Origin of the sequence: Pseudomonas sp. MWU12-2029 (assembly GCF_023242425.1) — a bacterium.
GTDB classification, from domain to species: Bacteria; Pseudomonadota; Gammaproteobacteria; order Pseudomonadales; family Pseudomonadaceae; genus Aquipseudomonas; species Aquipseudomonas kribbensis.
Window position 1 is genome coordinate 57672 of record NZ_JALJDY010000014.1, and the last position, 43180, is coordinate 100851.

The following is a 43180-nucleotide window of genomic DNA, read 5'->3' on the forward strand; positions in this document are numbered from 1 at the left end:
GGTGAAGTCGTTGCGCTTGAGGATCGCGGCGGTGAGTTCCAGATCCAGCTGATGGTTGTGGGTCATGACGATGCAGTAGCTGCCGGCGGGCAAGTCGTCGATTTCATCCACAGGCTCTTCGGCGACGATTTTACGCACGCCGTGGGGAATCTGTTCGGGAAATTCCTCTTCCCGGGAATCGATCCAGCGCACCCGGCAGGGCAGGCTGGCGAGCAAGGGAACCAGTGCGCGGCCCACATGACCGGCGCCGAACACGGCGATCTGCGCCTGCACCTGGCCCATCGGCTCGAACAGCAATACCGTGGCGCCGCCGCAGCACTGGCCGAGGCTGGCGCCGAGGCTGAAGCGCTCCAGATGGGTGTCCTGCCTGCCGCTGGCGAGCATCTCGCGGGCGATCTGCATGGCTTTGTATTCCAGGTGCCCGCCACCGATGGTGTCGAATGTCTGGCAGGCGCTGACGACCATTTTCGAGCCGGCATTGCGCGGCGTCGAGCCGAGCTCTTCGATGATCGTCACCAGAACGCAGGGTTCGCCCTGGTTCTGCAGGTCGGCGAGGGCGTCGATCCAGTTGTACATGTTCACCTCGACATCTGTCGTTGTCTGTTCGGGCCTCTTCGCGAGCAGGCTCGCTCCCACAGGGAAATGCATTCCAAATATGGGAGCGAGCCTGCTCGCGAAGGCCGCGCCTCGGTCCTAGAGCAGAGCCAACTCGGTTTCAGCTTCGACGGCCTTCACCGCTTTGAGCTGACGCATCTGCTCGCAACCCCACAACACCCGCTCCGGGGTCGCCGGCGCGTCAATCTTCGGTTGATGCCTGTAGTCGCCGAGGCTGGCCACTGCATCCTTGATCGCACACCACGCGGCGATGCCGAGCATGAACGGCGGCTCACCCACAGCCTTGGAGTGGAATACGGTGTCTTCCGGGTTCTTGCGGTTTTCCACCAGCTTCACCCGCAGGTCCAGCGGCATGTCCGCCACGGCCGGGATCTTGTAGCTGGCCGGGCCGTTGGTCATCAGCTTGCCCTTGTTGTTCCAGACCAGCTCTTCCATGGTCAGCCAGCCCATGCCCTGGACGAAGCCGCCCTCGACCTGGCCGATGTCGATGGCCGGGTTCAGTGAGGCGCCGACGTCGTGGAGGATGTCGGTACGCAGCATCTTGTACTCGCCGGTCAGGGTGTCGACGATCACTTCGCAGCACGCCGCGCCGAAGGCGAAGTAGTAGAACGGCCGGCCACGGGCCTGGCTGCGGTCGTAGTAGATTTTCGGGGTCTTGTAGAACCCGGTGCTCGACAGCGACACCTGATTGAAATAAGCCAGCTGGATCAGCGCTTCGAAGGTCATGATGTGGTCGCGCACACGGACGTGGCCGTTGTGGAATTCCACGTCTTCTTCGCTGACCTTGTAGTGCCGCGCGGCGAATTCGACGAGGCGCTGCTTAATGATCTCGGCGGCATTCTGTGCAGCTTTGCCGTTGAGGTCGGCACCGCTGGACGCCGCGGTTGGCGAGGTGTTCGGCACCTTGTCGGTGTTGGTCGCGGTGATCTGCACGCGGTCCATTTCCACCTGGAATACTTCGGCCACGACTTGCGCGACTTTGGTGTTCAGGCCCTGGCCCATTTCCGTGCCGCCGTGGTTCAAGTGGATGCTGCCGTCGGTGTAGACGTGCACCAGCGCACCTGCCTGGTTGAGGAAGCTGGCGGTGAAGGAAATGCCGAACTTCACCGGGGTCAGCGCCAGGCCTTTTTTCAGGATCGGGCTGTTGGCGTTGTAGCGACGGATCGCTTCGCGGCGCTCGGCGTACTGGCTGCTTTCTTCCAGTTCGGCGGTCATTTCCTCGAGCATGTTGTGCTCGACGGTCTGGTAGTAATGGGTGACGTTGCGCTCGGTCTTGCCGTAGTAGTTGGCCTTGCGCACAGCCAGCGGATCGAGGTTCAGGTGACGGGCGATGGCGTCCATCACTTCTTCGATCGCGACCATCCCTTGCGGGCCGCCGAAACCACGGTACGCGGTGTTCGACGCGGTGTTGGTCTTGCAGCGGTGACCGTTGATGGTCGCGTCGCCGAGGTAGTACGAGTTGTCCGAGTGGAACATCGCCCGGTCGACAATCGAGGCCGACAGGTCTGGTGAACAGCCGCAGTTACCAGCCAGATCCATCGCAATCCCGTGCAGACGCCCGGTGCTGTCAAAGCCGACGTCGTACTCGACGTAGAACGGGTGACGCTTGCCGGTCATCAGCATGTCTTCGACCCGTGGCAGGCGCATCTTGGTCGGCTGGCCGGTGAGGTGTGCGACCACGGCGCACAGGCAGGCCGGACTCGCGGCCTGGGTTTCCTTGCCGCCGAAACCACCGCCCATGCGGCGCATGTCGACGACGATTTTGTTCATCGAAACGTCGAGGACTTCGGCCACCAGTTTCTGCACTTCGGTGGGGTTCTGTGTCGAGCAGTAGACGATCATGCCGCCGTCTTCGGTCGGCATCACCGAGGAGATCTGGGTCTCCAGATAGAAGTGTTCCTGACCGCCGATGTGCAGCGTCCCTTGAATGCGATGTTCAGCAGTGGCCAGGGCATTGGCCGAATCGCCGCGCTGGTGGGTGTGGCTGTCGAGCACGAAGTGGCGTTTGCGCAGGGCTTCGACCACGTCGAGCACCGGTTCCAGATCTTCGTATTCGATGATCGCGGCCATGGCGGCCTTGCGTGCGGTTTCAAGATCCTTGGCGGCCACGGCCAGCACCGGTTGACCGACGAACTGCACATCATCGATGGCCAGCAGCGGATCGCCCGGCAGCAGCGGGCCGATGTCTTTCAGGCCCGGCACGTCTTCGTGGGTGATGGCGATGCGCACGCCTTCGAAGGCGTAGCAGGGCTTGGTGTCGATGCTGATGATTTTCGCGTGGGCGCGATCCGACAGCCGTGCGTAAACGTGCAACTGGTTGGGGAATTCCAGGCGATCATCGATGTACTGCGCTTCACCGGACACATGCTTGGCGGCGCTGTCGTGCTTGACGCTGCGGCCGACACCGGTGGTCAGGTCTCTGGCGAACAGTTCAGCCAGTTCAGCTTGTGTTTTCTCTACGCCGTGATGGTTAGACATAAGCGGTCACCCGAGTCTCGATGTGCGGTGTTTGCAGTTCGATGAAGTACTTGCGCAGCAGGTTCTGCGCGCTGAGCAGGCGATATTCCTTGCTGGCGCGGAAGTCCGAGAGCGGGGTGAAATCCTCGCCCAGCGCGGTGCAGGCACGTTCGACCACAGCATTGTTGAACGGCTGACCGAGCAGCACGGCTTCGCAGTGAGCGGCGCGTTTCGGGATCGCGGCCATGCCGCCGAAGGCGACGCGGGCGTCGGTGATCACACCGTTTTCGACGCGCAAATTGAACGCGGCGCAGACGGCGGAGATGTCATCGTCCAGACGCTTGGAGACTTTGTAGGCGCGGAAGCGCTGCTCGTCGGTGGCGCGAGGGACGATGATTTTCTCGATGAACTCGCTTTCCTGGCGCGCGGTGACCCGGTAATCGATGAAGTAATCTTCCAGGTTCAGCGTACGGCGGGTCTCGCCCTTGCACAGCACGATCTGCGCGCCGAGGGCGATCAGCAGCGGTGGCGAGTCACCGATCGGCGAGGCGTTGCCGATGTTGCCGCCGAGGGTGCCCTGGTTGCGGATCTGCAGCGAGGCGAAGCGATGCAGCAGCTCGCCGAAGTCCGGGTACTCGGCGTTCAACGCTTCGTAGCAGTCGGAGAGGGCGGTGGCGGCGCCGATTTCAATGCGATCCTCGAAGTGCTCGATGCGCTTCATTTCGGCGACGTTGCCGACGTAGATCATCACCGGCAGCGTGCGGTGGAACTGCGTGACTTCCAGCGCCAGATCGGTGCCGCCGGCCAGCAGGCGGGCCTGTGGATACGCGTCGTAGAGGTCAGCGAGGTCGGCCACGGTCAGCGGCACCAGGCAGCGTTTGTCGCCGCTGTTGAGTTCGCCGATCGATGTCGGGGCAATGGCTTTGAGGCGGGCGATGGTTTCCGCTTCCCGGGCGTCGAACTGGTCCGGCTGCTTGCCGCAGCAGGATTGTTCGGCAGCGGCCAGGATCGGCCGGTAACCGGTGCAGCGGCAGAGGTTGCCGGCCAGCGCTTCGTGGGCCTTGGCATGGTCCGGTGCATCGCTGTTCTTTTGCAGGGCGAACAGCGACATCACGAAACCGGGGGTGCAGAAACCGCACTGCGAACCGTGGCACTCGACCATGGCCTTCTGCACGCTGTGCAATTCGCCCTTGTGCTTGAGATCTTCGACGCTGATCAACTGTTTGCCGTGCAGCGACGAAACGAACGTCAGGCACGAGTTGAGGCTGCGATAGCGAATGTGCTCGCGGCCGTCGTCATCCGTCTGCAACTCGCCGACCACCACCGTGCACGCGCCGCAGTCACCGCTGGCGCAGCCTTCTTTGGTGCCGGATTTGCCCACGTGTTCACGCAGGTAGTTGAGCACAGTCAGGTTCGGGTCCAGGGCGTGCTCGCTACGGAGTTCCTGGTTGAGTAAAAACTGGATCACGGAAGGCCTCGCAGACTCATTATTGTTGTTAAGCGACTTGAGCCGAATTTAGCAGGTCTGACTTTTCGGTCAATGGTTTTCTGACTTAAAGGTCAGGAAAAACCGTTTTGTCGCTTTGCAACGTGTCTCTTCAGTATTGACCCTCATTGGATCAACCGCTTTTTTGCGGGATTCGTGCCAAAAACCGCTGTGCGGGCACTCCGCCATGAACGCGCATTGCGCTACACTGCGCCGCTTGTGCAGATCGAAGAGTTTGAAGGACAACCATGACGTTCAAGGCGCCGGACAGCCTCGCCGAGCAAATCGCTCACCACCTCGCCGAACGGATCATTCGTGGCGAAATGAAGCCGGGAGAGCGCATCCAGGAACAGAAGGTCACGCTGGCGCTGAACGTCAGCCGCGGCTCGGTCCGCGAAGCCTTGCTGATCCTCGAGCGCCGTCATCTGATCGCGATCCTGCCGCGCCGCGGCGCCCACGTCACCGAGCTGACGGCGCACAAGGTGCAGAGCCTGTGCACGTTGATGAGCGAGCTGTACATCCTGCTCGGCAACGCAGTGGCCAACGGCTGGCAAGTCCAGGCCGACATGGCGCCGTTCGTGCAGATCCAGCAGCGCCTGAGCGCCAGCTACGAGCGTCAGGACATCCGCACCTTCGTCGACGACAGCTTCAACGTGATGCGCGCCGCGTACCCGTTCGCCAACAACCCGTACCTGCAGGAAACCGTCGAAAACCTGCAACCGGCCATGAGCCGTGCGTACTTCCTCGCGCTGGAACAGCGCAAGGCCGAGATGAGCGAGTTCCTCGAACTGTTCGAGCGCTTGCTGGCCGCCGTCCTCGCCCGTGACCTGCCGCAGATCCGCATCGTGCTGACGGCTTACGCCCAGCGCAGCTGCGATCTGGTGGTGTCCGCCCTGACGGTTGCCTGACCTTGCGCCTCAAGTGCATCAAACTGGCGGGGTTCAAATCCTTCGTCGACCCGACCACGGTGAACTTCCCCAGCAACATGGCGGCAGTCGTCGGGCCGAACGGTTGCGGCAAGTCGAACATCATCGACGCCGTGCGCTGGGTAATGGGCGAAAGCTCGGCCAAGAACCTGCGCGGCGAGTCGATGACCGACGTCATCTTCAACGGCTCGACCAGCCGCAAACCGGTGAGCCAGGCCAGCATCGAACTGGTGTTCGACAACTCCGACGGCACACTGCTGGGCGAGTGGGCGGCGTACGCGGAAATTTCGATCCGCCGCAAAGTGACCCGCGACAGCCAGACCACTTATTACCTCAACGGCGCCAAATGCCGTCGTCGCGACATCACCGACATCTTCCTCGGCACCGGCCTCGGCCCGCGCAGCTACTCGATCATCGAGCAGGGGATGATCTCCAAGCTGATCGAGTCCAAACCGGAAGATCTGCGTAACTTCATCGAAGAAGCCGCCGGTATCTCCAAGTACAAGGAGCGCCGGCGCGAGACCGAAAATCGCATTCGCCGCACCCACGAAAACCTTGCCCGCCTGACCGACCTGCGCGAAGAGCTCGAGCGCCAGCTCGAACGCCTGCACCGCCAGGCCGAAGCCGCGAGGAAGTATCAGGAATTCAAGGCCGAAGAGCGTCAGCTCAAGGCGCAACTGTCGGCTTTGCGCTGGCAGGATCTGAACGATCAGGTCGGCCAGCGCGAGTCGATCATCGGCAACCAGGAAATCAGCTTCGAAGCGCTGGTGGCCGAGCAACGCAACGCCGACGCTGCCATTGAACGCCTGCGCGACGGTCACCATGACCTGTCCGAGCGCTTCAATCTGGTGCAGGGGCGCTTCTATTCGGTCGGCGGCGACATCGCCCGGGTCGAGCAGAGCATCCAGCACGGCCAGCAACGCTTGCGCCAGTTGCAGGACGACCTGAAGGAAGCCGAGCGCGCACGACTCGAAACCGAATCGCACCTGGGCCACGACCGCACCTTGTTGCTGACCCTGGGCGAAGAACTCGATCAACTGACCCCCGAGCAGGAAATCACCAACGCCGCTGCCGAAGAAGCCGCCGCAGCGCTGGAAGATTCCGAAACCGTCATGCACGGCTGGCAGGAGCAGTGGGACGCCTTCAACCTGACCGCCGCCGAACCGCGCCGTCAGGCCGAAGTGCAGCAGTCGCGCATCCAGCAGCTGGAAACCAGCATGGAGCGCCTGGCCGATCGGCAAAAACGTCTGGGCGAAGAGCGCGCGCTGCTCTCGGCCGATCCGGAAGACGCGGCGATCATGGAACTCAGCGAACAACTCGCCGAGTCCGAAGCGACCCTTGAAGATTTGCAGACCAGCGAAGAAGCACAGGTCGAAAAACTCGAACAACTGCGCCAGGAATTGCAGCAGGCGCTGACGGCGCAACAACAGGCGCAGGGTGATTTGCAGCGCCTCAATGGTCGCCTCGCATCCCTTGAAGCCTTGCAGCAAGCCGCGCTCGATCCGGGCACCGGCACCGCCGAATGGTTGAAAGAACACAATCTCGCCGAGCGTCCGCGTCTGGCCGAAGGCCTGAAGGTCGAGGCGGGTTGGGAGCTGGCGGTGGAAACCGTGCTCGGCGCCGACCTGCAAGCGGTGTTGGTGGATGATTTCGCTGGTTTCGATTTGTCCGGTTTTGCCCAGGGCGATCTGCGTTTGCTCAGCCCCGGCAATGAAGGCGTGCGCGTGGCCGGCAGCCTGCTGGACAAGGTCGAGGCGCAGGTGGATCTGTCGCCATGGCTGGGTCAGGTCAAACCGGTCGACAGCCTTGAGCAGGCACTGGCTTTGCGCGGCCAACTGGCTGCCGGCCAGAGCCTGATCAGTCGCGACGGTTACTGGGTCGGTCGGCACTTCCTGCGTGTACGCCGCGCCAGCGAAGCCGAAAGCGGCATGCTCGCGCGCGGTCAGGAAATCGAATCGCTGCATCTGGAACGCGAAGAGCGCGAAGCCACGGTCGAGGCCATGGAAACCCGTCTGCAAACCCTGCGCGCGCAACAGCGTCAGCAGGAAAACGGTCGCGAACATTTGCGTCGTTTGTTGCAAGACGAAGCCCGCCAGCAAGGCGAATTGAAAGCTCAACTGTCCGCCGGCAAAGCCAAGGCCGAGCAGTTGACGCTGCGTCGTACCCGCCTCGACGAAGAACTGGTCGAGCTCGCCGAGCAGCGCGAACTGGAACACGAAAACATCGGCGAAGCGCGGATCCAGTTACAGGACGCCCTCGACGCCATGGCCCTCGACACGGAGCAGCGCGAATTGCTGCTGGCCCAGCGTGACAGCCTGCGCGAACGCCTCGACCGCGTGCGTCAGGAGGCTCGTCAGCACAAGGACCACGCCCATCAATTGGCCGTGCGTCTTGGCTCGCTGCGGGCGCAGCATGATTCGACCCGCCAGGCGCTGGAGCGTCTAGAGATGCAGGCCGAGCGCCTCACCGAAAAACGTGAACAGCTCAGCCTGAATCTGGAGGAGGGCGAAGCACCGCTGGAAGAGCTGCGCCTCAAACTCGAAGAGCTGCTCGACAAGCGCATGAGTGTCGACGATGAACTCAAGACTGCTCAAATCGCCCTGGAAGACGCCGACCGTGAACTGCGCGATGCGGAAAAACGCCGGACCCAGGCCGAGCAGCAATCGCAATTGATCCGTGGCCAGCTCGAACAGCAACGCATGGAGTGGCAGGCCCTCACCGTGCGCCGCAAGGCGCTGCAGGATCAACTGCTGGAAGACGGCTACGATTTGCACGGCGTGCTCGAAACCTTGAGCGCCGAGGCCAGTGAGAAGGAGGCCGAAGAAGAACTGGAACGCATCGCCGCACGCATTCAGCGCCTGGGCGCGATCAACCTCGCGGCGATCGACGAATACACGCAACAATCCGAGCGTAAACGTTATCTGGATGCCCAGGACGCCGATCTGGTGGAAGCCCTGGAGACGCTGGAAAACGTCATCCGCAAGATCGACAAGGAAACCCGTAACCGTTTCAAAGATACCTTTGATCAGATCAATGGCGGTTTACAGGCGCTTTTCCCGAAAGTTTTCGGTGGAGGACGCGCGTATTTGGAACTGACGGGCGAAGATCTACTCGATACAGGGGTGACGATCATGGCGCAGCCGCCCGGAAAGAAGAACAGCACCATCCATTTGCTGTCCGGCGGCGAAAAGGCCCTGACCGCACTGGCACTGGTTTTTGCGATCTTCAAGTTGAATCCGGCGCCGTTCTGCATGCTCGATGAGGTTGACGCGCCACTGGATGACGCTAACGTTGGACGCTACGCACGCTTGGTCAAAGAGATGTCGCAGACCGTGCAGTTCATCTATATCACCCACAACAAGATCGCCATGGAAATGGCCGAGCAGTTGATGGGTGTGACGATGCACGAGCCGGGATGTTCGCGACTGGTAGCCGTGGATGTCGAGGAGGCGATGGCGATGGTGGATGCCTGAGCCGGCGCTGTCGGAAAAGGTATTTATAGTCTGTAGGACATATTTACCGGCTTCGACTTGCTGGCCAATCGACATAATCGCGCAAGCCAATGAGACAGACGGTGTAAAGTTGTCTTTGGTCGTGCTAGTTTAATGTCAATTTTTCGTATACGTGGGCAAAACGCCTGTCAGAACATAGAGTTGGCGCCACGTTTTAAAGCGGTTTGCACAGTGTAAACCCCTTATTTTTCAGCATTTTTTATAGAGGCACGGGATTACATGGAAATCGGTCTGCGCGAGTGGCTGATCGTCATCGGCATCATTGTGATAGCCGGTATTCTTTTCGATGGCTGGCGCCGTATGCGCGGCGGCAAGGGAAAACTGAAATTCCGTCTTGACCGAAGTCTGTCCAACCTGCCGGACGAGGACACCAGCGCAGAGCTGTTGGGCCCGGCCCGCGTGCTGGATACCCATAAAGAGCCGCAACTGGACGAACACGACCTGCCATCGGTGAGCATGCCGGCCCGCGAACCACGCGAGCCTCGCGAATCCGGTTCCAAGCGCGGCAAGCGTGCCAACAACGGTCCGGCCCAGGGCGACCTGAACCTCGATCTGGACCTGGACGGCGGCCCGAGCTTCAGCAGCCGTGACGATGACTTCATCGAGCCGGTCGCCAAGTCGTCGCCGGCCGTTGCCGACAAGGATCAGCCGCAAGCCGAAGAAGTACTGGTGATCAGCGTGATCTGCCGCGACCCGGCCGGCTTCAAGGGCCCGGCATTGTTGCAGAACATTCTGGAAAGCGGTCTGCGTTTCGGCGAGATGGACATTTTCCACCGTCACGAAAGCATGGCCGGCAACGGCGAAGTGCTGTTCTCCATGGCCAACGCGGTCAAGCCGGGCATCTTCGATCTGGACGACATCGACCATTTCAGCACCCCGGCGGTGAGCTTCTTCCTCGGCCTGCCAGGCCCGCGTCATCCGAAGCAGGCCTTCGACGTGATGGTCGCAGCAGCCCGCAAGCTGTCCCAGGAACTGAACGGCGAATTGAAAGATGACCAGCGCAGCGTCCTGACCGCGCAGACCATCGAGCACTACCGTCAGCGCATCGTCGAATTCGAACGTCGCGCCCTGACCCAGAAGCGTTGATTGAAAAGGTTGCCTCGCAATAAAGGGGCAATCGGCAAAATAGATTGAGCAGCCTCGGCTGCTCTTTTGCTTTATGAGAGAACACCCATGACTGCCGCCAAAGACCGCATTCTAGAGCTGCGCGCTGAACTCGATCAGCACAACTACCGTTACCACGTCCTCGATGAGCCGAGCATTCCGGATGCCGAGTACGACCGGTTGTTCCACGAGCTCAAGGCGCTGGAAGCGGCCAACCCGGAATTGATCACCAGCGACTCGCCGACCCAGCGCGTCGGCAGCGTGGCGCTGACCGCATTCACTCAGGTGCGTCACGAAGTGCCGATGCTAAGCCTCGGCAACGCCTTCGAAGAAACCGACATGCGCGAGTTCGACCGCCGGGTGACCGAAGGTCTGGACCTGCCGGCCGGTGATCTGTTCGGTGGTGGCGCGGCGGTGGAATACAGCTGCGAGCCGAAACTCGATGGCCTGGCCGTCAGCCTGTTGTATCAGGACGGCGTACTGGTGCGCGGCGCCACACGCGGCGACGGCACCACCGGTGAAGACATCAGCGTCAACGTGCGCACGGTGCGCAACATCCCGCTGAAGCTGCACGGCGAAGGCTGGCCGGCGACCCTGGAAGTGCGTGGCGAAGTGTTCATGTCCAAGGCCGGTTTCGAGCGTCTCAACGCCTCGCAACTGGAAGTCGGCGGCAAGACCTTCGCCAACCCGCGCAACGCGGCGGCCGGCAGCCTGCGTCAGCTGGATTCGAAGATTACCGCCAACCGCCCGCTGGAATTCTGTTGCTACGGCATCGGTCAGGTGTCCCACGATATTTCCGACACTCACATCGGCAACCTCAAGCAACTGCAAGCCTGGGGCATGCCGATCAGCCACGAATTGAAACTGGCCAAAGGCATTGGTGAATGCCTGGATTACTACCGCGATATCGGTGAGCGCCGTAACTCGCTGGCCTATGAAATCGACGGTGTGGTGTTCAAGGTCAACAGCATTGCCGACCAGCGCGAACTGGGCTTCCGCGCCCGCGAACCGCGCTGGGCCATTGCGCACAAGTTCCCGGCCATGGAAGAGCTCACCGAACTGCTCGACGTGGAATTCCAGGTCGGTCGTACCGGTGCCGTCACGCCAGTGGCGCGCTTGAAGCCAGTGAAGGTCGCAGGCGTCACAGTGGCCAACGCCACGCTGCACAACATGGACGAAGTCGCCCGGTTGGGCCTGATGATCGGCGACACGGTGATTATTCGCCGCGCCGGTGACGTGATTCCGCAAGTGGTGCAAGTGGTCATGGAACGCCGCCCGGAAGATGCGCGATCTGTGCAAATCCCTGAGAGCTGCCCGGTCTGCGGCTCCCATGTCGAGCGCACGCAACTGGTCAAACGCAGCAAGGGCAAGGAAACCATCAGCGAGGGCGCGGTGTATCGCTGCGTCGGCCGACTGGCCTGCGGTGCGCAACTGAAGCAGGCGATCATCCACTTCGTATCGCGCCGCGCAATGGACATCGAGGGCCTCGGTGACAAGAGCGTCGAGCAGTTGGTGGACGAAGGCCTGGTCAGTTCGCCGGCCGATCTTTATGCGCTGAAGTTCGATGACATCGTTGATCTGGAAGGCTTTGCCGAGGTGTCGAGCAACAAGCTGCTGGCCGCCATCGAAGACAGCAAGAAACCGGGGCTGGCGCGCTTCATCTATGCGCTGGGCATCCCGGATGTCGGCGAGGAGACGGCCAAGGTGCTGGCGCGCTCGCTGGGGTCGCTGGAGCGCGTCCAGCAAGCCTTGCCACAAGTGCTGACGTACCTGCCGGACATCGGCCTGGAAGTGGCGCACGAGATCCACAGCTTCTTTGAAGATGCGCACAACCAGCAGGTGATTACCGAATTGCTGGGCCATGGTTTGCAGATTCAGGATCAGGGCGAACTGGGCGCCGAGTTTGCCGCGAGCACCACGCTGGGCGGTTTCCTCGACAAGCTGCATATTCCTTCGGTGGGGCCGGGCGGGGCGCAGAAACTGGCAGACAAGTTCGAAACGCTGGAAGGGGTGATGAACGCTGACTGGTTGGACATGCGCCAGGCATTGCCGGAGAAACAGGCGAACTCGGTGCGTGAGTTTTTCGAACTGCCCGAGCATCGGAAACTGGCGGAAAGTGCCGAGAAACAACTGCGTGATTTCGGCATGCACTGGCAGAGCGAAAAGAAAGTCGTCGAAGGCCTGCCGCTGGCCGGGGAGACCTGGGTGTTGACCGGCAAGGTCGAGCTGATGAGCCGCGACGTCGCCAAGGAGCACCTGGAAAGCCTCGGCGCCAAAGTCGCCGGTTCCGTGTCGGCCAAGACTCATTGCGTGGTCGCGGGGCCAGGCGCCGGGTCGAAACTGACCAAGGCTAACGAGCTGGGCGTGAAGGTCATGGACGAAGAGGCGTTTATCGCGTTCCTGAAAGGGCACGGTATTTCCGCCTGACGCAACGCGCGGGAACGATCGACTCGCGGGAATGATCTAGTCTTGGCAAGCCCCAGGGAGAGATCGCCATGTACCGCTTTTTCGAGCAGCTCAGTTCCCGCATCGTCGCGCCGTTCATGGGCGAATCCTCGCGCAACAGCAAAGTCTGGCCGTGCCGCTGCGGCCAGTCGCTGTTCTTTCGCAACAGCCAGTGTCTGGCCTGCAACGCAGCGCTGGGTTATCAACCGGAACACAGTCGGCTGACCTCGCTGCAACCGGGGCCACAAGAGGGCACGTGGACGCTCGACGTCGATCCCGAAGCCGGACTGTTCCGGCGCTGCGCCAACCTCAACACACCGGCCGCCTGCAACTGGCTGCTGCCCGCCAACGATCACGACACGCTGTGCGCGGCCTGTGATCTGAATCGCACCATTCCCGATCTGTCCGTCCCGGAAAACCCCGAACGCTGGCGCAAGGTGGAAATCGCCAAGCGGCGACTGGTGGCTCAACTGATCAGCCTCGGCTTGCCGGTCATCCCGAAAACCGTCGATGAAGACACCGGTCTGGCGTTCGATTTCATCGGCGTCGATCTGGAAGGCAATGCACCGATGACCGGCCACGCCAACGGCCTGATCACCCTCGATATTGCAGAAGCCGACGACGCCCACCGCGAACAGGTGCGGGCGCAGATGCACGAACCCTATCGCACGCTGCTCGGGCATTTTCGCCATGAGGTCGGGCATTACTACTGGGATCGACTGATCGACAACGGCCCTTGGCTGGGTTCGTTCCGCAACCTGTTCGGCGACGAACGCGCCAGTTATGCCGAGGCGCTGGAGCGGCATTATCAACAGGGTGCGCCGGCGGACTGGTCGCAGCATTACGTCAGCGCCTACGCCACTATGCACCCGTGGGAAGACTGGGCGGAAACCTGGGCCCATTACCTGCACATGATGGACGCGGTGGACACGGCGCTGGGTTTCGGCATGAGCGCCCGGGAGATGGATCTGGATTACCAGCCGTTTCCGTCGAGCACGCTGTACGACCCCGAGCATCCTGGCGGCGCGGCGTTCCTGTCGTTCGTCAACGCGTGGATCGAACTGGCCGGCATGCTCAACGAACTGTCGCGCAGCATGGGCCAGCCGGATTTCTATCCTTTCGTGCTGCCGCCTGCGGCGATCGCCAAGCTGCACTTCATTCATCTGGTGATCCAGCAAGAGGGCGGCCGGGCGGACGAGGTGCTGCAGGCTCAATAGCAAGTGCTTGAAGCCCTTCATATTTTTAATCTGCAACCAGCGGTTGTAACTTCGTCTCAGATAGGTACAATGGCGCGGCTCGCCGACAGGTGAGTGTCGTTATGGTGACCCTATCGGTCCCCCCGCAACGATTACCCGTGAACCTGGTCAGAGCCGGAAGGCAGCAGCCACAGCGGGAACATTGTGTGCCGGGGTGTGGCTGGTAGGGTTACCACCTTAACGAACCTCGAACGAATCAACGCCGAACTGCATGGGTTTCGCCCACTGCGGTTTTTTTATGCCTGCGATTTGGCGGTTCGTCCCCAAACCCTCTGCTAGCAACGGCGTCGACGCGGGGTAATCATTTCCCTTGCGATCCCGCATACTCGCCACAACCGAAATAAATGAAGAGTCTGGCCAGTATCGACCTTGTAAGGTCTGGGCCCTGGCCGCGAGGTTTTATGCTCCCGGAACATTCCGATCTATCCAGCCCCGTGTTCTTGCCCGTCACGGATGAAACCTGCGCGAACCTGTTGCAGGCGAGTGGCACCAAAGCCCTCGAAGCCCTGACCGATCCAGAGTTGGCGGCAGTGCTGGTCATCCAGAATCTGGTGCAGACGACAGAGCAGGATCTCGGCGCCGTGGCGGCAGAAAAGATTCTGGCCAAGCTCTTGTCCTGGGCTGCCGAAAAGCGGCAGTCAACAACGGCGGGCCTGCTGTCGGAAGCGCAACGACTGTTCGATCCGCGCAAATTGTATTTCGGCCTGAAGGTCCTCCAACCGCTGAACCTGCGTTTTCTGCTGCCCGAAGAAGTGTCCGCACGCGACTATTTGTTGCCCGATGGTCAGTGGGATTTCGAATACAAGGTTCGGCGCCATCGCAGCCATGACCCGTTCAGTCAGCCGATCGTGACGCCCCGGCAGCGCGAGCGCTGGTTGAGCCCGGCACAGGACAAACTGGTCAGGACCTTCCGCGCCAATCTGGACGAAGACCTCCACGTTCAAGGTTACGCGGGGATCGGCAAAAGCCATCTATTGGTAGCGTTGCTGGAACACCTGCGGCCGGAGAAAACCCTGTTGCTGGCGCGCACCCCGGCCAAGCTGGAAGTGCTTCGCCAGCGCATGGTGGGGCCGGGCGAGAAAAAGGCCGGCAAGACCTTCCTGGCGTTTGCGCAGTCGCTGATGCTCGGTCGCAGGCCTCAGGCGGAGGGGGGGCGAATCCCGACCCGGCAGGCGCTGGCGCAGGAACTGAACATCTACGGTTTTCGCCACCACGACGGGCAGGCGACCCTTGAACTTTGCCTGAAGGTGATCGAACGCTACTGCCGCTTCCGAGATCACACCTTTTCCGCGAAGCATCTGCCGCATTTCAACCAGCCGCTCTCCAGCGTGGACGCGCAAGTGTTGCTGGAGTATTCGAGCCGGGTGTGGGGCTACCTCGAGCTCAATCCGGCGTGGGGCAGCCAGACCGGTTTCGAAGCGCTGCTGATGATCAAACGGGCCTGCATTGCCGGTTGCGTGGTGCCGGCGCGCTACACGCACGTGCTGATCGACGAGAGCCAGGACATTCCCGGCTCGCTGTTGCAGATCATCGAACGCGGCCGCCAGGTGCTGATCACCCTCGGCGACGAGTATCAACAGGCCAGCGGCGTGCCGGTCAAGCGGCACCGTGAAGTTCGCCAAAGCGATATCAGCTATTCCGTGCGCTCGGGCCGCAACGTCGAACGGCTGGTCAACCCGCTTATCGCCCGGCACTCGCAGAAGGGCAAGATTCCGTTCGAAGGTGCCAGTGACGCCGACGTCGTCATCAAGGAATACCCGGAAGGTTTTGTGCCGTCCGAGGGTTGCGTGGTGCTGACGGCATCGCCGTGGGACACCATGATCTGGGCCATCCACCTGCACGATTCCAACTGCAAGTTCAGATTCCCGGACAAGCGAACCCAGGATGACCTGAAGCATTTCATGGCCACCGCCATCGAACTGTTCAAGCCGGACTTCTACCGCTCCGAATTCAACGAAAACGGCGTGCATCCGTACTTCAGCGACCTGCCTGACTGGCAAGCGGTGTGCGACGCCAACCGGTTCGACGAATCGTTTCTGCGGGTCAGGGCCAAGCTGGAAAACGGCTTCATGATCGCCGACCTGACACGCCTGAACCGAATGATCGACAACACTGGCAACGGCTGCATGCTGATGCTGGCGGAAGAGGCAGGGGGCATGGAGTTTGACAAGGTTCTGCTGACGCCGGGGTTGCTGACAAACGAGAAATTCAAAGATGCCTACGCGTTCGATCAAAGGATCTGCGCCGTGTACATCGCCATCTCCCGCGCCAGGCTGAAGCTTTACGTGCCGTACGATGTAGTTGCTTGGGTCGAGTATCACGAGTACCAGAAATTCCGCGATACGGCGGGGCATTGATCGAGCGATTCAAAGGCTCATGGGGCGCTTTCGGGGGTACCGGTATACAACCGAATAATGTCATCAATCTCCCCCGACATCTTCATCTGCAGCAGCGTCCTCAGTATCCGCTGCACCGGCACTTTCGGATCGTTGCGCACGTAGCAGCCGACCTGCTGCTCCTGCAATACCGCCACCCCTTGCAGTTGCTGCCCCGGCAGCAGGCGCTGGTTGAACCAGTCCAGGGTCCATTGATTGCTCACGGCGTAGCGGTAGCGACCGGCCAGGAGTTTTTCCAGCACCTGTTCCTGGTTGCGCGCGTCTTCGCGCCATAAGCGGTCGGCGTCGAACAGCGGTTGCAGCGTGGGGTAGCTGTAGCCGAGCACGGTGCCGATCGACTGGCGGGGCAGGTGGGCCGGATCGACGCTGGAGGGTTGATCCTGGCGGCTGATCAGCAGATCGCGCTGGAAAAAAAGCGGAATGCTCCAGATGTAATCGCCGGACTGGTTCGGCAGCCAGGATTGCGCGGCATAACAGCGCACGTCGACTTCACCGTGTTCCATGGCGCTCTGCACGCGGGTGCGGGGCAGGACGTGAAATTCTGCCGGCACGCCGACCTGAGTCGCCAGGCTGAGCATCATGTCGTAAAGAATGCCCTGTGCCGGTCGGCCGCGTTCGTATTGCACCAGCGGCATCGCCCAGCTGTCGGCCATGGAAAAGCGCAGCGGCGGCTGTGCGGCCATCGCGTTCAGGCTGATTCCCAGTATTGCCCCCACGGCCCACCGCATAAATGCTCCGGTAATTCCCGTTCCCGTGCCGACAAATGCCTCCGCCCATGCAGCTTAGCCAGAATAGAAGAGCGCACCGGATGCAATTTTGCCCTTGCTCCGCTAGCATTAGCCGCTTCTGCTTCCTTTGCCGCGACGGTTTTCGATGAGTTATCAGGTTCTTGCACGTAAATGGCGTCCGCGCTCGTTCCGCGAAATGGTCGGCCAGACCCATGTGCTCAAGGCTCTGATCAATGCCTTGGACAGCCAGCGCCTGCACCACGCCTACCTGTTCACCGGGACGCGGGGCGTCGGCAAGACGACGATTGCGCGGATCATCGCCAAATGTCTGAACTGTGAAACAGGTATCACTTCAAGCCCCTGCGGCGAGTGTTCGGTGTGCCGCGAGATCGATGAAGGCCGCTTCGTCGACCTGATCGAGATCGACGCCGCGAGCCGGACCAAGGTCGAGGACACCCGCGAGCTGCTCGACAACGTGCAGTACGCCCCGAGCCGCGGGCGCTTCAAGGTCTACCTGATCGACGAAGTGCACATGCTCTCCAGCCATTCCTTCAATGCGCTGCTGAAAACCCTCGAAGAGCCGCCGCCCTACGTCAAATTCATCCTGGCGACCACCGACCCGCAGAAACTTCCGGCAACGATTTTGTCGCGATGCCTGCAGTTCTCCCTGAAGAACATGACACCGGAGCGTGTGGTCGAGCATTTGACCCACGTCCTGACCGCCGAAAACGTACCGTTCGAAGACGACGCGCTGTGGCTGCTCGGCCGCGCGGCCGACGGTTCGATGCGCGACGCCATGAGCCTGACCGACCAGGCTATCGCCTTCGGTGAAGGCAAGGTTCTGGCCACCGACGTACGGGCGATGCTCGGCACGCTGGACCACGGTCAGGTCTATGACGTATTGCATTCCTTGATCGAAGGCGACGCCAAGGCGTTGCTCGAAGCCGTACGCCACCTGGCCGAACAGGGCCCGGACTGGAACGGCGTGCTCTCGGAAATTCTCAACGTGCTGCACCGCGTCGCCATCGCCCAGGCCCTGCCGGAAGGTGTCGACAACGGCCACGGCGACCGTGACCGGGTGCTGGCACTGGCCCAGGCCTTGCCGGCCGAAGACGTGCAGTTCTACTACCAGATGGGCCTGATCGGCCGCCGCGACCTGCCGCTGGCGCCGGACCCACGAGGCGGTTTCGAAATGGTCCTGCTGCGGATGCTGGCCTTCCGGCCGGCGGACACGGCGGACGCCCCGAGGCAACCGCTAAAGCCAGTGGGGATCAGCCAGGCCACAGTTGATTCCGCAAACTCAGTGGCTGCCGCGCCGAAACCTGCGCCGGTAGTTGCTGCGGCTGTTGCACCGGCTCCGGTGGTTGCACCTGCACCTGCTCCCGAGCCTGCACCGGTAGCCCCGGTGATTGCGCGTGAACCCGTATCTGAGCCAGAGCCCGAGCCGGTCGCTGTCGAAGAAGTCGTCGATCTGCCGTGGAATGACCCGGTAGAACCGGCGCCTGTACAGCAGCCAGCGGTCGAGCCAGTGCTGGAGACCACCGCCGAGCAGCCGGACCTGCCACCGATGCCGCTGCCGACCCCGGACAGCGTCGTGCCGGATGCGCCTGAATGGGCCGCTGCGCCGATCCCCGAGCCGTCCGTGGCCGAAGTCGATGCCTTCACGCCAGGCATGGACATGGATGACGAGCCGCCGCTGGACGAGGACTACATCGAGCCGGACATGGATTCGGCCTACAGTTACCTCGATGATCTGGCCAGCGAGCACGCCGCAGAACCGGCCCCCGAACCCGAGCCGGAACCCGCCGCCGCGCCGGCCACCGGTCTGGCCCTGCAATGGCTGGAGCTGTTCCCGAAACTGCCGATTTCCGGCATGACCGGCAGCATCGCCGCCAACTGCACGCTGATCGCGGTCGATGGCGACAACTGGCTGATGCACCTGGACCCGGCCCACAGCGCCTTGTTCAACGCCACTCAGCAGCGCCGTCTGAACGATGCCTTGAACCAGTATCACGGTCGTACGCTGAACCTGAGCATGGAGCTGATCAAGCCCGAGCAGGAAACCCCGGCCCAGGCGGCATCCCGGTGCCGTGCCAACCGTCAGCGCGAGGCGGAGGAGTCGATCCACGGCGATCCGTTCATCCAGCAGATGGTTCAGCAGTTCGGTGCGGTCGTGCGACACGATACTATTGAACCTGTCGACGCCCTGGTCAGTCAGGGCTAATAACTGAAGGCGTTCGGCGCAAGTCGCCGGGCGCTGTATTGATCCAAGTACTTTTGAGGTGATTACCATGATGAAAGGTGGCATGGCCGGCCTGATGAAGCAGGCGCAGCAGATGCAGGAAAAAATGGCCAAGATGCAGGAAGAGCTGGCCAACGCAGAAGTCACCGGCAAGGCCGGCGGCGATCTGGTCACCGTGGTGATGACCGGCCGTCATGACGTGAAAAAAGTCAGCATCGACCCTAGCGTGCTGCCGGGTCTGGACGAAGACGACCGTGAAGTGGTCGAGGATCTGGTGGCTGCAGCCGTCAACGCCGCCGTGCGTCAGATCGAAGCCAACAGCCAGGCAAAAATGGGCAGCATGACCGCTGGCATGAACCTGCCGGCCGGTATGAAACTGCCGTTCTGATTCGCCTTCGGGTGGCAGATGAGCTACAAAAAATGCCAGGCATCGCGCCTGGCATTTTCGTTTCTGGCTGACGAAACATCGAACGCGCAATAGCTGCAACGGTCTGCTCCCTATACCGACGAATTCACTATTCACAGGAGACGCTGACATGTCCGACCCTCTGACTCTCAACCAACGCTTCGTGCTGGCCTCGCGGCCGGTGGGCGCGCCGACGCCCGAGAACTTCCGTCTGGAGCGCGAAGCGCTGCCGGATCTTGAGGACGGCCAGTTGCTGCTCAAGACCCTTTACCTGTCGCTCGATCCCTACATGCGCGGGCGCATGAGCGACGCTCCGTCCTACGCGGCGCCGGTACAAATCGGCGAGGTGATGACCGGCGGGGCTGTCAGCCGGGTCGAGCAATCGCGTCATCCGAAATTCCAGGTCGGCGATCTGGTGGTCGGCGCTACGGGCTGGCAAAGCCATAGCCTCAGCGACGGTCGCAACATCATCCCGATTCCGTCGGGTCTGCCGAGCCCGTCGATGGCCCTTGGTGTGCTGGGCATGCCGGGCATGACGGCTTACATGGGTCTGATGGACATCGGTCAACCGAAGGCAGGGGAAACACTGGTAGTCGCTGCTGCGTCGGGCGCGGTAGGCTCGGTGGTCGGTCAGGTCGCCAAGATCAAAGGCCTGCGTGCCGTCGGCGTGGCCGGTGGTGCCGAGAAATGCAAATACGTGGTCGAGGAACTGGGTTTCGACGCCTGTATCGATCACAAGGCGCCGGACTTCGCCGAACAACTGGCCAAGGCCTGTCCGAAAGGCATCGACATCTATTATGAAAACGTCGGCGGCCATGTCTTCGATGCGGTCGTGCCGCTGCTCAATCCCAAGGCGCGGATCCCGTTGTGCGGCCTGATTGCCGGCTACAACGCCACTGAAGTGCCGAAAGGCCCGGATCGCTTGCCGATGTTGCAACGCACCTTGTTGACCAAGCGTGTACGCATTCAGGGCTTCATCGTGTTCGACGACTACGGCGACCGTCAGCCGGAATTCATCAGCGCCATGGTGCCGTGGGTGCGCGAGGGCAAGGTGAAATTTCGCGAAGACGTGGTCGACGGCCTGGAGCAGGCGCCGCAAGCGTTTATCGGTCTGCTGGAGGGGCGTAACTTCGGCAAACTGGTGGTGCGGGTCGCCCAGGACTGAGGATTTGACGCTGGCCGGAGGCGCGGGTATAAACCGCGTCTCGTTGTTTTGTCGGACTTTTTCCCCATGAGCTTCAGCCCTTTGATTCGCCAACTGATCGACGCCCTGCGAATTCTGCCGGGCGTGGGTCAGAAAACTGCCCAGCGTATGGCGTTGCAGTTGCTCGAACGTGACCGCAGCGGCGGTACGCGCCTGGCCCAGGCCTTGAGCCAGGCCATGGAAGGGGTCGGACACTGCCGCCAGTGCCGCACGCTGACCGAAGACGATCTGTGCCCGCAATGCGCCGACACGCGCCGTGACGACACGTTGCTGTGCGTGGTGGAAGGGCCGATGGATGTTTATGCGGTCGAGCAGACCGGGTTCCGTGGTCGCTACTTCGTGCTCAAGGGGCACCTGTCGCCGCTGGACGGCCTGGGCCCGGAAGCCATCGGCATTCCGCAACTTATGGCGCGGATCGAAGAGGCGGGCACCTTCACCGAAGTCATCCTCGCCACCAACCCGACCGTGGAAGGTGAAGCGACCGCGCATTACATCGCGCAACTGCTCAACAACAAAGGCCTGATCGCCTCACGTATCGCTCACGGCGTGCCGTTGGGCGGCGAACTGGAGCTGGTGGACGGCGGCACGCTGGCGCACTCGTTTGCCGGGCGCAAGCCGATTTCTCTCTGAGCCGCACAATCCTGTTGAAAACCAAGCAAGCGCTCGGTTAAGTTCGGCGAACCCTTCCATGGAGTTCGCCGATGCCCGCCTTCCAGGAATACTTCGACCCCAGCCACCAAATGGTCCGCGACAGCGTCAGACGTTTCGTCGAGCGCGAGATCCTGCCGGACATCGATGCGTGGGAAGAAGCCGAAAGCTTCCCCCGTGAGCTGTACCTCAAGGCCGGTGCGGCCGGCATCCTCGGCATCGGTTATCCCGAAGCGCTGGGCGGCAGCCACGAAGGTGATCTGTTCGCCAAGATCGCTGCCAGCGAAGAACTGATGCGTTGTGGCTCCGGCGGACTGGTGGCCGGGCTCGGCTCGCTGGATATCGGCTTGCCGCCCATCGTCAAATGGGCCCGGCCCGAAGTCCGTGAACGTGTCGTCCCCCAAGTGCTCAGCGGCGAGAAAATCAGCGCGCTGGCGGTGACCGAGCCGGGCGGCGGTTCCGACGTCGCCAACCTGCAAACCCGCGCCGTACGCGACGGCGATCACTACAGGGTCAGCGGCAGCAAAACCTTCATCACCAGTGGCGTACGCGCGGATTACTACACTGTTGCGGTGCGTACCGGTGCGCCGGGTTTTAGCGGCATCAGCCTGCTGCTGATCGAGAAGGGCACGCCGGGTTTCACCGTCGGCCGGCAGTTGAAGAAAATGGGCTGGTGGGCGTCGGACACCGCTGAATTGTTCTTCGACGATTGCCGGGTGCCTGTGGGAAACCTGATCGGCGCGGAGAACATGGGGTTTGCCTGCATCATGGGCAACTTCCAGAGCGAGCGTCTGGCGTTGGCATTGATGGCCAACATGACCGCACAACTGGCGCTGGAAGAGAGCCTGAAGTGGGCGAAGGAGCGTCAAGCGTTCGGCAAACCCATCGGCAAGTTCCAGGTGATCAAGCATCGCCTCGCGGAGATGGCCACGGCGCTCGAAGTCTCACGGGAGTTCACCTACCGGCAGGCGACGAAGATGGCGGCGGGGCAGAGCGTGATCAAGGAAATCTCCATGGCCAAGAACTTCGCCACGGACACCTCGGACCGCATCACCAACGAAGCGGTGCAGATTCTCGGCGGGCTGGGTTACATGCGCGAAAGCCTGGTGGAGCGGCTGTATCGGGATAACCGCATTTTGTCGATTGGCGGCGGGACGCGGGAAGTGATGAACGAAATCATCAGCAAGCAGATGGGGCTTTGATCCTGGGTGTTGCGGCTGGCCCCATCGCGGGCAAGCCCGCTCCCACAGTTATCTCGGTCGTTCACAAATATTGTGTACCCCCAAAAAACTGTGGGAGCTGGCTTGCCAGCGATGGCGTCAGTTCAGGCGCAGAATTACTTATCAGTCAACGCAAACTGCGTCAGGCAGAACGTAGGAATCCCCATGTCTTCCAGACGCTGCGAACCACCCAGCTCCGGCAGATCGATGATCGCTGCCGCTTCATGAACGCGGGCGCCCATGCGGCGGATCAGGTTGGCCGCTGCGATCAGCGTGCCACCCGTGGCGATCAGGTCATCGAACATCACCACCGAGTCGCCTTCACACAGGCTGTCGGCGTGCACTTCGAGGAACGCTTCGCCGTACTCGGTCGCGTAGCCTTCAGCCAGCACGTCCGCCGGCAGTTTGCCTTGCTTGCGGAACAGCACCAGCGGCTTGTTCAGTTGATAGGCCAGCACCGAACCGATCAGGAAACCGCGCGCGTCCATCGCGCCGATGTGGGTGAAGTCGGCTTCCACATAACGGTGGGCGAAGCTGTCCATCACCAGGCGCAAAGCCTTGGGCGACTGGAACAGTGGGGTGATGTCGCGAAAGATCACGCCCGGTTTCGGGAAATCGATCACAGGGCGGATCAGGGATTTGATGTCGAAGGAGTCGAAGACCATCGTCGAGGTGTCCTGGCAGGGCTGCAAACGGCGCAGTATACCCGCGGCTGAAACGATACGCTCGGCCGCGGGTCGAGATCAGACTTCGAGCGAGCCGCCGGCCAGGGCGCAGAGCTGGATCGGGTCGAGGATATGGATTTCCTTGCCCTCGGCGGCGATCAGTTCGTTCTGCTGGAAGCGGGTGAAGACCCGGGACACGGTTTCCACCGCCAGCCCCAGATAGTTGCCGATTTCATTGCGCGACATGCTCAAGCGGAACTGATTGGCCGAGAACCCGCGAGCGCGGAAACGCGCCGACAGGTTGACCAGGAACGTGGCGATGCGCTCGTCGGCGGTTTTCTTCGACAGCAGCAGCATCATTTGCTGGTCGTCGCGGATTTCCCGGCTCATCACGCGCATCAACTGACGGCGCAGCTGCGGCAGTTGCAGGGCCAGTTCGTCGAGGCGTTCGAACGGAATCTCGCAGACCGAGGTGGTTTCCAGTGCCTGGGCGGAAACCGGGTGCTTCTCGGTGTCCATGCCGGACAGCCCGACCAGTTCGCTCGGCAGGTGGAAACCGGTCAGTTGTTCTTCGCCGGTATCGCTCAGGCTGAAGGTCTTCAGGGCGCCGGAGCGTACTGCATAAACGGAATCGAAGGTGTCGCCCTGGCGGAACAGGAACTCACCCTTTTTCAACGGGCGGCCACGTTTAACGATTTCGTCCAGCGCATCCATGTCTTCCAGATTCAGCGAAAGTGGCAGGCAGAGAGGGGCCAGGCTGCAATCCTTGCAATTAGCCTGGTTATGAGCGCGCAGTTTAACTGGCTCGGACATTTCTTAAATCCTTGTGGGAAAACACACATAAGGCGTAAGGGTAACCCAGGGGAGGACATTCAGGCCAGCCTGTGGCGAGATTGCCCCAACGGCATAAAGCCGCAGGGATGACGGCCGATAACCAGGTATCTGACGGCATGCAAGGAACCGCTTCGATGACTGCTATTGGCACGCTGACCCCCGGTAACAGTGGCGTTGCGTCGTTGCTGGAAAGTGCTGAAACCTCCGTTGACGATGAGTCCCGCACAGACGCGGCATCGTTGGGAACCCAGACCTTGGTCGAGGGCGTCAAAGTGTCGCTGTCCGGTGCCGCCGTTGCAAAATCCGCCGGTGTCGGCGGGAAAAACAGCGATATCGATGAAAGCGGCTTGCCGGAAAACGTCCAGCAACTGCTGAAGATGATTCGCAAGTTGCGCCAGCAGATCGCCGAAAAGAACGCCCAGATCAACGCGCTGATGGCTAACAAGACCCTCTCCAACGAAGAGCGGTTCGCCAAGATCGCTGCCCTCAAAGGCGCCATTTCCGCCCTCAACAACGGTCTGATTACCGCCAACCTGTCCCTGGCCAAGGTCATCGACCAATCGGGCCTGACTGCGGACCAGAACCTGAAAACCAATACCTTGCTGATGAAGAGCTAGATCACCCGCGAGAAACGCTGGCGGTTCTGCTGTTCCAGATACGCGTCGAACACCATGCACACCGAGCGCACCAGCAGACGCCCGGCCGGCAGCACGCTGATCCGTTCGCGATCCAGTTCGATCAACCCGTCCTTTGCCATGCCTTGCAACTGCGGCCAGAGCGCGCCGAAGTAACCCTGAAAATCGATGTTGAAGCTGCGCTCGATCTCGGCGAAATCCAGGCTGAAATTGCAGATCAGTTGCTGAATCACCGCGCGACGCAAGCGATCGTCAGCGTTGCACACCAGGCCCCGGCTGGTGGCCAGTTGCGCGCCGGCCAGGGTGTTCTGGTAGTGATTGAGGTCGCTGCTGTTCTGGCAGTACAGATCGCCAATCTGGCTGATGGCCGACACGCCCAGACCGATCAGGTCGCAGTGACCATGGGTGGTGTAGCCCTGGAAGTTGCGCTGCAGGGTCGATTCTTCCTGAGCAATCGCCAGTTCATCGTCGGGCAGGGCGAAGTGGTCCATGCCGATGTAGCGGTAGCCGGCGGCGGTCAGTTGTTCGATGGTGCGTTGCAGCATTTCCAGCTTTTGCGTCGGGCTCGGCAGTTCGTTGCCGTTGATCCGCCGCTGCGGCATGAAGCGTTCCGGCAGGTGCGCGTAGTTGAACACCGAGAGCCGGTCAGGTTGCAGGCTGATGACTTCTTCGACGGTGCGGGCAAAGTTGTCCGGGGTCTGCTTGGGCAAGCCGTAGATCAGGTCGATGTTGATCGAGCGAAATTGCAGGGTGCGCGCCGCGTCGATCACCGCGCGGGTTTCTTCCAGGCTTTGCAGGCGATTGACCGCCCGTTGCACCGCCGGGTCGAGGTCTTGCAGGCCGATGCTGACCCGGTTGAAGCCCAGTTCCCGCAGCAGGCCCATGGTCGACCAGTCGGCTTCGCGCGGGTCAATCTCGATGCCGTAATCGCCGGAGTCGTCATCCAGCAAATTGAAATGCTTGCGCAGGTGCGCCATCAGTTGCCGCAATTCGTCGTGGCTGAGAAAGGTCGGGGTGCCGCCGCCGAAGTGCAGTTGCTCGACTTTCTGCGCCGGGTCGAGGTGGCAGGCGATCAACTGGATTTCCTGCTCGAGCCGCTGCAGGTATGGCAGGGCGCGGCCGCGATCCTTGGTGATGACCTTGTTGCAGGCGCAGTAGTAGCAAATGTTCGCGCAGAACGGCACATGCACGTACAGCGACAGCGGGCGCAGGGCCTTGCGGCTGTCGCGCAGGGCATGGAACAGGTCGAAAGTGCCGACCTGACTGTTGAATTGCACGGCCGTCGGGTACGAGGTGTAGCGCGGCCCCGCCAGGTCGTAGCGGCGGATCAAATCGGTGTCCCAACGAATGGCGTCGAGCATGCGGGCATTCCCCCGGATAGGCTGGCAGTGTGAGCGAGTCTAGGGGAGGGCGCGGCGGGGCATCTTGATTTGCATCAAGCCTGGGTCAGTGGCCCATCAGCCAGTGCTGGTGCGGCCCCGGCAGGGTCCAGATACCGAACAGGATCACCAGCAGACCGCCGGCCATGCGCACGCTGCGTTTGCGCAAGAGCGCGGTCACGCGTTCGGCGGCGAGGCCGGTCGCCAGCAATACCGGCCAGGTGCCGAGCCCGAAGGCGAGCATCAGCAAGGCACTGTCCAGCGCATTGCCCTGACTGGCCGACCACAGCAACGTGCTGTAAACCAGCCCGCATGGCAGCCAGCCCCACAGCGCGCCGAGCAGCAAGGCCCGGGGCAGGCTCGACACCGGCAGCAGACGATTCGCGACAGGCTGAATGTAGCGCCACAGTCCGCGCCCGAGGCTCTCGATGCGGGTCAGGCCGCTCCACCAGCCAGCCAGGTACAAGCCCATGGCGATCAGCAGCAAACCCGCAAGTACGCGCATGAACAACGCCGCAGGACTGTTGGCGACGGCCCATCCCGCCAGCCCGATCAGCAATCCCGCCGTGGCATAACTGAGAATTCGCCCGAGGTTGTACGCCAGCAGCAGTTGAAAGCGTCGGCTGCGTTGTTCCTTGGGGATTGCCAGGGTCAGCGCGCCCATCAAGCCGCCGCACATGCCCAGGCAATGCCCGCCGCCGAGCAGGCCGAGAATCAGCGCAGACACCAGCAGCGGCGCCAGTTCAAGCATGGGGTGGCGCCTTGTCGTCCGGTTTGACCGGATTGGCTTCGTCCACGGCGGCGGTGTGCTTCGGGTCCTGGTCGTCGAACAGGATGCTGTGGGCCGGGCCGTCGAGGTCGTCGTACTGGCCGCTGTCCACCGCCCAGAAGAAGATGTAGACGGCAATGGCCACGATCAGCAGCGCGGCCGGAATCATCACGTAGAGAGCTGGCATCTGTACTCCATGCCCGCGCGGCTCAGGCCGGCAGCGGACGGGTTTCTGACGAGGCGTTGACGGCCGGCGCACTCGGCAGGCGAGTCAGGCGCAGGGCGTTGAGCACCACGGTCAGCGAACTGATCGACATGCCGACGGCGGCCCATACCGGAGTGATCCAGCCGAGGGCGGCGAACGGCAACATGAGGCCATTGTACAGCGCGGCCCACAACAGGTTCTCGATGATCACCCGGCGCGTGCGGCGGGCGAGCGTGAAGGCTTGCACCAGCGCGTCGAGCCGGTTGGACAGCAGCACAGCATCGGCACTGGTTTTCGCCAGATCGGTGGCCGAGCCCATGGCCACGCTGATGTCCGCAGCGGCCAGCACCGGCACGTCGTTGACCCCATCACCGAGCATCAACACCTTGCGGCCGGCCTTGTGCAGTTGTTGCAGCACTTGCAGCTTGTCGTCCGGGCGCAAGCCGCCCCGGGCCTCGTCGATGCCCAGTTCGGCGGCGACGCTGGCAACCATCGGCGAACTGTCACCCGACAGCAGCAACGTGTGCCAGCCGCGCGCCTTGCACGCGGCGAGCAGGGCCGGAGCGTCGTCGCGCAGACGGTCGTCGAGGGCGAACCAGGCCAGCGGTCCATTGCTGTCGCCGAGCAACAGCCATTGGCCCGGTTCGTCGGGCATCTTCGGTACAGGCGCGCCGCTGAGATCACAGACAAATTCCGCCTGGCCAATGCGCAAGCGCTGTTCGCCGACCAATCCCTCAAGCCCCAGCCCCGGCGAGCTGTGCACCTCTTCGGCGGCCAGCGGCGCCCGGCCAAAGGCCCGGGCAATCGGGTGTTCCGAGCGGTTTTCCAGCGCGGCGGCGAGGCTCAGGCACTGATCGCTGTCGAGGGCGCCGAGCGGTCGGATCGAGCGCAGCACCAGTCGTCCCTCAGTGAGGGTGCCGGTCTTGTCGAAAATCACTGTGTCGATCTGGTTCAGGCCTTCCAGCACATGGCCACGGGTCAACAGCAGGCCGAGCTTGTGCAGGGTGCCGGTGGCGGCGGTGAGGGCGGTCGGCGTCGCCAGTGACAGTGCGCACGGACAAGTGGCGACCAGCATCGCGAGAACGATCCAGAACGCCCGCGACGAATCCAGCTCCCACCACAGCAGGCCGATGGCGGCCGCCGCGATCAGCGACAGCAAAAGGAACCACTGCGCGGCGCGGTCGGCGATTTCCGCCAGTCGTGGTTTTTCCGCCTGGGCGCGATCCAGCAGGCGCACGATGGCCGACAGCCGCGTGTCCTGACCCAGCGCCTGCACTTCGACGGTCAGCGCACCTTCAACATTCAGCGTGCCGGCGGTGACGGCATCACCCAGTGTGCGAGGTTGTGGCAGGTATTCGCCGGTCAGCAGCGATTCATCAATGCTCGACTGGCCGTCGAGAATCTTGCCGTCCGCCGGCAGCACAGAACCCGGTTGAACCAGCACCCGGTCACCAAGGCGCAGTTCGCTGAGCAGGATGCGTTCACTCTGGCCGGTATCGTCGAGGCGCAGGCACGAGGCGGGCAGCAGATTGACCAGTTGCGCGGTGGCGGCGGCGGTGCGTTCCCGGGCGCGGCGTTCGAGGTAGCGTCCGGCGAGCAGGAACAGCGCGAACATCCCGACTGCGTCGAAATACAGCTCGCCGACCCCGGTGATCGAGGTCCAGATCCCGGCGACATACGCCGCGCCGATCGCCAGCGACACCGAGACGTCCATGGTCAGGTGGCGAGTGCGCAAGTCGCGCATGGCACCTTTGAAAAACGGTGCGCAGCTGTAGAACACAATCGGTGTGGTCAGGAATAGCGCGACCCAGCGCAGGATGGTGTGCAGCTCGGGGCTGAGGTCGATGTTGAATTCCGGCCAGGTGGCCATGGTCGCCATCATCGCCTGAAACCACAGCAGCCCGGCGACCCCGAGTTGGCGCAGGGCGAGGCGGTTTTCGCTGGCCAGTTGTTCGCTGGCGCGGTCGGCCTGATACGGGTGCGCGGCGTAGCCGATGTGGCGCAGTTCACCGAGGATCTGGCTCAGCGGCAGTTGGGCGTCGGCCCAGCGCACGTGCAGGCGATGGTTGGACAGGTTCAGCCGCGCCTCGGCCACGGCGGGCAGCGTGCGCAGGTGTTTCTCGATCAGCCAGCCGCATGCGGCGCAACTGATGCCTTCCATCAACAGCGTGGTTTCGGCCAGTTCACCTTCGTGGCGGACGAAGGGTTGCTGCACGTCGGCGCGGTCGTACAGCGCCAGTTCGTCCACCAGTTGCACCGGCAGCGCCTCGGGGTTGGCCGAGGCTTCGCTGCGGTGCTGGTAATAGCTTTCGAGCCCGCCGGCGACGATGGCTTCGGCCACGGCCTGACAGCCCGGGCAGCAGAACTCGCGGGACTCCCCGAGCACGACAGCGGTGAAACGGCTGCCCGTCGGAACGGGCAGGGCGCAGTGGTAACAGGGGAGTGGGGTGGTCATCAGGAGAGTTGCTTACTTGTCCAGGTCTTCCGCGCCTTGCAGCGGTTCGTCACCGAGCAGCAGATCCTTGTCATGGCTGACCACTTCTTCCTCGAACATGCGCCACACCTGGTCACCCTGCGAACCGAGCAACTCAACAAAACGACGGCCTTCAACCTTGTCGTTCACCTGGCCAATGTAACGACCCTGCTCGGTTTCACTGCGGGTCAGGACAATCTTGCGATCCTTGTCCGGCTGGGTCGGCGAGATCAGGTTCAGTTCCAGGGTTTTCGGCTGGCTGTCGCCGCTCAGGCGCAGGTCGACTTCGCCGGTCACGTCGTCCAGATGAACGTTGGCGCGCATCTTCAGGTTCTGCGCCAGCAGTTCGCGATCCAGCGAACGGTTGATGCCCTTGCCGGCCTCGTAGTAGTTGTCGTTGACCAGGTTGTCCGGGTTGTTCACCGCGATGGTCACCATGGACAGCGTCAGGGTCACCGAGCAGGCCAGGATCCCGATGATGATCCACGGCCAGAGATGCTTGTACCAAGGGCTTGCGGCGTTTGCTGCGGGCATGTTCAGTTCTCTCAACGATTTTGTGGGCCGATGAACCGGCTCTTGGCTTCTACGTGGACGCTGTCGTCATCGGCATCCTTGAGGATGAATTTCACCTCGTTGGTGCTCGACGGCAGTTGTTCGGGGGCGCTCGACAGCTCGACCGGCATGCTGAAGATTTCCCCGGCCGGCACCTTGATCTCGCGTCTGCCTTGCAGGCGCAGATCCGGCAGACCGGCGGCTTCCAGCACATAGGTATGGTCGCGCTGATCCTTGTTCATGATCTTCAGGCTGTAGACGTTTTCGATCCGGCCTTCGGCGTTCTCTCGATACAGCACGCGGTCCTTGCTGACGTCGAAACCCACCAGCGAACGCATGAAGAATGCTGTCACCAACAGGCTGATCATCGCCAGCAGCACCACGGCATAACCGATCAGGCGCGGACGCAGTTTATGGGTTTTCTGACCGGACAGGTTGTGTTCGGTGGTGTAGCTGATCAGGCCGCGCGGGTAATCCATCTTGTCCATGATGCTGTCACAGGCGTCGATGCACGCGGCGCAGCCGATGCACTCGATCTGCAGGCCGTCGCGGATGTCGATGCCGGTCGGGCAGACCTGGACGCACATGGTGCAATCGATGCAGTCGCCCAGGCCCTGAGCCTTGTAATCGACACCTTTCTTGCGCGGGCCACGGCTTTCGCCGCGACGCGGATCATAGGAAACGATCAGCGTGTCCTTGTCGAACATCACGCTCTGGAAACGCGCATACGGGCACATGTAGATGCACACCTGCTCACGCAGCCAGCCGGCGTTGCCGTAGGTGGCGAGGGTGAAGAAGCCGACCCAGAAATACGACCAGCCATCGGCCTGGCCTGTGAAGAAGTCGAACACCAGTTCACGGATCGGCGAGAAATAGCCGACGAAGGTCATGCCGGTGACGAAGCCGATCAGCAGCCACATGGCGTGCTTGGCGAACTTGCGCAGGAACTTGTTGGCGCTCATCGGCGCCTTGTCGAGCTTGATGCGCTGGTTGCGGTCGCCTTCGGTGACCTTTTCGCACCACATGAAAATCCACGTCCACACGCTTTGCGGACAGGTGTAGCCACACCAGACCCGCCCGGCGTACACCGTGATGAAGAACAGGCCGAACGCGGCAATGATCAGCAGGCCTGAGAGCAGAATGAAATCCTGGGGCCAGAAGGTGGCGCCGAAGATGAAGAACTTGCGCTCCGGCAGGTTCCACCACACGGCCTGGTGACCGCCCCAGTTCAACCACACCGTACCGAAATACAGCAGGAACAGCGCCGTGCCGCCCATCATCCGCAAATTGCGGAACAGGCCGGTGAAAGCACGGGTGTAGATTTTTTCTCGAGAGGCGTAAAGGTCGACGCTGTTGTTCGCGTTCTTGTTGGGGGGCGTGACGTCGTGTACCGGAATCTGATTACTCATCATTGCATCCCACGGCAGTGGAAAAATGCCTCGGTCGATACGTGCCGGCCGGGGTCAGAAAGGGTGTTGCAGTGGCGCAATGATACGCCTGTGATGCCGACGAACGGGTGCGACCTTTGGTCGCGTTGGGCAAAGTCAATTGATGGTGTAATGACTTGAATCAATTGACTTGTGAAGGATCACCCTTTTTTCCCGTGCCGATACATCAGTCTAGGCGATTCGTCAGCGTTGCGCTGCCTGATGATCCGCATGGCCGAAAACCGGTACTTTGTTGTTCGCTTTTTAATGTTAAAACTTCGAGAGATTTTGTTGAAACAAGGTGCTCTGATCTTTGTTGTTTGTATGTTTGAAACAAGTTTATTTAATTGTTCCTGCTGTCTGCTTTGAAAGGTTTCGTTTAATCGAATATGTTTGCGCCTGGCGATATTCGGTCGCTGGCTATTATTCAAGTTAAATGGAGTTTCAAGGCTATGGCTTTTAATGGAGTTGTAAAATTTCTGCTGGGTGTCTGTTTATTCTCTTCTGTTACTTTGGCTCATGCCATTGAGGGCATGCCACGGCATATGGTGTTCGCATCGGACACGCAATATCCCTGGACTGACAAGACCGACAGCAGTGCGCCGGAGTCCGATGCGGACTTCGAAAAGCGTGCCAAGTGGCTGGTGGACAGTCAGTTGGGCAGCATCGCCGAGTTTCGAAAAGCTCACGGTGGGCAGGCGGCAACCCCGTTGATGATCAATGGTGACATTACCGCTTTTGGCCATGGCTGGCAGCGGTCATATATGAAGTCGGCCCTGGAGAAATACTTCAAGGGTGATTACTTGTACGGCTTGGGTAATCATGATTACGAAAATAACGTGGATGACTGTTTCAGTAATAGTTGTGCAGCGGGCAGCATTGTCGAGTTCAATGAGCACCATAAGAACAAAGTGGACAGCTTTGATCTAAAGGTCACTGGTGCGTTTCTGGATATTCGCTATTCAGGCAGTCTCGCTTACTCGAAAAATGTCGGAGAAGTTCATCTGGTGCAACTCAACAACGAGCCTACCTACGCCACGAGGATTGCTCATGCGTTGAACCCGACAACCTTCAACATCACCAGCGCACTGGACTGGCTGGAAAACGATTTGAGGGTGGCGAGGACCCAGGGTTACGCCATCATCCTCAACATGCACAAGTGGGATGACTGGCAGGGGGACTGGCAACAGGAGCAGCGCTTTCGGGACATGATCGAGAAATATGAAGTCACTGCCATTTTTGCCGGTCACTACCATACGCAAGGGGGAGGCAAGCGCTGGATGGGTAAGGTGCCGATGTTTCTCAGCGGCGCAACGTCCCAGCAAACCTATCTGACTGCCAGCTTCTCGGATGATCGCAAGCAATTGCACATCAACCTGATCGAAAACAATGACTGGCAGAAACCGAATTTCGTGCAGACGGTTCCGGTGAAATCCATCTGGGCCAGTCGCCCATGAGCAACGGCCCCGTCAATTTCTGTTGGCGGGGCCGTTTCATTTTCAGACATGGCTTTTTCTTCGGTAAGGCAAATGCCTCAGTCCCATGGATTGATGACTTCAACACCGCTGGATTCAAAATCGGCGACATTGCGAGTGACCACGGTCAGTCCATGAACCAGCGCCGTTGCCGCGATCAGGGCATCGCTTTCATTGGCCTGATCCGGCACATGAATGCGCGCGCAGCGCAGGGCGACAGCGGCATCGACCGGCAGGATTCGCGCATCGAAGGCCGGCATCACGTGGCGCTTGAGCCAGGTGCGCAGAACTTTGCCTTGAGCCGGATCACGGCGCTCCATACGGAGCACCCCGGTCTCCAGTTCCTTCAAGGTAATGGCCGAGATAAACATGCGGGGGGCAATGACCGTTTTGGCCCAGGCGACAACGTTCCTGTCGGCCTGGGGTTTGCGCAGTTCGGAAATTACGTTGGTGTCGAGCAAATACATTCAGGACAGATCCACGGGGCGGTGAGTGATTACGGCACGCTCGGTTTCGAACTCGATGTCTGCCGCTTCAGGCATGACCAGCAGATCGACGATGCTCGCGTTGAGGCCGGTGAGTTTTTCGTACTCCTCAATGCTTAGCAGTACGTGGGCGGGCTTGCCACGATCAGTGATGATCACCGGCCCATTGCGGGCGGCTTTTTTGGCACTGCTTGTGTCCTGATTGAATTCACGGCTGGAAATGGTGGTGATGGCCATCATTGCGACCCCTCCTGAAGAAGATATGTAGCAACGTTACTACCGAATGCGATGCCCCACAACCTGGAAAGCCTGTTGAGCAGAACCACTGGTCGGTCAATCAAAGGCTGGAAACAGAAAGGCCCCGCCAGTTCTCACTGGCGGGGCCTTTTTTTGCTTCAAGCGTTGGCCTTACTGGGCCTCGGCTTCCGGTGCTTTTTCACCATGGGACAGGCTGTAAACATAAGCTGCCAGCAGGTGAACCTTGTCGTTGCCTTGCAGTTGTTCCTGAGCAGGCATCTGGCCCTGGCGGCCGTAACGGATGGTCTGCTGGAGTTGCGCGAAGCTCGAACCGTAGATGAACGCTGCCGGGTGGGTCAGGTTAGGGGCGCCCATCGCTGGCGTACCTTTGCCTTCCGGACCGTGGCAGGCCACGCAGTTGGCGGCGAACAGTTTCTGGCCGTTGGCCGGATCTGCCTTGGTGCCTTCCGGCAGCTTGCGGCCATCGAGATTGGTCAGCACGAAGGCCGCCACGTCGGCCACGCCTTGCTCACCGATCACTTCAGCCCAGGCCGGCATCACCGCGTGACGACCGCCCATGATGGTGGTCTTGATGGTTTCCGGCTCGCCGCCCCAGCGCCAGTCGGCGTCGGTCAGGTTAGGGAAACCATAAGCGCCCTTGGCGTCGGAACCGTGGCAGACCGAGCAGTTGGAGGCGAACAGACGGCCACCCATCTTCAGGGCTTGCGGATCCTTCGCGACTTCCTCGATTGGCATCGCAGCGAACTTGGCGAAGATCGGACCGAACTTGGCGTCCGAACGAGCCATTTCCTTTTCCCACTCGTGCACGCCGGTCCAGCCGGTCTGGCCGTTGGCGAACGCGGTCTGCTTGTCGTTATCGAGGTAGTTGTAGCCCGGCAGCAGACCTTTCCAGTTGCCCAGGCCCGGGTACAGCACCAGGTAACCCAAGGCGAAGACGATGGTGCCCACGAACAGCATGAACCACCATTTCGGCAGCGGGTTGTCGTACTCCTCGATCCCGTCGAAGGAGTGGCCGACCGTCTCGTCGGTCTGCTCGGTGCGCTGGCCCTTGCGGGTCGACAGCAACAGCCAGGTCAGGGAAAAGATCGTACCGAGACTGAGGACTGTGACGTACAGACTCCAGAATGTAGTCATTCTTTGTTACTCCTAGAAGCTTGCTCGACGTGCTTGATGGCTTCGGGATCATCCGCGAAGGGCAGCAAGGTCGCGTCTTCAAACTCCGACTTGCGCTTGGGGCTGAACACCCACAACGCCAGGCCGATGAAGGCAACCATCACGACAACGGTGCCCAGGCCTCGAATCATCCCGATATCCATTAAGAATCACCGTTTGCTTTTGATGATGGTGCCCAGGCCTTGCAGATAGGCCACCAGCGCGTCCATTTCGGTTTTACCCTTCACAGCGTCTTTTGCACCGGCAATGTCTTCGTCGGTGTAAGGGACGCCGAGCGTGCGCAACACTTCCATTTTCTTGGCCGTGTCTTTGCCGTCGAGCTTGTTTTCCACGAGGAACGGGTAAGCCGGCATTTTCGACTCGGGCACGACGTTGCGCGGGTTGTACAAGTGCGCACGCTGCCAGTCATCGGAGTAACGACCGCCGACACGGGCCAGGTCCGGGCCGGTACGCTTGGAACCCCACAGGAACGGGTGATCCCAGACGCTTTCACCGGCGACCGAGTAGTGGCCGTAGCGTTCGGTTTCGGCACGGAACGGACGGATCATCTGCGAGTGGCAGCCGACACAGCCGTTGGCGATGTAAACGTCGCGGCCTTCCAGTTCAAGGGCGGTGCGCGGCTTCATGCCTTCGACCGGCTTGTTGGTGACGTCCTGGAAGAACAGCGGAACGATTTGGGTCAGGCCACCGACGCTGACGGCGATGACCATGAAGAAGGCCAGCAGGCCAATATTCTTCTCGACAGCTTCATGCTTCATCAGTGAGCTCCAACTACGGCGATCTTGGCGGCGGCTTCAGCTTCAGCCGGGTCCGAGGCGCGAACGGTGCGCCACACGTTGTAGGCCATCAGGAACATGCCGCTGGCGAAGAACGCACCGCCCAGGGCGCGAACGATGTAGCCAGGGTGGCTGGCCTGCAGCGCTTCGACGAACGAGTAGGTGAGGGTGCCGTCGTCGTTGATTGCACGCCACATCAGGCCTTGAGTGATGCCGTTGACCCACATCGAAGCGATGTACAGCACGGTGCCGATGGTCGCGAGCCAGAAGTGCGCGTTGATCAGACCGACGCTGTGCATCTGCGCACGGCCGAACAGTTTCGGGATCATGTGGTAGATCGCGCCGATGGAAATCATCGCCACCCAGCCGAGCGCGCCGGCGTGTACGTGGCCGATGGTCCAGTCGGTGTAGTGCGAGAGCGAGTTGACGGTCTTGATCGCCATCATCGGACCTTCGAAGGTCGACATGCCGTAGAACGCCAGCGATACCACGAGGAAGCGCAGGATCGGGTCGGTGCGCAGCTTATGCCAGGCGCCCGACAGGGTCATCATGCCGTTGATCATGCCGCCCCAGCTTGGTGCCAGCAGGATGATCGACATGGCCATGCCCAGCGATTGCGCCCAGTCCGGCAGGGCGGTGTAGTGCAGGTGGTGCGGGCCGGCCCAGATGTACAGGGTGATCAGTGCCCAGAAGTGCACGATCGACAGGCGATAGGAGTAGATCGGACGCTCGGCCTGTTTCGGCACGAAGTAGTACATCATCCCCAGGAAGCCGGTGGTCAGGAAGAAACCCACGGCGTTGTGGCCGTACCACCACTGAATCATTGCGTCGGTCGCACCGGCGTAGGCCGAGTAGGACTTGAAGAAGCTGACCGGCAGCGAGGCGTGGTTGACGATGTGCAGCATCGCGGTCACGACGATGAACGCGCCGTAGAACCAGTTACCCACGTAGATGTGTTTGGTCTTGCGCTTGGTGATGGTGCCGAAGAACACCAGACCGTAGGTGACCCAGACAATGGCCAGCAAAATGGCGAGGGGCCATTCCAGTTCCGCGTATTCCTTGGTGGTGGTGTAACCCAGCGGCAAGGTAATGATCGCGCCGACGATGACCGCTTGCCATCCCCAGAAGGTGAAGGCCGCGAGGCTGTCGGAAATCAGTCGCGTCTGGCAGGTTCGCTGCACGACATAGTAGGAAGTGGCAAACAGTGCACAACCACCGAAGGCGAAAATCACCAGGTTTGTGTGCAACGGGCGCAGGCGTCCAAAGCTCGTCCACGGCAGACCGAAGTTCAACTCCGGCCAGACCAGTTGCGAGGCAATGAAGACACCGAGCCCCATGCCAAGGATCCCCCAGACCACCGTCATGATGGCGAACTGGCGGACTACCTTATAGTTATAAGCAGTCGGACTGATTGCTGTGCTCATTCTAAGGTTCCACGGTTTGGGTGTTTTATTAGGATTAAAATCGGCCGCAAGTATGTAGAAAGCAGGGGGTCAATGCAACGCGCCATGACCTGGGTCAATGCTTTCCAACGCTGATTCTGCGGCCTTTCCATGCGCCGCGTAAGGACAAAATTGCCCTCGGGCAAAATGTCGCAGCGGACGAAAAAAGCGAGGGGTTCCGGTCGGATGTAACGGGGTGTGTTCGAACGCTCGGTTCGGGTGACGGACGGTAATCGGCACGACAGCCGGTATCTACCGGCCCTTGCGGCCATGTCAGTCAGCCGATTCGTTCAACGCCTCGCTCGGGGTCGACCTGGAACCGGCACGGGCCAGTCCGCATCGAGCAAGCGTAGACCCGAATCCGGGGAACCGAAAGGAGAGGGCAAGAAGGGGTGCGACAATGCGTCGCAAAGAGGCTGGAAACTGCCGCACTGGAAACGTGCGGCAGTGTTGTACTCAATGATTACTGTTTGTTGTCTTCAGTAATCAGTTTTTCTGTATTCAATCCATGGCTAAGGCTGTACACATAAGCCGCCAGCAATTGCACTTTATCGTTGCCCAGCAGCTCGTTCTGAGCCGGCATGTGACCCTGACGACCATGGCGAATGGTCTGCTCAAGCTGGGTCAGGCTGGTGCCATAGATAAATCCGGCCGGGTGCGTCAGATTCGGCGCCCCCATGGCTTCAGTGCCCTGGCCGGTTGCCCCATGACAGGCTACGCACATGGTGCTGAACGTCTGCTGTCCGGCTTGCAGGTCGGCCTTGTTGTCCGCCGGCAGTGGCAGCCCGGCCAGTTCGTGACGTACGTAGGCGGCGACGTTTTTCACGCCAACCTCACCGAGTGACTCGCCCCAGGCCGGCATCGCCGCGATCCGGCCACCCATGATGGTGGTCTTGATCGTTTCGGCACTGCCGCCCCAACGCCAGTCCTGGTCGGCCAGGTTAGGGAAGCCGAAGGCACCCTTGGCGTCCGAACCGTGGCACACCGAGCAGTTGGAGGCGAACAGACGGCCACCCATTTTCAGCGCCTGCGGATCCTTCGCCACTTCTTCCACCGGCATGGCGGCGAACTTGGCGAAGATCGGCCCGAACTTGGCGTCGGCCTTGCTCATTTCCTTTTCCCACTCGTGGACGCCGGTCCAGCCGTCCTCGTAGCCGGGCAGGATGCCTTTCCAGTTGCCCAGGCCCGGATAAAGGATCAGGTAGCCCACGGAAAACACCAGCGTGCCGGCGAACAGCATGAACCACCACTGCGGCAGCGGGTTGTCGTACTCCTCGATGCCGTCGAAGCTGTGGCCCATGGTCTGGTCGACGCTGCCCTTGGTCTCGCCCCGACGGGTGCCGACCAGCAGCCAGGTCAGGCCGATCAGGCTGCCGATGGTCAGTACGCAGATCCACGTACTCCAGAAGGTGGTCATGGCCGGGTACTCCTTGTTTCAGTTGCAGGGGTTGGGTCGGGTTGCGGCTCGTCGGCAAACGGCAGCAGGCGCGCTTCGGCGAATTCCGGCGTGCGCTTGCGGTTGAACACCCACAGGGTCAGGCCGACGAAGGCCACGAACACCACGACCGTGCCGAGGCCGCGAATCAGCCCCGCGCTCATTTCTAAGGCCATCTCGATCACCTCTTGCTCTTGATCGCAGTGCCGAGCACTTGCAGGTAGGAGACGAGGGCGTCCATTTCGGTCTTGCCCTTGAGGCTGGCCACCGCTCCGCTGATGTCGTCGTCGGTGTACGGCACGCCGAGGGTGCGCATGACCTTGAGCTTGGTTTCGGTGTGACTGCTGTCGACCGGTTGGGTGACCAGCCATGGGTAGGCCGGCATTTTCGATTCCGGCACGACGTTGCGCGGGTTGTACAAGTGCGCACGGTGCCAGTCATCCGAGTAGCGCGAGCCGACCCGGGCCAGGTCCGGACCGGTACGCTTGGAACCCCACAGGAACGGGTGATCCCACACGCTTTCGCCGGCCACCGAGTAGTGGCCGTAGCGCTCGGTTTCGGCGCGGAACGGACGGATCATCTGCGAGTGGCAACCTACGCAGCCTTCGCGGATGTAGATGTCGCGGCCTTCCAGTTGCAGCGCGGTGTAGGGCTTCATGCCTTCCACCGGTTTGTTGGTCACGTCCTGGAAGAACAGCGGGACGATCTGGGTCAGGCCGCCGATGCTTACGGCAAACACCATCAGCAGCATCAGCAGGCCGACGTTCTTTTCAATCGTTTCGTGTTTCATGGCGGACTCCTCAGGCCATCTGCGCGGCAGCAACGACGTCAGCAGGCTGCGAGGCCCGCACGGTGCGCCAGGTGTTGTAAGCCATCAGGAACATGCCGCTGAGGAAGATCGCCCCGCCGATCAGCCGCACGACGAAGCCTGGGTGGCTGGCCACCAGGGTTTCGACGAAGGAATAGGTCAGCGTGCCGTCCTCGTTCACTGCGCGCCACATCAGGCCTTGGGCGATGCCGTTGACCCACATCGAGGCGATGTAGAGCACGGTGCCGATGGTCGCGAGCCAGAAGTGCGCGTTGATCAGGCCGATGCTGTGCATCTGCTCTTTGCCGAAGACTTTCGGGATCATGTGATACAGCGCGCCGATGGAAATCATCGCCACCCAGCCGAGCGCGCCGGCGTGGACGTGGCCGATGGTCCAGTCGGTGTAGTGGGAGAGGGCGTTGACGGTCTTGATCGCCATCATCGGACCTTCGAAGGTCGACATGCCGTAGAACGCCAGCGACACCACCAGGAAGCGCAGGATCGGGTCGCTGCGCAACTTATGCCAGGCGCCCGAGAGGGTCATCATGCCGTTGATCATGCCGCCCCAGCTCGGGGCCAGCAGTACCAGCGACATCACCATGCCCAGCGACTGCGCCCAGTCCGGCAGCGCGGTGTAGTGCAAGTGGTGCGGACCGGCCCAGATGTACAGGGTGATCAGCGCCCAGAAGTGCACGATCGACAGGCGATACGAATACACCGGACGTTCGGCCTGTTTCGGCACGAAGTAGTACATCATCCCGAGGAAACCGGCGGTGAGGAAAAAGCCTACGGCGTTGTGGCCGTACCACCATTGCACCATCGCGTCGGTCGCACCGGCGTACACCGAGTAGGACTTGGTGAAGCTCACCGGTAACTCGAGGTTGTTGACGATGTGCAGGATCGCCACGGTGATGATGAACGCGCCGAAGAACCAGTTGCCCACATAAATGTGCTTGGTCTTGCGCTGCATGATCGTGCCGAAGAACACGATGGCGTAGGCGACCCAGACGATGGTGATCAGGATGTCGATCGGCCATTCCAGCTCGGCGTACTCCTTGGAGCTGGTGTAACCCAGCGGCAGGCTGATGGCCGCCAGCAGGATCACCAGCTGCCAGCCCCAGAAGCAGAAGGCGGCAATTTTCGGCGCAAACAGTTGGGTCTGGCAGGTGCGCTGCACCGAGTAGAACGAACTGGCGAACAAGGCACAGCCGCCGAACGCGAAGATCACCGCGTTGGTGTGCAGCGGGCGCAGGCGTCCGAAGCTGGTCCACGGCAGGTTGAAGTTGAGTTCGGGCCAGACCAATTGAGCCGCGAGAAAAACCCCGAGCCCCATGCCGACGATGCCCCACACCACCGTCATAATGGCGAATTGGCGGACCACCTTGTAGTTGTAGGCGGTACTGATAGAAGTGTTCATGGTTCCCCATCCACGGTTCAGCCGAAGTGAGCGCGCGCAGAAAACGCCGCGAATCCTTCGCCTGGAGTTATAGGCAGACTAAAAGCGAGGCAAGCATGGACAAACAGCACAAGGCCAGTATTGACGGGGATCAATGGGCGCAGTGCCTGCGGGATCACGGGTGGCTTTGGGATGCGGCTGTTGGGGAGGCTTCGGCGACGCTCATTCTCGCGCATGGTGCCGGGGCGCCGATGGATAGCGAGTGGATGAACGATATGGCTGGGCGCCTTGCCGGGCTTGGGGTGAATGTGTTGCGGTTTGAGTTTCCTTATATGGCGCAGCGGCGGGTTGATGGCAGTAAACGCCCGCCGAATCCGGCGCCGAAGTTGCTGGAATGTTGGCGTGAGGTGTATGGCTTGGTGCGACTTCATGTCGCTGGGGTTTTGGCGGTTGGCGGGAAGTCGATGGGGGGGCGGATGGCCAGTCTGCTTGCCGATGAGCTTGGCGCGGATGCTTTGGTTTGTCTGGGGTATCCGTTTTATGCGGTTGGGAAACCGGAGAAGCCTCGGGTTGAGCATCTCGCTGGGTTGAAGACCCGGACGCTGATTATTCAGGGGGAGCGGGATGCGCTGGGTAATCGGGACGCTGTCGAAGGGTATTCCTTATCGCCGAGTATTGAAGTGTTTTGGTTGGCGGCGGGGGATCATGATTTGAAGCCGCTCAAGGTTTCCGGGTTTACGCATGAGCAGCATTTGAATAGCGCCGCGCAGAAGGTGGCCGCGTTTCTCAAGCACTGATCGAGATTGTGAACCGCGTGAAGATTGAAGTGATCAACAATTCTGTGTCCGGGAATTGTTGATCACTACATAAAGTATCGTCGGGGGGCCATGTGAGTGAGCAAAAAACTGCAAATTTTTCACCGAGTCTGAAAGTCTTTTTCAGAGATTCCTTAGGTGATCACATAGGTTTGAGTGGCACTGGTGGCAACGACTCGTAGAGGGGTCTGAGGGCCTGGTGGGGCTGGAGGAGGGGGCGTTGGCGTTGGTCTACTATAGTGGACGCACATGAAATCCCATGTTCCAGAGGTGACTCCTAAGTTAATAAAATCAGTTGTGGGGATCTCACCCCTTATAAACACGCCCTCGCTTCTGCGAAGTGCCCAGAAAATATCATAATCGGTAAGTGTGTAGGTTTTAACCAGTATGGCAACACTGCTGGAGGGGTCTATTAAATAAAATTCCGCCACATCATCTACTCTCAATGGGCGCGGCAAAAGATAGCGGATAGTTAAGAAGTTCGGGCCGTTAGGCTGGTCTATCTGTGGGGCAACACTAGAGCCAGGCACTCCGGGCGGGATTAGAACAGCGGCCGTGGCTGTAAAGGCGCTCGACATGGTTGTCGCCGCAGGTGCAAGCGTTATGGCGGTTGGCACCGGAGTAAAGATCATGTTTGCATCCTCTGTTTTTCTCGTGCCAGTAATTTATATGACCGAGATTGTTTGGGTGAATTGATTCTGCCGGGCACTGGTGTGTCACGCACCTGTTAGAAGTTGCAGTTTTTTATATGTTTTTGCAGTTAAGCGCGGGCTGATTATTTCGTTTTCCAAATGCGCAATCCATGCTTGGTGTGCGAGGTTTGGTTTGCCAAACGGTCGCTGCGCTCCCACCCCCGGATAAATCCCTCCACTCAGCCTTCCGACGTCGCCCGTGGATCAAGATCAAAAGCGGTACTCGAGCTAACGCTCATCGTGTTGAGTGGTTAGCAGCCGATTGAAGTGCTGTTCAAAACCTGAGTTCACCTCGGTATCCCACGTCGGCATACCTCGTCCAAACACCTCGGTCAGTCCCCTCTCCTCCAAGAAGAGGGAGTCGAATGGAGGAGCTTTCAAACGTGAGTTCAACTCGGTATCCCACGTCGGCGTACCTCGCCCAAACAACTCGGTCAGTTCCCTCTCCCTCCGGGAGAGGGCTAGGGTGAGGGGGAAGGCTTCACTGACGCACCACAAAAACTGAAAGCTCCCCCAATCCCAGCATTTCCAGCGCATAAACACGATCGCCTGACCACGTTTAAAGTACACGAACCGTTACGCCATAAGGGCTACAACACCTTGCGTCGTTGCCTACGCGTACGCCAGAATCCGCCGGCTTACGCGGCTTGGAGAGGGCTATATCGTTTCCCTGTCACTGCAAAACAGTGATCGGGTTTGGTAGCCCGTTTTCTTGACAGCTGTGTGGCGTCACCTTATGCAGTCTCATTTTTTGGGCTGCGTTTTATATGGTGGCCATGCGTGGGGCTCCTTCGGGGGCGCCGGGGGGTTCTCTGTCTTGACCGGTCTACCAACCCACGTG

Annotated in this window: 36 protein-coding genes and 1 other RNA gene (1 of these 37 running past the window's edge); 15 read left to right on the top strand and 22 right to left on the bottom strand. The window is 60.9% G+C overall.

Features of this window, described 5'->3' with window-relative positions; genetic code table 11:
* From xdhC to xdhA, 3 genes are all read right to left on the bottom strand, one after another.
* Positions 1-576, bottom strand: the 5' portion of a protein-coding gene (gene xdhC / locus M5B44_RS26650; protein WP_248741056.1) for a xanthine dehydrogenase accessory protein XdhC. It extends 282 nt beyond the left edge of the window; the window shows 576 of its 858 coding nt (coding positions 1-576); the start codon lies at positions 574-576; the stop codon falls past the left edge of the window.
* A 117-nt stretch (positions 577-693) separates the two neighbouring features.
* Positions 694-3093, bottom strand: a complete 2400-nt coding sequence (xdhB, locus tag M5B44_RS26655) for a xanthine dehydrogenase molybdopterin binding subunit (protein ID WP_248741057.1) — start codon at positions 3091-3093, stop codon at positions 694-696.
* Positions 3086-4540: a xanthine dehydrogenase small subunit gene (xdhA, locus tag M5B44_RS26660; RefSeq protein WP_248741058.1), complete on the bottom strand. Its 1455-nt coding sequence runs from the start codon at positions 4538-4540 to the stop codon at positions 3086-3088. Before xdhA ends, xdhB begins: the two co-directional genes overlap by 8 nt.
* A gap of 266 nt (positions 4541-4806) precedes the next feature.
* Between xdhA and M5B44_RS26665 the strand changes: the two genes are divergently transcribed.
* From M5B44_RS26665 to M5B44_RS26695, 7 genes are all read left to right on the top strand, one after another.
* Positions 4807-5466, top strand: a complete 660-nt coding sequence (locus tag M5B44_RS26665; RefSeq protein WP_096822502.1) for a GntR family transcriptional regulator — start codon at positions 4807-4809, stop codon at positions 5464-5466.
* A gap of 2 nt (positions 5467-5468) precedes the next feature.
* Positions 5469-8957: a chromosome segregation protein SMC gene (gene smc, locus M5B44_RS26670; protein ID WP_248741059.1), complete on the top strand. Its 3489-nt coding sequence runs from the start codon at positions 5469-5471 to the stop codon at positions 8955-8957.
* Positions 8958-9215: 258 nt separating this feature from the next.
* Complete coding sequence (gene zipA, locus M5B44_RS26675; protein WP_119426424.1) at positions 9216-10082, top strand: cell division protein ZipA; 867 nt, start codon at positions 9216-9218, stop codon at positions 10080-10082.
* Positions 10083-10169: 87 nt separating this feature from the next.
* Complete coding sequence (gene ligA / locus M5B44_RS26680; protein WP_248741060.1) at positions 10170-12527, top strand: NAD-dependent DNA ligase LigA; 2358 nt, start codon at positions 10170-10172, stop codon at positions 12525-12527.
* Positions 12528-12595: 68 nt separating this feature from the next.
* Positions 12596-13762 carry a putative zinc-binding metallopeptidase gene (locus tag M5B44_RS26685; protein ID WP_248741061.1) on the top strand — a complete coding sequence of 389 codons (1167 nt, stop codon included), beginning with the start codon at positions 12596-12598 and terminating at the stop codon, positions 13760-13762.
* A 111-nt stretch (positions 13763-13873) separates the two neighbouring features.
* An RNA gene (gene ffs / locus M5B44_RS26690) (signal recognition particle sRNA small type) lies at positions 13874-13970 on the top strand.
* A 232-nt stretch (positions 13971-14202) separates the two neighbouring features.
* Positions 14203-16158, top strand: a complete 1956-nt coding sequence (locus M5B44_RS26695; RefSeq protein WP_248741062.1) for a hypothetical protein — start codon at positions 14203-14205, stop codon at positions 16156-16158.
* 17 nt (positions 16159-16175) lie between these two features.
* On the opposite strand, the gene M5B44_RS26700 is transcribed toward M5B44_RS26695, so the two are convergent.
* Positions 16176-16925 carry a substrate-binding periplasmic protein gene (locus M5B44_RS26700; RefSeq protein WP_248741063.1) on the bottom strand — a complete coding sequence of 250 codons (750 nt, stop codon included), beginning with the start codon at positions 16923-16925 and terminating at the stop codon, positions 16176-16178.
* A 145-nt stretch (positions 16926-17070) separates the two neighbouring features.
* Between M5B44_RS26700 and dnaX the strand changes: the two genes are divergently transcribed.
* The 5 genes from dnaX (at position 17071) to M5B44_RS26725 (ending at position 22627) form a co-directional block, all read left to right on the top strand.
* The gene (gene dnaX, locus M5B44_RS26705; RefSeq protein WP_248741064.1) at positions 17071-19149 is read left to right on the top strand and encodes a DNA polymerase III subunit gamma/tau; all 2079 of its coding nucleotides are present in this window, start codon (positions 17071-17073) and stop codon (positions 19147-19149) included.
* A 67-nt stretch (positions 19150-19216) separates the two neighbouring features.
* Complete coding sequence (locus M5B44_RS26710; protein WP_007951650.1) at positions 19217-19555, top strand: YbaB/EbfC family nucleoid-associated protein; 339 nt, start codon at positions 19217-19219, stop codon at positions 19553-19555.
* Positions 19556-19703: 148 nt separating this feature from the next.
* Positions 19704-20738 carry an NADP-dependent oxidoreductase gene (locus M5B44_RS26715; protein ID WP_248741065.1) on the top strand — a complete coding sequence of 345 codons (1035 nt, stop codon included), beginning with the start codon at positions 19704-19706 and terminating at the stop codon, positions 20736-20738.
* Positions 20739-20804: 66 nt separating this feature from the next.
* A complete protein-coding gene (gene recR / locus M5B44_RS26720) occupies positions 20805-21407 on the top strand; it encodes a recombination mediator RecR (protein ID WP_085711931.1) in 603 nt (200 codons plus the stop codon).
* Positions 21408-21478: 71 nt separating this feature from the next.
* Entirely contained in the window at positions 21479-22627 is a 1149-nt protein-coding gene (locus M5B44_RS26725; RefSeq protein WP_248741066.1) for an acyl-CoA dehydrogenase family protein, read from the top strand.
* Between the two features lie 134 nt (positions 22628-22761).
* Here M5B44_RS26725 and M5B44_RS26730 read toward each other — a convergent pair whose 3' ends face one another.
* The gene (locus M5B44_RS26730; RefSeq protein ID WP_003223345.1) at positions 22762-23310 is read right to left on the bottom strand and encodes an adenine phosphoribosyltransferase; all 549 of its coding nucleotides are present in this window, start codon (positions 23308-23310) and stop codon (positions 22762-22764) included.
* A gap of 78 nt (positions 23311-23388) precedes the next feature.
* Positions 23389-24123 carry a fumarate/nitrate reduction transcriptional regulator Fnr gene (gene fnr, locus M5B44_RS26735; protein WP_007951654.1) on the bottom strand — a complete coding sequence of 245 codons (735 nt, stop codon included), beginning with the start codon at positions 24121-24123 and terminating at the stop codon, positions 23389-23391.
* Positions 24124-24278: 155 nt separating this feature from the next.
* Here fnr and M5B44_RS26740 point away from each other — a divergent pair, with 155 nt between their 5' ends.
* Complete coding sequence (locus M5B44_RS26740) at positions 24279-24761, top strand: hypothetical protein (protein WP_248741067.1); 483 nt, start codon at positions 24279-24281, stop codon at positions 24759-24761.
* On the opposite strand, the gene hemN is transcribed toward M5B44_RS26740, so the two are convergent.
* From hemN to ccoG, 6 genes are all read right to left on the bottom strand, one after another.
* On the bottom strand, positions 24758-26140 hold the full coding sequence (gene hemN, locus M5B44_RS26745; protein ID WP_119426415.1) for an oxygen-independent coproporphyrinogen III oxidase: 1383 nt from the start codon (positions 26138-26140) through the stop codon (positions 24758-24760). The two genes, M5B44_RS26740 and hemN, sit on opposite strands and share 4 nt — an antisense overlap.
* 85 nt (positions 26141-26225) lie before the next feature.
* Positions 26226-26909: a sulfite exporter TauE/SafE family protein gene (locus M5B44_RS26750; RefSeq protein ID WP_248741068.1), complete on the bottom strand. Its 684-nt coding sequence runs from the start codon at positions 26907-26909 to the stop codon at positions 26226-26228.
* Positions 26902-27114: a cbb3-type cytochrome oxidase assembly protein CcoS gene (gene ccoS / locus M5B44_RS26755; protein WP_248741069.1), complete on the bottom strand. Its 213-nt coding sequence runs from the start codon at positions 27112-27114 to the stop codon at positions 26902-26904. The genes M5B44_RS26750 and ccoS overlap by 8 nt, the downstream gene beginning before the upstream one ends.
* Positions 27115-27136: 22 nt before the next feature.
* Complete coding sequence (locus M5B44_RS26760) at positions 27137-29587, bottom strand: heavy metal translocating P-type ATPase (protein WP_248741070.1); 2451 nt, start codon at positions 29585-29587, stop codon at positions 27137-27139.
* Positions 29588-29599: 12 nt separating this feature from the next.
* Positions 29600-30139 (bottom strand): FixH family protein, encoded by a 540-nt coding sequence (locus M5B44_RS26765; RefSeq protein ID WP_248741071.1) that lies wholly within the window; start codon positions 30137-30139, stop codon positions 29600-29602.
* 11 nt (positions 30140-30150) lie between these two features.
* On the bottom strand, positions 30151-31566 hold the full coding sequence (gene ccoG / locus M5B44_RS26770) for a cytochrome c oxidase accessory protein CcoG (RefSeq protein WP_085711940.1): 1416 nt from the start codon (positions 31564-31566) through the stop codon (positions 30151-30153).
* Between the two features lie 470 nt (positions 31567-32036).
* Between ccoG and M5B44_RS26775 the strand changes: the two genes are divergently transcribed.
* Positions 32037-33041 (top strand): metallophosphoesterase family protein, encoded by a 1005-nt coding sequence (locus tag M5B44_RS26775; RefSeq protein WP_248741076.1) that lies wholly within the window; start codon positions 32037-32039, stop codon positions 33039-33041.
* A 77-nt stretch (positions 33042-33118) separates the two neighbouring features.
* On the opposite strand, the gene M5B44_RS26780 is transcribed toward M5B44_RS26775, so the two are convergent.
* The 10 genes from M5B44_RS26780 to ccoN (M5B44_RS26825) form a co-directional block, all read right to left on the bottom strand.
* On the bottom strand, positions 33119-33526 hold the full coding sequence (locus M5B44_RS26780) for a type II toxin-antitoxin system VapC family toxin (protein ID WP_248741072.1): 408 nt from the start codon (positions 33524-33526) through the stop codon (positions 33119-33121).
* The gene (locus M5B44_RS26785; RefSeq protein WP_039770179.1) at positions 33527-33781 is read right to left on the bottom strand and encodes a type II toxin-antitoxin system Phd/YefM family antitoxin; all 255 of its coding nucleotides are present in this window, start codon (positions 33779-33781) and stop codon (positions 33527-33529) included. It abuts the gene before it with no gap.
* A gap of 171 nt (positions 33782-33952) precedes the next feature.
* Complete coding sequence (gene ccoP, locus M5B44_RS26790; RefSeq protein ID WP_248741073.1) at positions 33953-34936, bottom strand: cytochrome-c oxidase, cbb3-type subunit III; 984 nt, start codon at positions 34934-34936, stop codon at positions 33953-33955.
* A complete protein-coding gene (locus M5B44_RS26795; protein WP_003175465.1) occupies positions 34933-35118 on the bottom strand; it encodes a CcoQ/FixQ family Cbb3-type cytochrome c oxidase assembly chaperone in 186 nt (61 codons plus the stop codon). Before M5B44_RS26795 ends, ccoP (M5B44_RS26790) begins: the two co-directional genes overlap by 4 nt.
* 6 nt (positions 35119-35124) lie before the next feature.
* The gene (gene ccoO / locus M5B44_RS26800; RefSeq protein ID WP_007905434.1) at positions 35125-35733 is read right to left on the bottom strand and encodes a cytochrome-c oxidase, cbb3-type subunit II; all 609 of its coding nucleotides are present in this window, start codon (positions 35731-35733) and stop codon (positions 35125-35127) included.
* Positions 35733-37175: a cytochrome-c oxidase, cbb3-type subunit I gene (ccoN, locus tag M5B44_RS26805; RefSeq protein WP_085711942.1), complete on the bottom strand. Its 1443-nt coding sequence runs from the start codon at positions 37173-37175 to the stop codon at positions 35733-35735. The genes ccoO (M5B44_RS26800) and ccoN (M5B44_RS26805) overlap by 1 nt, the downstream gene beginning before the upstream one ends.
* A 481-nt stretch (positions 37176-37656) precedes the next feature.
* Positions 37657-38610, bottom strand: coding sequence for a cytochrome-c oxidase, cbb3-type subunit III (ccoP, locus tag M5B44_RS26810; RefSeq protein WP_085711943.1), 954 nt, complete (start codon positions 38608-38610; stop codon positions 37657-37659).
* Positions 38607-38804 carry a cbb3-type cytochrome oxidase subunit 3 gene (locus tag M5B44_RS26815; protein ID WP_248741074.1) on the bottom strand — a complete coding sequence of 66 codons (198 nt, stop codon included), beginning with the start codon at positions 38802-38804 and terminating at the stop codon, positions 38607-38609. The genes ccoP (M5B44_RS26810) and M5B44_RS26815 overlap by 4 nt, the downstream gene beginning before the upstream one ends.
* A gap of 5 nt (positions 38805-38809) precedes the next feature.
* Complete coding sequence (ccoO, locus tag M5B44_RS26820) at positions 38810-39418, bottom strand: cytochrome-c oxidase, cbb3-type subunit II (protein ID WP_085700207.1); 609 nt, start codon at positions 39416-39418, stop codon at positions 38810-38812.
* 10 nt (positions 39419-39428) lie between these two features.
* On the bottom strand, positions 39429-40853 hold the full coding sequence (ccoN, locus tag M5B44_RS26825) for a cytochrome-c oxidase, cbb3-type subunit I (protein WP_011333291.1): 1425 nt from the start codon (positions 40851-40853) through the stop codon (positions 39429-39431).
* Between the two features lie 95 nt (positions 40854-40948).
* On the opposite strand from ccoN (M5B44_RS26825), the gene M5B44_RS26830 reads away from it, so the two are divergent.
* Positions 40949-41629: an alpha/beta family hydrolase gene (locus M5B44_RS26830; protein WP_248741075.1), complete on the top strand. Its 681-nt coding sequence runs from the start codon at positions 40949-40951 to the stop codon at positions 41627-41629.
* Positions 41630-43180: the final 1551 nt, after the last annotated feature.

Coding starts and splice junctions, on each gene's coding strand:
- xdhB (WP_248741057.1), bottom strand. CDS start 3,093: ATGTCTAACCATCACGGCGTAGAGAAAACACAAGCTGAACTGGCTGAA.
- M5B44_RS26665 (WP_096822502.1), top strand. CDS start 4,807: ATGACGTTCAAGGCGCCGGACAGCCTCGCCGAGCAAATCGCTCACCAC.
- zipA (WP_119426424.1), top strand. CDS start 9,216: ATGGAAATCGGTCTGCGCGAGTGGCTGATCGTCATCGGCATCATTGTG.
- ligA (WP_248741060.1), top strand. CDS start 10,170: ATGACTGCCGCCAAAGACCGCATTCTAGAGCTGCGCGCTGAACTCGAT.
- M5B44_RS26685 (WP_248741061.1), top strand. CDS start 12,596: ATGTACCGCTTTTTCGAGCAGCTCAGTTCCCGCATCGTCGCGCCGTTC.
- M5B44_RS26695 (WP_248741062.1), top strand. CDS start 14,203: ATGCTCCCGGAACATTCCGATCTATCCAGCCCCGTGTTCTTGCCCGTC.
- M5B44_RS26700 (WP_248741063.1), bottom strand. CDS start 16,925: ATGCGGTGGGCCGTGGGGGCAATACTGGGAATCAGCCTGAACGCGATG.
- dnaX (WP_248741064.1), top strand. CDS start 17,071: ATGAGTTATCAGGTTCTTGCACGTAAATGGCGTCCGCGCTCGTTCCGC.
- M5B44_RS26710 (WP_007951650.1), top strand. CDS start 19,217: ATGATGAAAGGTGGCATGGCCGGCCTGATGAAGCAGGCGCAGCAGATG.
- M5B44_RS26715 (WP_248741065.1), top strand. CDS start 19,704: ATGTCCGACCCTCTGACTCTCAACCAACGCTTCGTGCTGGCCTCGCGG.
- recR (WP_085711931.1), top strand. CDS start 20,805: ATGAGCTTCAGCCCTTTGATTCGCCAACTGATCGACGCCCTGCGAATT.
- M5B44_RS26725 (WP_248741066.1), top strand. CDS start 21,479: ATGCCCGCCTTCCAGGAATACTTCGACCCCAGCCACCAAATGGTCCGC.
- M5B44_RS26730 (WP_003223345.1), bottom strand. CDS start 23,310: ATGGTCTTCGACTCCTTCGACATCAAATCCCTGATCCGCCCTGTGATC.
- fnr (WP_007951654.1), bottom strand. CDS start 24,123: ATGTCCGAGCCAGTTAAACTGCGCGCTCATAACCAGGCTAATTGCAAG.
- M5B44_RS26740 (WP_248741067.1), top strand. CDS start 24,279: ATGACTGCTATTGGCACGCTGACCCCCGGTAACAGTGGCGTTGCGTCG.
- hemN (WP_119426415.1), bottom strand. CDS start 26,140: ATGCTCGACGCCATTCGTTGGGACACCGATTTGATCCGCCGCTACGAC.
- M5B44_RS26750 (WP_248741068.1), bottom strand. CDS start 26,909: ATGCTTGAACTGGCGCCGCTGCTGGTGTCTGCGCTGATTCTCGGCCTG.
- ccoS (WP_248741069.1), bottom strand. CDS start 27,114: ATGCCAGCTCTCTACGTGATGATTCCGGCCGCGCTGCTGATCGTGGCC.
- M5B44_RS26760 (WP_248741070.1), bottom strand. CDS start 29,587: ATGACCACCCCACTCCCCTGTTACCACTGCGCCCTGCCCGTTCCGACG.
- M5B44_RS26765 (WP_248741071.1), bottom strand. CDS start 30,139: ATGCCCGCAGCAAACGCCGCAAGCCCTTGGTACAAGCATCTCTGGCCG.
- ccoG (WP_085711940.1), bottom strand. CDS start 31,566: ATGAGTAATCAGATTCCGGTACACGACGTCACGCCCCCCAACAAGAAC.
- M5B44_RS26775 (WP_248741076.1), top strand. CDS start 32,037: ATGGCTTTTAATGGAGTTGTAAAATTTCTGCTGGGTGTCTGTTTATTC.
- M5B44_RS26780 (WP_248741072.1), bottom strand. CDS start 33,526: ATGTATTTGCTCGACACCAACGTAATTTCCGAACTGCGCAAACCCCAG.
- M5B44_RS26785 (WP_039770179.1), bottom strand. CDS start 33,781: ATGGCCATCACCACCATTTCCAGCCGTGAATTCAATCAGGACACAAGC.
- ccoP (WP_248741073.1), bottom strand. CDS start 34,936: ATGACTACATTCTGGAGTCTGTACGTCACAGTCCTCAGTCTCGGTACG.
- M5B44_RS26795 (WP_003175465.1), bottom strand. CDS start 35,118: ATGGATATCGGGATGATTCGAGGCCTGGGCACCGTTGTCGTGATGGTT.
- ccoO (WP_007905434.1), bottom strand. CDS start 35,733: ATGAAGCATGAAGCTGTCGAGAAGAATATTGGCCTGCTGGCCTTCTTC.
- ccoN (WP_085711942.1), bottom strand. CDS start 37,175: ATGAGCACAGCAATCAGTCCGACTGCTTATAACTATAAGGTAGTCCGC.
- ccoP (WP_085711943.1), bottom strand. CDS start 38,610: ATGACCACCTTCTGGAGTACGTGGATCTGCGTACTGACCATCGGCAGC.
- M5B44_RS26815 (WP_248741074.1), bottom strand. CDS start 38,804: ATGGCCTTAGAAATGAGCGCGGGGCTGATTCGCGGCCTCGGCACGGTC.
- ccoO (WP_085700207.1), bottom strand. CDS start 39,418: ATGAAACACGAAACGATTGAAAAGAACGTCGGCCTGCTGATGCTGCTG.
- ccoN (WP_011333291.1), bottom strand. CDS start 40,853: ATGAACACTTCTATCAGTACCGCCTACAACTACAAGGTGGTCCGCCAA.
- M5B44_RS26830 (WP_248741075.1), top strand. CDS start 40,949: ATGGACAAACAGCACAAGGCCAGTATTGACGGGGATCAATGGGCGCAG.